Source organism: Sphingopyxis sp. HIX (assembly GCF_001468285.1).
Taxonomy (GTDB): Bacteria; Pseudomonadota; Alphaproteobacteria; order Sphingomonadales; family Sphingomonadaceae; genus Sphingopyxis.
In genome coordinates this window covers 1-55,264 of sequence record NZ_LNSB01000003.1, presented here as the reverse complement: position 1 = coordinate 55,264, position 55,264 = coordinate 1, and the positions used below count along the sequence as shown (strand labels likewise).

Genomic DNA, 55,264 nt, shown 5'->3' with positions numbered 1-55,264 from the left:
CCTGACCCCGATGGCCTTCGTCCCCGCGGTGCGGCGCATGTTCGGCGGGCTGCTGATCGTCGCGGGCGGCATCGCCGACGCGCACGGCATCGCAGCATCGTTGGCGCTCGGCGGCGATCTCGCCTGCATGGGTACGCGCTTCATCGCGACGCCGGAGAGCGGCGTGGTCGAGGGGCATCGTGCCATGATCCCGGCCGTCAATGCCGACGATATCGTCGCCTCTGCGGCGATGAACGGCGTGCCCGCGCACTGGATGCGTCCGTCGATCGAGGCGGTCGGGCTCGACGCCAAGGCGCTGCCCAACATCCGCTCGCCGATGCCCGAGGGCGTAATGCCTTGGCGCGACATCTGGAGCGCGGGGCAGAGCGTCGGTCTGATCGACGCGGTCGAGCCCGTGGCTGAGTTGGTAGCGCGGTTGAAGAGCGAGTTCGAAGCGCTGCTGCCGGGACCCGACTGGCGCGCCCGTCTGACGGCAGTCGAAGCCGACTGGACCTAGTCCATGACCAGCACGATCCGCCCGGCGCTCTTGCCTGCCGCCGCGTCCGCCATCGCCGCGCGAAACTCTTCCAAGGGATAGGTCCGGGCCACCGCCGGCCGCAGCTTGCCTCCGCCCGCCAATGCAAAAATCCTGTCGCGGTTGGCTTCGCTCTTCTCGGCCTCGAAAATCCCGAACTGGCGAACGTCGACCCCGATCAGGCTCGCGCCCTTGAGCAGCGGGAGGTTCGTCTTGAGCGCCGTCATCCCGGCCGGGAAGCCGACCACCAGATGCCGCCCGTTCCAGGCGAGCGAGCGAAACGCCGGATCGGTCGCGTCGCCGCCGACGGGATCGAAGACGACATCGACGCCCTTGCCGGCGTTTGCTGCCTTGACCGCCTCGCGCCAGTCGCCGCCGCGCGCATCGACCACCGCATCGGCACCGCCCGCCGTCGCCAGCGTGCGCTTGGCCGCGTCCGACGCCGAGCCGATCACGTGGGCGCCAAGCAGCTTGCCGATCTGCACCGCCGCATAGCCCGTCGCGCCGCCGGCACCGAGCACCAGCAATGTCTCGCCCGCCTTCAGCTGACCGCGATCGACCAGCGCATGCCACGCCGTCGCATAGCTCACCGGAAACACCGCCGCTTCCTCGAACGTCAGCGCTGCTGGCATCTTGCGCACCACCCGCGCGGGCAGGTTGACCGCCTCGGCGAACATGCCGCCCCAGCCGCTCGCGACGACCTTGTCGCCGACCGCCAGCCCGGTCACCTCGGCGCCGACCGCCTCGACCACCCCCGCGCATTCGCTGCCCGGGATGAAGGGAACCGGCGGCTTGACCTGATAGCCGCCCCCCGCGGTGAGCACGTCGACGAAGCTGATCCCCGCCGCCCTGATAGAAATCCTCACTTGAGTGGGCGACGGCGGGCCCGGATCATGTTCGACGAGGCGATAGTTTTCGGGCGGGCCGAGTTCGTCGGCCCGAACGGCGCGGGGCAGGGGAGCGGTCATCGGACACCTCTTGTCATCATGCGTTTAGAAGTATAACCAAGTTATATAACTATTGGAGGATGGGCAGATGGGTTTCAAGACGCGGATCACCGAAATGCTGGGTATCGAGCATCCGATCGTCCAAGGCGGCATGCAGGCGGTGGGCACCGCCGAGATGGCGAGCGCAGTGTCGAACGCCGGCGGCCTCGGCATCATCACCGCGCTGACCCAACCGAGCCCGCAGGCGCTGCGCGACGAGATCGAACGCTGCCGCTCGCTGACCGACAAGCCTTTCGGCGTGAACCTCACGGTGTTTCCGACGATCAACTCGCCCGATTACAATGCCTATGCCGACGCCGTCGTCGAGAGCGGGGTCAAGATCATGGAGACCGCGGGCACCCCAGCGGTGCGCGAGATATGGGCGCGGGTGAAGCCGCATGGCGTGACGATCCTCCACAAATGCACCGCGGTGCGCCACGCGCTGTCGGCCGAGAAGGCGGGCTGTGACATCATCTCGATCGACGGTTTCGAATGCGCGGGGCACCCCGGCGAGGACGATATCCCCGGCCTGATCCTGATTCCCGCCGCCGCCGACAAGGTGAAGATCCCGATGCTTGCGTCGGGTGGCTTCGGCGACGGGCGAGGCCTCGTCGCGGCGCTCAGCCTGGGTGCCGAGGGCATCAACATGGGCACGCGCTTCTGCGCCACGAAAGAGGCGCCGGTCCACGACAATGTGAAGCAGGCCTATCTCGATAACGACGAGCGCGGCAGCTTCCTCATTTTCCGCAATTTCAAGAACACCGCGCGCGTCGGCAAGAGCCCGGTCAGCGAAGAGGTCGTCCGTCGCCTCGCCGAGCCCGACGCGAAGTTCAGCGACGTGCAGGAACTGGTCGCGGGCACCGCGGGGCGCGAACTGCTCAAGACCGGCGACCTGTCGAAGGGCGTTTTCTGGGCGGGCATGATCCAGGGGCTGATCCACGATATCCCGACCTGTCAGGAACTGATCGACCGGATCATCTCGGAGGCCGAAGCGATCCTCGACCAGCGGCTGGCGGGGTTCCGGCGCTAATTTCTCCCCTTCCTGGAAGGGAGGGGGCGGGGGTGGGTAGGCGGCAAAGAAAGAACGCCTGCGGCGACCCACCCCTAGCCCCTCCCTTGCAGGGAGGGGAATATCACTGCTGCCCGCCATCGACGCGCACCAGCGCTCCCGTCGTATAGGACGACGCAGGGCTCGCCAGCATCAGCGCGGCAGTCACGATCTCCTCGGGCCGCCCCGGGCGCCCTAACGCGACCGGCTGCGTCTCGCGCTTCTTCGGGTCCCAGGCCTCGGCGATATCGGTCAGGAACGGCCCCGGGCTGATCGTGTTCACGCGCACCTTCGGCGCATATTCGCGGCTCAGCGACACCGACATCGCATTGAGCGCGGCCTTCGCCGACCCATAGGGGATCACCATCGGCAGCGGCATCAGCGCGCCGGTCGAGCTGATGTTGATGATGCAGCCGCCGTCGCCCTCGCTCATCCGAAACGCGACCTGGCTCGCGAGGCGGAAGGGGCCCTTGAAGTTCAGATTGAGCACCGAATCGAAGAGGTTCTCGGGCATCTCGTGGCTGGGGCAGGCGGGCGACATGCCGGCGTTGTTGATCAATATGTCGACGCACCCGAACTCCGCATAAGTCGCTGCGATAAGTCCATCGATCTCGTCCCAGCGCCCGCAATGCACGCCATAGGCCATCGCCTTGCGCCCGAGCGCGCGGCATTCCTCCGCCACCATCTCGCAATTCTCGAGCTTGCGGCTCGCCACGATGACGTCAGCGCCGCGCTCGGCGAGCGCCTTCACCATGCGATAGCCGAGCCCGCGCGACCCGCCGGTGACGAGCGCGACCTTGCCGGTGAAATCGAACAGCGGATCGGGGGTCATGTCATTCTCCTGAAGGGGCGGTCATCGCGGCGGCGGCGGCCATCAGTCCGGCGTTGCAGCGGTCGGCGATCGCGGCGCCGGGCACCGCGTTGAAGGCATGGATCGCGCCGGCATAGCTGTGGATTTCGACGGGCACGCCCGCCGCGGTCAGCCGCCGCGCATAATCGAGATTCTCGTCGAAGAAGAGGTCGAGGCTGCCCGTCGCGATATAGGCAGGGGGCAGGTTCGACAGGTCTTCGGCCAGGCTGGGCGAGAACCAGCCCTTGCGATCGTCATCGGCGGTATAATCGCCCTTGAGCGCGCGCCATCCGAAGCGGTTGCTCGCGCGCGTCCAGATGAATTCGCCGGTGTTCGGATTGGCATAGGGGCAGGCGTCGCTCCCCGTGCGATGGTCGAGCATCGGATAGGTGAGCAATTGCCCCGCGATCGCGGGCCCGTCGAGATCGCGCGCCATGATCGCCAGCGCCGCCGCCAGCCCGCCGCCCGCGCTTTCGCCCGCGACGACGATCCGCCGCGCATCGAAACCGAGCGTCTCGGCCTGCCCAGCGAGCCACATCAGCGCCGAATGGCAATCCTGCTGCGGCGCGGGAAAAGGATGTTCGGGCGCCAGCCGATATTCGACCGACGCCACCGGCACCCCCGCCGAGACGGCGAGCATCGCCGGGCTGGTCTGGATATCCTTGGCCGAGCCCATGACCATGCCGCCGCCATGAATATGCAGGATCGCGCCGCCGCCCGCCTTCGTCTCGGCCGGGCGATAGAGATAGACGGCGATATCGGGTCCGCCGTGCACCGAGGGGATGATCACTTCCTCGGGCAGAATCGCGGGCGGGGGCATGATCGCATAGGCCCGGCCCGCCTGCTCGCGCAGTTCGGCGATCGGCGCCGATGCGAGATCGATCGGCGGGAACATGTCGAGCAACGGCGCGATCTGCCTGTCGACGAGATGGCGGGTGGTCATGCGAACTCTCCTCTCAGCCCCGCGCCCGGATCGCCTCCAGCCGGGTCGGGATATGTTCGCTCGGGAACAGCCCCGGCGCGGGCGTCGCATTTTTGAGATAGGCCTTCGCGACCTGGACCTTGTGCACTTCGGTCGGGCCGTCGGCCAGTGCCATTGCGGGGAGGCCCATCCACATGTCGGCGAGCGGCAGCTCGAGCGTCATGCCCAGGCTGCCGTGCAGCTGGATCGCGCGCTGGACGATGTCGTGATAGACTTTCGCCATCTGCACCTTGCACATCGCAATATGTGTGCGCGCCGCGCCGTGCGGCTCGTTGTCGATGATCCACGCGGTCTTGAGCACCAGCAGGCGGAACTGTTCGAGCTCGATGATCGAATCGGCGATCGCGCCCTGCACGAACTGATGCTCACTGAGCGGTTTGCCCTGCGTCCGCCGCGACACCGCGCGTTCGAGCATCATGTCGATCGCGCGCTGGCATTTGCCCACGGTGCGCATCGCATGATGCACGCGCCCGCCGCCGAGCCGCGCCTGCGCGACCTTGAACCCCTCGCCGGGCCCGCCGAGCATCGCGTCCAAGGGCACGCGAACCTTGTTGTAGCGGATATAGGCGTGCGTGCCGTCGTCTTCGCCCTTGCTGTCGCCCATCGTCTGCGAATGGCGGACGAACTCGACCCCCGGCGTGTGGGTCGGTACGATCAGCATCGACATGCGCCCGTGCGGCGGGTTCTCGGGATTGGTCACCACCATCACGATCAGGAAAGCGGCAAAGCGCGCGTTCGACGAGAACCATTTTTCGCCCTCGATCACCCACTCGTCGCCCTCGCGCCACGCGCGGCAGGTGAATTCCTTGGGGTCGGCGCCCGCCTGCGGCTCGGTCATCGAGAAGCAGGAGACGATCGTGCCGTCCATCAGCGGCTGGAGATAGGTCGCCTTCTGCTCGTCGGTCCCGAACATCGCGAGGATCTCGCTGTTGCCGGTGTCGGGCGCGGCGGTGCCGAACACCGTCGGCGCCCAGTAACTGCGCCCCAGAATCTCGTTCATCAGCGCGAGGGTCAGCTGCCCATAACCCGGCCCGCCAAGCTCCTTGTCGAGGTGGCAGCCCCACAGACCCTGCGCCTTCACCTGGTCCTGCAGCGGCTTCATATAGGCCCGCGATTCCTTGTTTGCGACGTCGTAGGGCGCGCCATGGCCGGGGAAGAGCAGGTCCATCGGCTCGCATTGTTCGCGGACGAACGCCGCCATCCAGTCGAGCTTCGCCTGCAATTCGGGTTCGATGCGGAAATCGATCATGTCGTCGTCCTTGTCCGGAGGATGGGGATCAGCCGATCAGGCGGATGAGTTTTTCGGCCTCGGCGAAATTGCCGCGCACCAGCCGGTCGAAGAAGCGCCCGGTCTCGGCGCTGAGGATGCCCTTGGCGGCCTGCGCGACCTTATATTCGAGGATGCAGCCGCCCTTGAACATCGCGAGGATCAGGTAATAGTCGAAGCTCGCCATGTCGCGGCCGGTGCCCGCGGCATAATGGACCATCAGCTCCTGCCGCGTCGGCCAGTCCATGACGTTGTAGAGCGACTTTTCGGGGATATGGCCCGGGAAACGCTCGTCGCGGATGCCGTTGCAGAACCAGGCGAGGTCGAGCAGCGGGTCGGCGATCGTCGACAGCTCCCAGTCGATCAGCGCGGTCAGCCGGCACGGCGGGTCGAAGGCGAAGAGCGCGTTGGGCGTGCCGACGTCGCCATGGATGATGCCGGGGCGGAAATCACTGGGCCGGTTCGCGCGCAGCCAGTCGCGCGCGAGCGCATAGCCGGGCAGCTCGCGCCACTCGAAGTCATAGAGGCGCTTGTAGCTTTTGATCTGGCCTTCCCAGCGATCGACCTGCCGCTCGAGGAAATTGTCGGGGCGCCCGAAATCCTCGAGCCCGACAGCCTTGTAATCGACATTGGCGAGCGCGATCAGCCCGTCGACCATCGCGAAAGGCACTTCGCACGCGTGCGGCGGTTTGTCGAAGGGCGGGCGGTCGTGGATCTTGCCGTCGGTCAGGTCGGCGGGCCAGCCCTCGACCAGCTCCATGACATAGAAGGGCGCGCCGATCACCTCCGGATCGGCGCAGCTGCCGTGGCAGACGGGGTGGGGCACATCGGTGCCGTTCAGTGCCGTGAGCACCCGTGCCTCGCGCAGCACGCTCTTCTCGCTCCCCGGCGGCGGCACTGCGGGCGGACGGCGCAGGATCAGCGTCGCGCCGCCGCGGCGCAGCGACAGGATGACGTTCGAGGTGCCGCCATGGATTTTCGCGACTTCGAGCGGCCCGTCGCCGAGCGCTGGAATATGCGCGTCGAGCCATGCGGTCAGCCGTCCGACATCGGCCAGCGCTGCCAGTTCGTCGCTCATGCCTCGCGCTCCCGCAGATAGGCTTCGATCTCGGTGCGGATCGCATGCATCCGTGTGGCGGCATCGGCGAAGGTCGCGGCGTCGATCCGCGCCATCACCGCGCGCGTCACCGCCTGCGCGCGCTCATGGTCCGCCGCCTTCAAGCTGCGCCCCGCCTCGGTCGCGACGATCAGCGACGCGCGCTTGTGCTCGGGATTGTCGGCAAAGGCGATCAGCCCCAGCTCGGCGAGCCGGTTCGCGGCGCGCTGCACCACCTGCCGCGGATGTCCCAGGCTGCGCCCGATCTGCGCGACCGTCGGCGACGCCGCGGCGTTGACCACCGCGGTGAGCACCATCAGTTCCATTTCGGGCAGCCCGCTCTCGGCGCGCGTCTCGGCGAACAGCGCGCGCATCCGCCCGCGCAGCCGCGCGACCTCGTCGGCGAATCGTTCGAAATCGGTATAGCGTTGCGACATGGCACTTCGATGTCAAATTGACACTTAAGTGTCAATACTGCCACGGATCGACATGCGCTCCTGTCGGTTTCGATTTGTTTCGCGCAAAGACGCAAAGACGCAAAGAGGTTGTGTATGGCGGCCGCGCCACTCGCCTGCCGCAGGCCTATTTTTTGGGGGGCGCTTTGCGCATACAGGGCATTTGCAGGGCGTGCCCGGCCTCTTCGCGTCTTTGCGTCTTTGCGTCTTTGCGCGAAATTTTCAGAGCGCAGCGTTTGAAAGAAGGATCAGCGCGACGTCATCCGCTCGAACAGCGACCCGTCGGCCTGCCAATCGATCCGCACCCGCCGGTGCGCGAAACGCCAGCCATCGGGGGTGCGCACCAGCCGGTCGTCATAGGTGCCGCTATGGTCGGGCCCGAAATTGCTGTGCACGGTGAAATAGCTCCGCGCCGTCGCACTATCGCCCTCGACCGCGATCAGCGGGTTGGTGATATGGTGGCGGATGAAGGTCAGCCGCGCGTCGCGCGTGCCCGACGCCAGCGCCGCCGCGATCGCGGCCGGCCCCCGCGGCGCCTTGCCCAGATATTCGAGTATACCGTGGTCGGCGAAACAGGCGGTCATCTCGCCGAGCCGCCCGCGGTCGCCATGATAGGTATAGCGCGCGAGCAGGTCGCGGATCGCGTCGCGGTCCTGTGCCAAATCAGCCATTATAATGAAGCTCCAGTCCGGGCTCGTCCCAGCGCGTCTTCACCAGCCGGCCCGTCGTCGACAGGGTAATCCACGCATCGCGCATGTCGACGCCGCCAAAGGCGATATTGGTGACATAGCGCTCGCCCGGAATGTCGAGCTTGGTCACCGCGCCCGCGGGCGTGATCGTCGAGATGCCGCCCTCATAGAGCGTCGCGACGCAGATGTTGCCCGCTGCGGTCACCGCCAGGCTGTCGAAACCCACCGCCCCCGGCGCCGTCGCAACCCACACCGGCTTCTGCTCCTCGACGCGCCGGTCGTAACGCCACAGCCGCGCCTGATGCGTGTCCGCGACATAGACGTGTTGGCCATCGGGCGACAGGCCGACGCCGTTGTACGAGATCGCGTGGCGATTGATCGCGGCGATCGCCGATCCGTCGGGCGAGGCCGCGAACAACCCGCTCGCGGTGCGGATGCCGTCGTGCGATTTGCCCAGGTCGGTGAACCACATCCGGCCGTCGGCGTCGAAGACGATGTCGTTCGGCGCTTCGAGCGCGATGCCGTCGCACGCGTCGTAGAGCCGCTCATGTTTGCCCGTCGTCAGGTCGACGCGCTCGATCCGCCCCTCATGCCCCGGCCCGCGGGCGTTCTGGAACTTGGCGAGGTCGAGCCCGCCGTTATTGCATACATAAAGCGCGCCGTCGTGGCCGATCGCCGCGCCGTTCGGCCCGCCGCCGATGTCGCAGACCGTCTCCTTGCGCCCGTTCCAGCAGCGCGTGATACGCCCGCCGGCGAGCTCGACGACGATCACCGACCCGTCGGCCATCACCACCGGCCCTTCGGGAAAGGCGAGCCCCTCCGCGACGATCTCCATAGCGCCTCTCCTATATAACCTAGTTAGTCATGTCTTGACACGCGCCGGGTCCGGGCGCAACCCTGTCCACAGGGAGAGACGATGCCAGTACCAGCCCATCATATCGTGGCGACGCCGCCGCCGTTCGACGCGCCGCCCTATCCGGCGGACATCTTCGCGGGGCAGGTCGTGCTCGTCACCGGCGGCGGCTCGGGCATGGGGCTCGCCATGGCCAAGGCCTTCGCGCAGGGCGGCGCCGACGTCGCGGTGATGGGGCGCAGTCTCGAACGCGCGCAGGAAGGCGCAGCGCAGATCGCGGCGCTCGGCGTGCGCACCCACGCGATGAGCTGCGACGTGCGCCTGCCCGAGGCCGTCGCCGCGGCGTTCGACGAAGCCGAGGAAGCGCTCGGTCCGATTGCCCTGCTCGCCAACAACGCCGGTGCCAATTTCCCCGTGCTCGCCGAAGACATCTCGCCCAACGCCTGGAACGCCGTCACGCGGATCGCCATCGACGGCACCTTCCTCTGCTCGACCGAATATGCCCGCCGTCGCATCAAGGCCGGCAAGGGCGGGGCGATCGTCAACAACAGCGCGCAATATATCTGGACCGGCTTTCCCGGCGACGCGCACAGCGCCGCCGCCAAGACCGCGCAGGCGACGATGACGAAGAAGATGGCCGCCGACTGGGCTCCGCACGGCATCCGCGTCAATGCCGTCGCCGCGGGCTTCTTCCCGCACGAGGGTTCGGTCTCGGGCCGCCGCGAGGAGGGCGTCGAGCCTTTGCAGGCGATGATCCCCGCGGGCCGCACCGGCAGCATCTGGGAATTCGGCTGGCTCTCGGCGATGACCTGCACCCCCTTGTTCGGCGCGATGACGGGGCAAGTGATCGTGCAGGACGGCGGCGAGAGCCTGCGCCGCTCGCTGATCATGCCCGACTATGTTCCGCCGCGCGAACGTGCCGACGGCCCTTGGGGATGGAAATGAGCGGCTGGCTGGCGGGCAAACGCGCGAGCATCGAGGGCGACAGCCCGGCGATCGCCAAAGCCTTCGAGGCCGCGGGCGCCATGCTCGTCGAAGGCGAAGCCGACATCTGGGTCCATGTCGCCCCACCCCCCGCGACCAAGCCCGCGCACGAACTCGCCCACGCCGAATGGCGCGCCAGCCTCGACGCGGGTCTCGACCGCCGCTTCCTCGGCGCCAGGGATTTCGCCACCACGTGCCGCGCGCGCGGGCAGGGTGGGGTGGTGCTCTTCGTCGGCGCCCCCGAACAGGCGCTCGGTGCCGATCAGGCGGCGGCGGCGGGTGCGCTCGGCAACCTCACCAAGACGCTCGGCGTCGAATGGGCGCGCGACGGCGTTCGCGTGAACAGCATCCTCACGAAAGAAACCGGCGACACGCTCGGCCATCTCGCCGCCTATCTCGCCAGCGACTATGCCGCTTACATCACCGGCGCGGTCATGGGCATCGCCCTCGATGACTGACCGCATCCGCCTCGACGGACAGGCAGCCTTCGTCACCGGCGGTGGGGGCGGCATCGGCCGCGCCATCGCGATCCGTCTGGCCGAGGCGGGCGCCGACGTCGCGATCTACGACATCTTCCCCGAACGCGCCGAGGAAGCCGCAGCGCGTGTCCGCGAAGCAGGAGCCCGCGCGCTCGCGATCGCCGGCGACGTGATGGACGGCGACGCCCTCCGCACCGCCGTCGATCAAACCGCGGCCGAATTCGGCCGTCTCGACATCCTCGCCAACAACGCCGGCGGCGTCTCGGCGCGCCCCTTTCTCGACCAGAGCGAGCGCAGCATGCGCAAGCATATCGACATCAACCTGATGTCGATGCTGGTCGCGACGCAGGCCGCCGCAAAACATATGGTCGCCGCCGGCCGCGGCGGCTCGATCGTCAATGTCGCGAGCATCGAGGCGAGCCGCGCCGCGCCCAATTTCGCGGTCTACGCCGCGTGCAAGGCGGGAATGCTGAGCTTCACCAAGTCGATGGCGGTCGAGCTGTCGGAACACGGCATTCGCGTCAACTGCATCGCCCCCGACCACACCGTCACCCCCGGCAACCAGGGCAACCGCGCCGGTCCGGTCGATCCCGCGACATGGAAACGGCATAGCGCCGAAGCCGTCGATGCGATGAACCGCTTGATCCCGCTCGGCCGCGAAGGCGTCGACATGGAGTGCGGCGACGCCGCGGTGTTCCTGTCGAGCGCGATGGCGAGCTATATCACCGGCGTGCTGCTGCCTGTCGACGGCGGTACCTGGGGCTCCTCGGGCTGGGTCCGCGGGCGGAACGGCAAATGGACGCTCAACGAAGGATTGTCTTTTGGGGCTTAACGCGAGGAAATGGCTGCGACATTGCGGCCCCCCGACAAAAGCCCTACAGACGCGGCTTGAGTAACGGTTAATTATAGAGTGGCCGGGGTAGGGGCAGGATTAGTGAATATGGAAAATGGCAGCGCGCGCATCCGGGTGCCCAAGACGTCTGAACTGGTCGCCGACCAGATCCGGGCCCAGATCGTGCGCGGGGAATTGAAGGAAGGCGACTCGCTGCCCCCCGAAGGCACGCTGATGGCCAGCCTCGGCATTTCGCGTCCGACGCTGCGCGAGGCGTTCCGCATCCTGGAGGCCGAAAATCTGATCAGCGTCGTGCGCGGCTCGCGCAGCGGCGCGCGCGTGCACCAGCCCTCGACCGAGCTCGTCTCGCGCTACGCCGGCTATGTGCTCGAGGCGCAGGGTACGACTATCGCCGACCTCTATGCCGCGCGGCTCGCGATCGAGCCCACGGTGGTGCGCTGGCTCGCCACCGCCAAGGGCCAGACCCCGGGCTTCGCCAAGCTAAAGGCGACGCTCGCCGAGCTCGACGCGATGTTGCAGGGCGGCGACTATGCGCTGTTCGTCGACAATGTCTCGCACTTCCACCAGACGCTCGTCGAAGCGACCGGCAACAAGACTTTAAGCTTCATGAACCGCATGCTGCTCAACCTTGGCCGCCACCACCAGAACGACTATCAGCGCCGCCATCCGCGGACGACCGAAGACAAGTCGAAAAGCCTGCGCGCGGGCTTCAAATCCTTCGACAAGCTCGTCTCGCTGATCGAAGAAGGTGACGTCGAGGGCGCGGTGTCGCACTGGCGACTCCACCTCCGCAACGCCAACGAGACCTGGGCGGCGCGCGGCGAGGGCGAGCGGACCGTCGACTCCCTGCACGGATGAACTTCGCCGACGCGATGATCGCCGCGGCGGCGCGCGCGCCGCACGCCGGCCTGACCGTCGCGTCGGACAGCAACCCCGCCGAGACCACGCTCGGCGAAGTCGTCGCAGCGGGGCGCCGCATGGGCACGCGCATGACCGCGCAAGGGATCGCACGCGGCGATATCGTCGCCTCCATGCTCCCAAACTGGCGCGAATGGCTCGTCGTCGCGGTCGCCGCGGCGCAGGCGGGGGCGGTGCTGCTGCCGATCGTCACTATCTATGGCGCGAAGGAGCTGGGCTTCATCCTGCGCCAGTCGAAGGCGAAATGGCTGTTTACGCCGGATCGCTTCCGGCGTGTCGATTATGCTGGGCTCGTGGCCGATTGCGGCGACCTGCCCGCGCTCGAGCGCCATATCGCGACCGGCCCCGACTTCGATGCGCTGGAGGCCGAGGGCCCGGTCGCCGAGCCGGTCGCGGTCGACGCGAACGACCTCGCCTTGCTCGTCTATACCTCGGGCACCACCGCCGATCCCAAGGGCGTGATGCACAGCGCGCGCGGTTTCCTCGCCGAGATGGAAACGATGCGGCTGATGCGCGCCGGCAGCGACGACGACGCGGTGATCTCGCCCTGGCCGCCGGGCCATGTCGCGGGCGCGCTGTCGATGTACCGTTTCCTGACGCAGGGCGTGCCGCTGGTGCTGATGGACCAGTGGGACGCGGCGCTGGCGGCCGAGCTCGTCGACCGCCACCGCATCACCTCCTCATCGGGCACGCCCTTCCACCTCTCGGGCATGATCGCCGCGGCCGATACGCACGGCCACGACCTCTCGTCGCTCCGCCAATATCTCGTCGGCGCCGCGCCGGTGCCGCCGTCGCTGATCGAACGCTGCCAGGCCTTGGGCCTCGCGGTCTATCATTGCTATGGGTCGAGCGAGCATCCGACGGTCACCTCGGGCGTCGTCGACGACCCGCTCGACAAGCAGCTCCATACCGAAGGACGCGCGATCATCGGCTCCGAGATGCGCTTCGTCGACGACGACGGCCACGACGTGCCGCCGGGCGAGGACGGCGAAATCTGCACCCGGGGCCCCGAGCTGTTCATGGGCTATCTCGACGCGTCGCTGAACGAGGCGGCCTTCCTGCCCGGCGGCTGGTACCGCACCGACGATATCGGGCGGCTCGACGAGGGTGGCTATCTGCTCATCACCGACCGCAAGAAGGACATCATCATCCGCGGCGGCGAGAATATCTCGTCGAAAGAAGTCGAGGCGGTGCTGCTCGGCCACCCAGCGGTTGCGGATGTGGCGGTGGTGGCGGCCAAGGACGACCGCATGGGCGAGGTCGTGCGCGCCTGCGTCGTGCTGGCACCGGGTGCGATGCTGACGCTCGACGAAGTACGCGATCATTTCTTCACGGCGGGGATCGCGAAACAAAAGACGCCGGAGCGGTTGAGCATCCTGCCCGAGCTTCCGCGAAACGCCTCGGGCAAGGTGCTTAAGCATCAGTTGCGCATGATAAACCCGCCGTCGACGTTGAGCGCCTGACCGGTAATCCAGTCCCCCGCCGGCGAACATAGCAGCAGCAGCGCCCCCACCAGATCCTGCGGCTCCCCGCGCGGTTGCTTCACCACCCGCGCCATCGCCGCCTGCACGAACGGGCTTTCGTCGGGGGTCAGCGCCTTGCCCGCGTCGGACATCGTCATCCCCGGCGCGATCGCGTTGACGTTGACGTTCATCCGTCCGAGCTCGGTCGCGAGCGTCGTCGTCAGCCCGAGCAGCGCAACCTTGCTGATCCCGTAAGTCGTCTGCGCCGGGAAACCGCCGGCCGACAACTGGTTGACGATCTTCCCGCCGCCGCGTGCCTGGAACAGCGGCACCGCCGCCTTGGCACAGATCAGCGCACCGGTGAGGTTGACGCGCATCAGCTTGTCGAAATCGGCGATGCTCGTCTGGATCGCCGGCGTGCCCACCGCCTCGACCATCAGCGCGGCATTGTTGACGAGGATATCGAGCCCGCCGAATGCGGCCTGCAGCGCTTCCATCATGGCCGCGACCGACGCCTCGTCGGCGATGTCGACCTGCACCGCGATGGCCTTGCCGCCCGCCGCTTCGATCTCGCCCGCGACGCGCTCAGCGCCTTCCTTGTTGAGGTCGGCGACCACGACGCTCGCCCCCGCATTGGCGAGCCCGACGGCATAGGCGCGCCCGATGCTGTTGCCGCGCCCGCCGGCACCGGTCACGATCGCCACCTTGCCGTCGAGCCGGAACTGGTCGTTGGTGAAATCAGGCATAAAATCTCCCCTCCCGCTTGCGGGAGGGGCCGGGGGAGGGCCTGTCCCGATATGGAAACTGGGGGAGGCAACAGACCCTCCCCTACCCCTCCCGCAAGCGGGAGGGGGATTGATCATTTTGGAAATATCGGCGCGCCGACGCCGATGGTGACGGTCTTGTAGTGCAGGAATTCGTCGATTCCCGCCTTGCCGCCTTCCTTGCCGAAGCCCGAGATGCCGATGCCGCCGAAGGGCGTGTACGGATTGATCTGGAACCCGCCGTTCACATAGACGCCGCCGGCGCTGAGCCGCTCCGAAATCCGGTGAACGCGCTGCAGGTCGTTCGACTGGATCATCGCCGCGAGGCCATATTCGCTGTTGTTGGCGATCGCGATCGCCTCTTCCTCGGTCTCGAATTTCATCACGACCACCGCAGGCCCGAAAATCTCGACCTGGCTGATCTCGTGATCGGGATCGGCGTCGACGATCAGCGTCGGCTCGATGAAGTTTCCATCCGCAAGCTCGCCGCCGCAGCGCCCGCCGCCCAGCTCGAACTTCGCCGCGCCGTCGGCCTTGGCGCGCTCGAACATGCCGAGGATGCGGTCGACCGCCGCCTTGTTGATCACCGGCCCGACCGCGACGGTCGGGTCCGTCGGATCGCCGACCTTGAACTGGCCGATGATCGCTTTGAGCCGTGCGACGAAATCGTCATAGACGCTCGCGTGGACCAGCTGGCGGGTGGGGAGGGCGCAGCCCTGCCCCGATAGGCAGCCGACGGTCCAGAAGACGGCGCGCTCGGCCGCTGCTTGCAAGTCGCAATCGGGAAAGACGAGGCTCGCCGACTTGCCGCCCAGCTCCATCACCGACGGCTTAATCTCCTCGGCGCACGCGGTCAGGATCTTGCGCGCGGTGATCGGCCCGCCGGTGAAGCTGATCTTGCGGATCTTCTTGTGCCGTACGATCGCATCGCCCGCCTCGCCGGTGCCCGGGAAGATCGACAGCACCCCGTCGGGCACCCCCGCTTCCTTGCACAGCCGCGCGAACATCTCGGGCGCGAAGGGGGTGATTTCGGCGGGCTTGCAGATCACGCAATTGCCCGCCGCCAGCGCCGCCGCGACCTTCATGCCCAGCGAGATCAGCGGGCCGTTCCAGGTGATGATGATGCCGACGATGCCGATCGGCTCGGGCACGGTATAGCTCAGCTCGCCGCGCGTATCGAAGGTCGAGATCAGCTCGCCCGACATCTTGTCGCACCAGCCGGCATAATAGCGCGTCCAGCCCACCGCGGTATCGACCCCGCGCTCGCCGACCATCAACGTCGTGCCACCGTCGAGCGCCGCCATGCGCGCCAGTTCCGCCTTGTTCGCCTCGAGCAGGTCGGCGAGGCGATTGAGGATATCGCGCCGCACCTCGGGCGCGGTCCGGCGCCAGCTCTCCTGCACCGCTACGGCCTTGGCAACCGCCTCCTCGACCTCCTTCGCCCCGGCGAGCGGGATGTCGGCCTGCGTCTGCTGGCTGACGGGATGGAGATGCGGATGCGTTCCACCGCTACCGCTCGTCCGTTGTTCGTGCCCCAGATGCAGATGCACTGCGGGTGCTGCGCTTGCCATGTCTTTGTCTCCCAATGAAATCGTTCAGGCGTCCCACGCCAGATGTAGATGTTCGAGCGCCATCACGCTGCCGCCGCGGCACGTCTCGTCGCCCTTGGTGACCTGGCGAAAATGGCCGATGCGGCCGAACCAGGCGCGGTAGAAGATGATGAGTTCCATGCGCGCGAGATGCAGGCCTAGGCAGGTATGGATGCCCGAACCGAAAGCGGCATGGCGATAGAATTGCCGCTCGACCGACACCGTCTTCGGATCCTCGGTCAGCGCCTCGTCCCAGCCGACGAGCGGCAGCGGCGCGAGGATGCAGTCGCCCGCGCGAAGCTGCGCCCCGCCCAGTTCGGTATCCTGCGTCACGTAACGCGGCGTCGCGACGAAGGCGTAGCGGCGCAGCAATTCCTCGACCATGTTCGGGATCACCGCGGGATCGTCGATCGCGCGCTGGCGGAGCTTCTCGTCATGCGCGAGATGGCGCATGCCGAAGCTCATCGCATTGGTCACCGTGTCGAGCCCCGCGAGAAACATCAGGAAGCCGATCGACATCAGCTCCTCGAAGGTCAGCTTGCGCCCGTCGACGTCGCCCGCGATGATCTTCGAGATCATGTCGTCGCGCGGTTCGGCCATCCGCTGCTGGATCAGCTCGGCGAGATGGCCGACGATTTGCTGCGCCAGATTGTTGCGGTTCTCGTTGCTTGCCTGCGAATGGAAAAAGCCCGTGACGAGGGCGCGAAACGCCTCGAACTTCTCCATTGGGAAGCCGAACAATTCCATGAACACCGCGACGGGCAGCCGCGATCCGATCGCTTCGACGAAATCGCATTCGCCTTTGCCGACCACGCCGTCCAGCAACTGATCGGTCCACGCCGCAATCCGCCCGTCGAGCGGCTCGATCGCCTTGGATTCGAAGAAGGGGCGCAGCATCTGGCGATACGGCCGGTGCTCGGGCGGGTCGAGCATCTCGGGGATCATCTTGGGCTGGTCGGGGTTGGGCGGGATCGAGAGATAGCGGCTCGAGAAGAGCTCGGGATGCCGCACGACATGCTGCACCGTCGCGCCGGTGTTGCACACCCAATGGCCGCCATGCGCGCTGGTCCAGAACACCGGCGGCGCGGTCTCCTTCAGCTCCCAATAACGATCGTGGCAATCGGCCAGCACGCCGGGGTCGGCGATATAGTCGAATTCAAAGACGGGCGTGCGCTCCGCAACCTGCGACTCGGTCATCTTCTCTCTCCCATTGACGTAAGTAAACGATGGTTTACATAGCGAGTCAATCGGGAGAGTTTATGGAAACGACGATCGAAGCACCGGCCCGCGACGCCGACCGCACCCGCGCAGCAATCCTCCATGCTGCGCAGCAAATCTTCGCGGCCAAAGGCTTCGCCGAGGCCGGCGTGCGCGACATCACCGCGCTCGCGGGGGTGAATCCCTCGCTGGTCAGCCGCTATTTCGGCGGCAAGCTCAAACTCTTCGAAGCCGCGCTCGACGCCGCGCTCGACCCGCGCCTGATGACCGACCTGCCCAAGGACCGGTTCGGCAAGCTGATCGTCGCGCGCTTCGCCGACGAGGACGACCGCATCAGCCCGCTGCCGATGATGTTCAGCGCCGCCGCCGACAGCGAGGCGCGCGCGATTGCGCAAAGATTGCTCCGCGACCGCGTGTTCGAACCGCTGAAGCACTGGTTCGGCGGTGAGGGCGCCGACGTGAAGGCGGCGCGCTTCATGATGGTCTCGCTCGGCTTCTTCGCCTACCGCGACCAGCTCCCGCTCGCCGAATTCGCCGGCCGCGTCGAACCCCGCCTGCGCCAATGGCTCGAACGCGAGTTCCAGGCCATCGTCGACGAGTGACATCGCATCAGGCCAGCAAGGTTTCGCGCGCCGCCGGCGCGATGAACTGGAGCAGATGTGCGCGCTTCAGCGGCAGGTGCGCCGCCGCCTCGTCGGTCATGCCGATGCCGCCATGGACCTGGATATTGGCGCGCCCATTGTCGAGCGCCGCCCGGTCGGCGAGCCGCTTCGCCGCCGCAACATGGAAGGCGGCGTCCGCAGCATTTTCATCGAGCGCGCAGGCCGCATAATAGAGCTGCGACCGCGCCGCCGCGGCGCGTACCGCCATGTCCGAACAGATATGCTTGAGTGCCTGGAACCAGCCGATGGGCCGGTCGAACTGCTCGCGCAGCTTGGCATAGTCGGCCGCCATGTCGCGCGCCGCATCCGCGCAGCCGACAGCATAAGCCGCGCCCAGCAGTTGCAGGTGCAGCGCCGGGGCGGGGTCGTCTTCGGTCCACAGCGAGCTGGTCCATTCGTGACGGCTCTGCATCGTCGACAGGTCTATCGTCTGCGCGTGCGCGGTCGTGTGCAGCGTGCCGCCTTGGTCTGTGAAGCTGTCGGGCAGGTCGAACAACCGCAGACCGCCCGGCTCGCCCATGAGCACCGCGCTCGACCCCGCCGGATCGAGCACGCGCAAAGGCTCTGACTGGCTTGCGGTCAGCGCCAGCGCGACCTTGCCCTCGGCGACATCGGGGAACCAGCGGCTCGCCACCGCGGTCGAGATCAGCCCGATGGGCGCGAGGAAGCGTCCGAGTTCGGCAAAGACCAGCGCCTCGCTCGCATGGTCGAGGTCCATGCCGGGCGCGGTCAGGCCCGTCCAGCCCATCGCCTCCAGTTCGGCCCACAGGCTTTCGGGCCGCGCACGCGCATCCTCCAGCGCCATATTGCCGCGGCACCAGTCGGTGGTTGCGGTCTGGAAGGCGATCTGCTCGTCGTTGGGCGTCAAGTCCATCGGATCACCTCGATTTCGGAAGGCCGAGCAGCCGCTCGCCGATGATGTCGCGCTGGATCTGCGCCGTGCCGCCCGCGATCGTCGCGGCAAATCCGCGGAGATAATCGCCGACCGCATCGTCGTCGCCATAGGCGAAGTCGATGATGTCCTCGCCCATCAGCAGCACCGCCATGCGTTCGAGCCGCTGGCCGAGTTCGGAGGTGAAAAGCCGGATCACCGACGCCTCGGGTCCCGGCTGTCCGGTGCGCACGACCTCGGAAATGTTGCGATAGGTCATCGCGCGCACCGCCGCGACCTCGGCGCGCAGCTGCGCCAACTGGTCAGCGATCCGGTCGTCCTTGATCATGTCGTTGGCGCGCGCCGCGGCGATCAGCTCCTCGATCTCCTGGCTCTGCTTGACCTGGTCGGCGATGAAGCCGGTGCCGCGCTCGAAGCTCAAGGTCGACATCGCAACCTTCCACCCGTTGCCGAGCCCGCCGACGACATTGGCCAGCGGGATGCGCACATCGTCGTAAAAGACCTCGGCAAATTCGGTCTGCCCCGACATCTTGCGGATCGGCCGCACGGTGATGCCAGGCGCGTGCATGTCGCAAATGACCCAGCTCAACCCCTTGTGCCGCAGCGAGCCCTCTTCGGTGCGCAGCACCAGTTCCTGCCAGTCGGCGACGTGCGCGAAGCTCGTCCAGATCTTCGACCCGTTGATGACGAGTTCGTCGCCCTCGATCCGCCCGCGCGTCTTGATGCCCGCGAGGTCTGACCCCGCACCGGGTTCCGAAAAACCCTGGCACCAGATCGCCTCGCCCTTCAGGATGCGCGGCAGGTGATACGCCTTCTGCTCCTCGCTCGCGTTGAGGATCAGCGTCGGGCCGCCATGGTTGATCCCGACGAAATTCGCCCCGATCCACGGCGCATGAGCCTTGGCATATTCCTCGAGCCAGATGACCTGCTGCACGATCGACAGCCCGCGTCCGCCATAGTCGGTCGGCCAGTTGATCCCCGCCCAGCCGGCATCGAACAGCCGTCGCTGCCACGCCTTGTCGAAGCCGATCGCGTCGGCCGCGTCGAGCGGGCGCTTATCGGCAGGCACATTGGCGTGCAGCCAGTCGCGGCACTCTTCGCGGAAGCCGGTCTCGTCGGGAGAGAAACCAATATCCATCAGCCGGCCTTCTTCGCAGCGGCGATCGGCTCGCCCTTCTTGCGCATCGCCGGATCGAACCCGGCGTTGCGCATCAGTTCGTGGTTCAGCCCCGCCGCGATCGCCATGCCGTCGGTGTCGTAGATCAGCCTCTTGTTCTCGGCATTGCTGTGGCGGCTGTTGCCGAGGATCAGCGCGGCCAGCTCGGCGACCTTGGCGTCGAGCGCCTCATCGGCGACGCAGTAATTCGCGAGCCCCATCGCCGCCGCATCCTCGCCCGCATAGGGCTGGCAGGTCAGCATCATCTCGAGCGCCTTCGCTTGCCCGACGCGCCGCGGCAGCCGCTGCGACAGCCCCCATCCGGGCACCAGCCCCCACTTCCCATGCGTGTCGGCAAAGCGCGCACTCGTGCCGCAAAGGATGAAATCGGCCGCGAGCGCGAGTTCGAGCCCGCCGGTGTAGCAAGTACCCCGCACCTTCGCGATCACTGGCTGGCGCAGCTTCGTCAGCCGCTCGACGATCAGCATCTCCTGCCGCAGCCAGCCGAGCGCATCGGCGTGCGGCGGCGATTTGAGGTCGTGGCCGGCGCAGAAATGCTCGCCCGCGCCGGTGATCACCACCAGCCCGGCATCGCCGACGCCCTCCTCGATATCGCGGATATGCGCACGAAATTCGCGGAACAGCTCGCGGTTGATCGCATTGCGCTTGTCGGGCCGGTTGAGCGTCAGCGTGCAGACGCCGTCCTTGTCGTCGCGCAGGACCAGCGGCTCGCTCATGCGCCGTCCCCGCGCGTCTTCGCGATCGCCTCGCGCGCGCTGCCGCTTTCCATCGCGCGCTTGCCGAACTGCTCGCGGATCGGCACGAACTCGGGCATCACCAGCGACCGGCGCAGCCAGTTGGCGGCGTCGACCACCAAAGTATGCCCGCTGATATAGGTCGCATAGGGCGAGCAGAGGAAGGTCGCCGCCCAGCCCAGTTCGCGCACCTCGCCGACGCGCATCCCGGGGATCGTATTGTCGCCGCGCTCGCCCTCGCGGTGGCGCGTCATATGCGCCGGCAGATCGTCGTGCGGGAAGCGCCCCGGCGCGATGCAATTGACCCGGATGCCGTCGGGCGCCCATTCGACCGCAAGGCTCTGGGTCAGGTTGGTGACCCCCGCCTTCGCGGCTGCCGAATGCGAGGTGCCGGGACCGCCGGTCCAGCTGTACGTCGCACCGATGTTGAGGATCGCGCCCGGCAGCCCCGCCGCCAGCCGCCGCACCGCGAACTCGCGGCTGCAATTATACGTCCCGTTCAGCACGATATCGACGACGGTGCGAAAGCCGTTCGGGGTCATCTCCTCGGCAGGTGCCGGGAAATTGCCCGCGGCATTGTTGATCAGCACATCGACCGGACCCAGCTTCGCCTCGATCTCGTCGAAGGCGCGCGCGATCGCATCGGGGTCGCGCACGTCGCAGGCGACCGCGATGACCTCGGCGCCGACCGCCTCGATCGCGGCGATGCCCGCCGCCAGATGGTCGGGCTTGCGGCTCAGCACCGCGACCTTAGCGCCCAATCGCGCGAACTCGACCGCCATGCCCTTGCCGAGCCCCGTGCCGCCGCCGGTCACCGCGACGACCTGTCCGGCATAGGTGCCGTCGGGCAACGCCTTGGCACCGACGGGGGGAGGGGGAGGGAGGCCCATCAAATCCTCCCCGCTTGCGGGGAGGGGGACCGCGAAGCGGTGGAGGGGGCTCGCGTGCGTCCGCGACGTAGCGCAAGGACGCCATCCCCCTCCGTCAGCCGCTCCTCGGCTGCCACCTCCCCGCGAGCGGGGAGGATTTGCGTCTCGACCATCTTATTTCCCCTTGTAGCTCGGCGCGCGCTTCTCGCGGATCGCGGCGCGGGCTTCCTGATAATCGTCGGTCTTGAAAAGGTAGCTCTGCGCGTAGAGCTCGGCGCGGGTGCCGGTGCGGATCGTCGGGCCGTGCATCAGATTGATCATCTCCTTTGCCAGCGCGAGGTTGATCGGCGGTCGCGCCGCGATGTCGCGCGCGATCTCGAGCGCCTTCGCGTCGAGCTCCTCGGGCGCGACGACGAAGTCGACCGCGCCCCATTCGAGCGCAGTGGCGGCGTCAATCTTCTGCCCCGACATCACCATATATTTGGTCCGCGACGGCCCGATCAGCGCGGTCAGCATCTGCGTGCCGCCGGTGTCGGGCAGCACGCCATAGAGGATCTCGGGCAAGGCCAGCTTCAGCGTCGTGTCGCTAATCCTGATGTCTGCGGCGAGCGCCAGTTCGCACCCGCCGCCGATCGCGCCGCCCTTCAGGGCCGCGATGATCGGCTTGGTCGATTCCTGCATCTTCAGCCGCCCTTCCTGGTGCCGCCGGATAAAGTGGAAATCGCTTTCGTCGCGCGCGCGGTGGCCGAGCACAGCGGTGTCGCGCCCCGAACAGAAGCTCTTGCCATTGGCGCGGATCAGGATCGTGCTGGTCTCGCTGTCCTCCAGCGCCTCACCCAGCAATTTCTGGAACAGCGAGGACATCTCGTCGTCCATCGCATTGTGCCGGTCGGGCCGGTTCAATGTCAGGATGCGCAAGGCGCCCTCGCGCTCGCTCAGGATCAGCTCGGCCATCTCCACTCCCATTTTCTTTTCGGCAGGGCTTGCACGACTTGTATAACTAAGTCAATTATGTCGAAACGCTAGGGGAGAGAGAAAATGGCGGAGCTCAGCGGCAAGACCGCGCTCGTCACCGGCGCATCGCGCGGCATCGGCGCCGCGATCGCGCGCCGACTCGGCGGGGCCGGGGCGCATGTCGCGGTGAACTATGCGGGAAGCAAGGATGCCGCCGACGCGCTCGTCGCCGAGATCGTTGCAAACGGCGGGCAGGCCTTTGCGGTCCAGGCCGACGTCGGCACCATGGCGGGTATCGAATCCATGCTCGCGGTCTGTGACACGGCCTTTGGCGGCACCCCCAATCTCGACATCCTCGTCAACAATGCCGGGGTCGGCGGCGAGGGCGACACGGGCAGCCTCAAGAAGTGCGACGAGGCGCTGTTCGACCGGATGATCGCGGTGAATCAAAAGGCGCCGCATTTCATCACCCAGCTCTGCCTCGACCGCCTCCGCGACGGCGGGCGCATCGTCAACATCGGCTCGCTCGGCGGGCGCTCGGCGCTGCCGCCCTTCGCCGCCTATGCCGCGACCAAGCGCGCGTTGCAGAGCCTGACGATGTCGACCGCGGTCGTCGTCGGCCCGCGCGGCATCACCTGCAACCTCGTTGCTCCCGGCGCGGTCGATACCGAATTCAACAAGACGCTCTCCGAAAAGCCCGGCTGGGCCGAGGCGACCTCAAAGCTCACCCCGATGAAGCGCCTTGGCGTGCCCGAGGATATCGCGGGCGCGGTGATGATGCTCTGCCGCGACGAGGCGCATTGGGTCACCGGCCAGATCGTCGAAGCGAGCGGAGGGCTGTTCCTGTGAGCGACCTTAGCGGAAAGACCGCGCTAGTGACCGGCGGCTCGCGCGGTATCGGTGCGGCGATCGTGCGGCGGCTGGGGCACGCGGGCGCGCATGTCGCGATCAACTATGCCGGCAGCAAGGATGCTGCCGAGGCATTGGTCGCCGAGATCGTGGCTGCGGGCGGCAAGGGCTTCGCGGTGCAGGCCGACGTCTCGTCGCTCGCGGGCATCGAAGCGCTATTCGCGGCGTGCGATGCGGCTTTCGGTGGCGCGCCCAATCTCGATATCCTTATCAACAACGCGGGGGTCGGCCGCGGCGGGCGCGACGGCACATTGAAGGGCGCGGGCGAGGCGCTGTTCGACGAGCTTTTCGCCGTCAACGTCAAAGGCCCCCATTTCGTCACGCAGGCCGCGCTGCCGCGCCTCCGCGACGGCGGCCGCATCGTCAATATCGGCTCGATGTCGGGCAAGGTCGGCCAGCCCTTCGCCGCGAGCTATGCGATGACCAAGCGCGCGATCCAGAGCCTGACCTTCTCCACCGCGCTCGCAGTGGCGAAGCGCCGCATCACCTGCAACTGCATCGCCCCTGGCGCGGTCGCGACCGAATTCATCGCGGCGCTGCGCGAACAGCCCGGCTGGGACGAGGCGACCGCGAAACACACCCCGATGGGCCGCCTCGGCGAGCCCGAGGATATCGCCGGCGCGGTGATGATGCTGCTCGGCAACGATGCGCGCTGGGTCACCGGCCAGATCATCGAAGCGAGCGGAGGCCTTGCGCTCTGATGGCGCTGATGACCGAAAAATTGCGCGCGATCATGGCGCTCGATCCCGATCGGACGCAGATCGATTTCGGTGGCATCGACTATAGCTGGCGCCAGATCGCCGACACCGTCCGCGCGATTGAGGACGCGCTCGATACGATGGGTCTGCCCGAGGACGCGCGCGTCGGCGTGATGCTGCGCAACCGCCCCGGTCATGTCGCCGCCATCGTCGCGGTGCTCTCGACCGACCGCTGCCTCGTCACGCTCAACCCGATCCTCCCCGAGGCCAAGCTCTTCGCCGACGTCGAGACGCTGGGCCTGCCCGCGATCGTCGCCGACGCCACCGACCTCGCGCGCGCCGGCCTCGCCGAAGCGCTCGCGCGTGCCGGCTCGGCAGTGATCGAGATCGACCCGCTTCTGGGCGGCGTGCGCGTCGTGCAGGGCAAGGTGCGCACGCAAATCCAGACCTCGCCGGGGGTCGCGATCGAGATGCTTACTAGCGGCACCACCGGCACGCCCAAGCGCGTGCCCTTGAGCCGCGACGCCTTCGACGCCAGCTTTCGCGGCTTCACCAGATATGAGCGCGGGCGCAGCTTCGACGATCCGCCGCGGCTCAACTCGGGCTGCACGATGGTGGTCAATCCGCTCACCCATATCGGCGGCATCTATGGCTGCATCGGTGCGCTTGCGGCGGGGCGGCGGATAGCCTTGCTCGAAAAATTCAGTGTTGATGCCTGGGTGTCGGCGGTGCGCCGCAACCGCCCCGCGGTCGCCTCCGCGGTGCCCTCCGCGGTACGCATGCTGCTCGACGCCGACGTCGACCCCGCCGACCTCGCCAGCCTCAAATCGCTGATCACCGGCACCGCGCCGCTCGCGCCCGACCTCGTCGACGCCTTCATGGCCAAATATGGCATCCCGATCTGCAGCAATTATGGGGCGACCGAATTTGCCGGTGCGATCGCCGGCTGGACCATCGACGATTTTCGCACACTCTGGACCGCGAAGCGCGGCGCGGTCGGCCGCGTGCACGCCGATATCGAGGCACGCATCGTCGAGGCCGAGAGCGGCGCCATCCTGCCGCACGGCGAAGAGGGCCTGCTCGAGATCAAGGGCAAGCAGCTCGGCAATGCCATGCAATGGTTGCGCACCACCGACCGCGCGGTGCTCGACGCCGACCGCTTCCTCTTCATCAGGGGCCGCGCCGACAACGCGATCATCCGTGGTGGCTTCAAGATCCATCCCGACGACGTCGTGACCGCGCTGAACGACCATCCGGCGGTCCGCGAATCCGCCGTCGTCGGCGTCCCCGACGCCCGCCTCGGCGCCGTCCCCGCCGCGGCGATCATCCTCAAGGAGGGCGCGCCTGCGCCCGAAGCCGACGACCTCAAGGCGTGGCTCAGGGACCGGCTGATCGCCTATCAGGTCCCGGTCCATATCCGTTTCGTCCCCGACTTCCCGCGCACCCCGTCGATGAAACCCTCGGCGCCGGGGTTGCGCGCGCTATTTGCAGGAGAGAGCTGATGGAAAGCTTCGCCGGAAAATCGGTGATCGTCACCGGCGGCGGCAAGGGCGTCGGGCGCGGCATCGCCGAAGCCTTTGCCGCGGCGGGGGCCGAGGTCATGCTCGGCGCGCGCGCCCTGTCCTATGCCGAGGATGTGAAGGCGGGGATCGAAAAGACCGGCGGCATCGCCGAATGTTTCGCCGCCGACATCGCCAAGCACGCCGACTGCCGCGCCCTCGTCGCGGCGACGGTGCAGGCCTTCGGCGGGGTCGATATCGTCGTCCACGCTGCCGCCGACATCCCGCACGGCGGGCTCGGCCATGTCGATGACGACCGGCTCGAAGCGGGCTTCGCGAGCATCGCCAAGGCGGCCTGGTGGCTGCTCGACGCCGCGCGCCCGCACCTCGCGCAAGCGCGCGATGGCGGCCGCTTCATCGCGATCGGATCGATCAACGGCACCTTCAACGTCGTGCCCAACATGACCGCCTATGGCATGGCCAAGGCGGCGCTCGACGCCTTCATCCGCGCCGCGGCGGGCGACGTCGTCGGCGACAGGATCACGGTCAACGCGATCAACCCCGGCCTCGTCGCCAGCGACCGCGCGAAGGCCGTGCTCGGCGACGAAGGCCTCGCCGCTTATGGCGCGACCGTTCCGGTCGGCCGCGCGGGCACGCCCGCCGACATCGCGCACGCCGCGCTGTTCCTCGCCTCGGCGCGCTCGGACTATATCACCGGCACCACGATCAAGATGGACGGCGGCTCGACCGTTGCGGCCTCGCCGGGCCGCAACGATATCCTCCAGGAACGCTTGAAGCTCCAGCAGGGAAAGGCACCGTAAGATGGATCTCGGCATTTCCGGCAAGGTCGCGCTCGTCTTCGGCGGCTCCAAGGGCATCGGCCTCGGCTGCGCGCACGAGTTCGCGCGCGAAGGTTGCAAGACCGTGATCGCCGCGCGCACGCAGGCGACGATCGACGCCGCGGTCGCCGAAGTGCAGGCGGCGGGCGGTCAAGTCATCGGCATCTCCGCCGACTGCACCGGCAAGGACGGCATCGCCAAGGCCGTGCAGGCCGCGACCGACGCCTTCGCGCCGCCCGATATCCTGATCTTCAACGTCGACTCCGGCCCCAAGGGCAGCTTTCTCGAGGTCGACGACGACACCTTCGCGGCGGCGAACAACAACAATGTCATGGCCTTCCGCTGGGCGGTGCAGGCGGTCGTCCCGCATATGCAGCACCAAGGCTGGGGCCGCATCCTCACCATCGGGACCAATTCGGTGAAGGCGCCGCACCGGAAGCTCGCGCGCGCGGCGCAGAACACCTACCGCGTCGGCGCGCTCGCGCTGTCGAAGACGATCTCGGCCGAGCTCGGGCCGATGGGCATCACCGTCAACACGCTCGGCACCGGCGCCATCGCGACGCCGCAGTTCAAGGAGGTGTTCACCAAGATCGCCGAGGCGCAGGGCCAGACCTACGACGAGCATGTCGCCCAGCGCACCGCCGCCTATCCGATCCCGCGCATGGGCACGCCCGAGGATATGGCCGCCGCTGCCGCCTTCCTCTGCTCCGACCGCGCGGGCTTCATCACCGGGCAGGTGCTCGTGATCGATGGTGGCAATCTCGAAGTTCTGCAGTAACGATTAGCAATCGAAGGAAGAGACATGAAACTGGGTAACGACATTGCGGCAGTGGTCACCGGCGGCGCCTCGGGTCTCGGCCGCGCGAGCGCCGAGGCGCTGGCGGGCGAGGGGGTCAAGGTCGCGATCTTCGACGTCAACGAAGAGGGCGGCAAGGCGGTCGCCGACGCGATCGGCGGGACCTTCTGCAAGGTCGACATCACCAGCGAGGACAGCGTCGTCGCGGGCTACGAAGCGGCCCGCGCCGCACACGGCCAGGAGCGGATCCTCGTCCATTGCGCGCAAATCTCGAAGAACAGCAAGACCGTGCGCTTCGACAAGGCGACCGGTGGCTATGTCCGCTATTCGACCGAAGATTATGCCTTCTCCGCGCAAGGCATCCTCATCGCGAGCTACCGTCTCGCCTCGCTCGCCGCGCTCGGCATGGCCAACGCCGATCCGCTGAACGAGGATGGCGAGCGCGGTGCGATCGTGCTGACCGCGTCGGCGGCGGCGCAGGACGCGCAGATCGGACAGGTCGGTTACGGCTCCTTGAAGGCCGGTGTGAACGGCCTCGTCCTGCCGATGGCGCGCGATCTGATGGACCTCGGCATCCGCGTCAATTCGATCATGCCCGGCATCTTCGCGACCCCGCCGATGCTGAGCGTCAAGGACAAGGCGCCTGCGATCTTCGAAGGCCTCGCCGCCTCCGTGCCCTTCCCCAAACGCCTCGGCCATCCGCACGAGTTCGGCAGCCTCGTGCTCGAACTCGCGCGCAACGGCTATTTCAACGGCCAGGCGCTGCGCCTCGACGGCGCGATCCGCATGCCTCCCAAATAGGACAGACGATTTGAACGCACCCCAGCAATTCCCCTTCGCGCGCCAGTCGGCGGGGCCCGCGCCGCTCCGCCGTCCGGGATCGATCCGCCGCACCAGTTCGATCGATTCCGACTGGCCCGACGGCTTCGGGCAGCCGTGGATCATGTCGGGGCGCGTGCGCGACCTGCTCACGCCGTTCGAGGGAATGCCCGTCGCGCTCGCGAGCGGCGAGTTCCGCATCCGCACCTCGCCGATCCGCGAGATCATGGAGATCGACGTCGCGCCGCATCATGCGCGCGCGCAGGAGATGGTCGGGGTGCGGGCAGGGGGCGCGAGCCGTCAGGCGCTGGCGGCGACGCTCGGCGACCTGCGCGGATCGCCCTTGTTCCAGCTGCTCGACGATTTCGCGGGCGCCAGCCTCGTCGCGGGGTGGATCTGGTCGCGCTGGACCCCCGACTGGCACGACCGCATGCGCGCCAGTCGCACCCAGTCGACCGCCGGCAACAAGGGCCGCATGGTCAATATCTGCACCGGCTTCACCGAGGGCGGCAGCTCGCTCGGCGAAGACGGCAGCGTCGATCATAGCGACCAGTCGGCCACCATCGTCGGCCCGCTCGTCAACCCCGACGACCCGATCGGCTGGCACGAGCTGCCGGTACAGGAGGGCCGCCCGATGGCACGACGGTCGCGCCGCATCGACCTCTGGCGCGCGGAGGGCGTGCTCAAGGTCGACGCGGGGTTTCAGGACAGCGGGCCCAACCCGGAGGGCAGTCGCACCGCGATCCACGAATATCGCGTCTATGCCGAGATCGACGAGGCGAACGGCACCCTGCTCGCGCTCCAAGCGCTGCCCTTGATCCTGCCCTTCCGCGAATGCCCCGGCGCCTCGATGAAGGCGGCGCGCATGGTCGGGCAGGACGTCGGGACCTTCCGCCAGGCGGTGCTCGATACGCTCGTCGGCACGATCGGCTGTACCCACCTCAACGACGTGCTGCGCGCGCTCGCCGACGTTCCGGCGCTCGCAGCAATGTTGCCCGAAAACAAGGTTTGACACCGTTTCCGTAGCGTATTGTGACATTTTGCCGCAATCCACTTGTCTAACGTGTTAGACTTAGTTATATAACTGGCCAAGCGAGGACGCCAGGAAGCCTCGTGGGGAGGATGTTGACCATGAATTTCAAGCAAAAGCGCGATTCGGCTCGCTTGCTCGTCGCCGCGTCGATGGCGGCGTTGGCGCTGTCGTCGGTCCCCGCCTATGCGCAGGATGCCGCGGCGTCCGCCGACGAATCCGAATATGACGACGACGCGATCGTGGTCATCGGCGTGACCAAGCAGGATGCCAACATCCAGGAAACGCCGATCGCGATCACCGCCTTCAGTGGCGAGAAACTGACCGAGCAGGGCATTTCGAAGGTCGAGGACATTGCGAGCTTCACCCCCGGCTTCAACATCCGCGGTGCCGGCAACAACCCGACCGCCTTCTCGCTCGCCATGCGTGGCCAGGTCCAGAACGACAATATCGCGACGCTCGAACCGTCGGTGGGCACCTATCTCGACGAGATGTACATCGCGCGCGCCTACGGCTTGAACGTCGAACTCGTCGACGTCGAAAGCGTGCAGGTGCTGAAGGGCCCGCAGGGCACGCTCTTCGGCCGCAACACCTCGGCAGGCGCGGTGCTGATCCAGACCGCGAACCCCCGCTATGGCGAGATTTCGGGCAAGGCCAGCGCCACCTACGGCCGTTTTGACGAACGCACGGGGCAGGCGGTGCTCAACCTCGGCCTGTCCGATACCATCGCGATCCGCGGCGCGCTCTATTACCAGAAGCGCGACGGCTACAAGACCGACATCAACACCGGCGCCAAATATGAGGGCCGCGAGACGTGGAACGGCCGCGTCAAGATCGGCTGGAAACCGACTGATACTTTTGAAATCCTTCTGTCGGGCGAGTGGTACGATACCTATATCGACGGCCCCGTCCGTCAGAATCTCTTCTTCAATGCGCCTGCGGCCTTCGGCCCGGCCAAGCCGATCGTCGATGGCATCGCCGCCGCCGAACGCGCCGCCTTCGGAGGCAACCCCAATCTCGCCGCCTATACGCCGCCGTCGGCGGTCGTCGGCGCCGACCCGCGCGGGCCGTTCAACAAGACGAAGACGCAGACCTACACCGCGAAATTCATCCTCGATACCAACTTCGGCCAGATACGCTGGATCAACGGCTATCGCGGCGTGCAGAGCGAGAACCTCGTCGATCTCGACGGAACGAGCTTCGCGGGCCACTTCACCGAAGGTACGCAGGACCTGAAGCAATATTCGACCGAGCTGCAGGCCACCGGCGTTGCCTTCGACGATCGGCTCAACTTCGCGACCGGTATCACCTATTTCCGTGAGACCGGCTTCGACCAGTCGCGCTCGAACCTGTTCAACGGCAAGTTCGCGGCGGGTCCGACCGTGCCGGCGCAGTTCGTCGGCCGCACGAGCTGGTCGAACTTCTCGGGCAATCTCGATAACGACAGCTTCGGCATGTATGGCCAGCTCAACTATGCGCTGACCGACCGCTTCAACATCACCGGCGGCCTGCGCTATTCGATCGACGACAAGCGCGTGGTCACCCAGTCGGGCGATGTCGTCGACAACACCGACCAGTTCGTGCGTTGCACCCCTTCGACGGTGGCGATTCCGTGCCTGCGCGAGCGGCACAAGACCTTCACCAACCTGTCCTACACGATCGGCGTCGATTACGACCTGACCGACGACATTCTCGTCTATGCCAAGCACAGCAAGGGCTATCGTTCGGGTGCGCTGCAACTGCGCACGGTGACGCTCGCGGATTCGATCCCGTCGGATCCCGAAATCGTCCACGAGCAGGAAATCGGCATCAAGACGACCTTCCTCGGCGGGCGCGGACGTTTCAATATCGCCGGCTATCACAACAAGGTCCGCGATGCGCAGCGCAGCCCGGTGCTTGCGCCGAACGGCATCAGCCAGACGGTGATCGAGAACGCCGACACCGAAACCTGGGGCTTGGAGGTCGATACTTCGTTCGAGGTGGTCGATGGCTTCACCATCTTCGCGTCGGGTGCGCTCAGCGATCCCAAATATACGCGTTATGAGGGTAAGGCGCTTGCCGGCACGCCCCCGAACCAGACGATCGTGACCGTCGACAAGAGCGACTATCTGCTCGTCGGCATCGTCAAGAAGCAGTTCACCGTCGGCGCCAATTACAAGCAGGACTTCGGCAACGTCGGCTTCGACGCCAACATCGTCTACGCGTGGCAGGGCAAGATGCCGCAGATCGACATTCCGGCGAGCATGTTCACCTCGACCGCACCGGGTGGGCTCGGTCTGACGCAGGCGCAGGCCGACCAACTCGCCGCGGTCGCGCAATCGGGTTCACTCGGCCTGCTCAACGCGCGCGTCGCGGTGAGCTTCGGTCCGGAAAAGAACTTCGAACTGGCGCTGTGGGGCAAGAACCTCACGGGCGACCAGGAACAGCAATATACGCTGCTGCTCAGCAACATCTATGTCGGGACTTCGTACAACGAGCCGCGCAGCTACGGCATTACGGGGACGTTCAAATTCTGAGGACCACAGGGCGCTCTCTAGGGAGCATTGGGGGAGGGACGGCTTGCCGGACCTCCCCTCTTTTTTTCCGGCCCCGCCTTTTTTGCCTTCGTATCCCCCCGCGAAAGGAATGACATGTCTTCGGAAATCTCGAGCCGCCGCGGCCTGACGCTGGGCCTGCTCGTCGTCGTCGCGATCCTCTCCTACGTCGATCGCCAGGTCTTCACCCTCTTCCAGGACGATATCAAGGTCGAGCTCGGGCTCGACGACGGCCAGCTCGGCTTGCTCACCGGCATCGCCTTCGCCGCCTTCTATGCGCTCGCTGCCTTTCCGATCGCGCGCTACGCCGACCGCGGCGACCGCCGCCTCGTCATCGCGGTCTGCGTCTCGATCTGGAGCGCCGCGACCGCGCTTTCGGCCTTCGCGCACAGCTTCTGGCAGATGCTCCTCGCGCGCATCGGCCTTGCCGCGGCCGAGGCGGGGGCAGGGCCCGCGGGCCTGTCGCTGCTCACCGACATCTTTCCCAAGGACCGCCGCACGACGATCATCTCGGTGATGCTCGCCGCCAACGCCGTCGGCCTGTCTGGCGGGCTCGCGCTCGCGGGCTGGCTGTCGCAATGGTATGATTGGCGCACCGTCTTCCTGATCGTCGGCTTGCCGGGGATCGCGGTCGGCCTGCTCGTCTATCTGCTCGCCGCCGAGCCGCGCCGCCGCGGTGTCGTCGAACCGGTGGCCCCGCCGCAGACCAGCCTCGGCGAGGTCCTCCGCACCATGGCCGCCAGCACGTCGCTACGCTGGGTCGGGCTGCTGCTCTGCATGGTCCCGCTCACCGGCTTCGCCTTCATCCTGTGGGGTGCCTCCTTCTTCCAGCGCGTCCACGGCATGGACAAGACCGAGACGGGCTTCTGGCTCGGTGGCGCGATGGCGGCGGGACTCGTCATCGGCAATCTCGTCGCGGGCTGGGTCAGCGACCGCTATGGCCAGGCCAAGCCCGGCTTCAACGGCTGGTTCGCGGGGATCGGCCTGCTCGTCAGCTTCCCCTTCGGCGTCGGCTTCGCGCTCGCCGAGAACGCCTATGTCGCGCTCGCCTGCTTCGTCGTGGTGAAGTTCATGATGACGCTGCACCTCGGGCCCATCATCGCGCTCTGCTTCGCGCAGGTGCCGGTGCAGATGCGCGCGATGATGTCGGCGACGATCAACATGTTCATCGGGCTGGCGGGGGTCGGCCTCGGCGGCACCGTCGCGGGCTATCTCAGCAAGGCCTTTACGCCGGGCTATGGCGAACTGTCGCTGCAGCCCTCGCTGGCGATCCTGTCCTGCTGCCTGCTGGTCGGCGGGATAGCCGCGATCATGGCGGGGCGGACGGCGAAGCCGTTGGAGGAGTGAATGAAAACCCCTCCCGCAAGCGGGAGGGGCAGCGAGACTTGCGAACTTGTTTCGCTAGTCGCAGCGGGGTGGGCAAGGCCGCAAGGTGACGATGCCCACCCCGCTCGACCAAAGGCCCGGCTACGCCGGACCAGGTCTCACAGCCCCTCCCGCTTGCGGGAAGGGGAGGGCGCTAAGCCGCCACTTTCTCGCTCGTCGCCACTTGCGGCTCCAGCCCGAACAACCGCGCGGCGTTCAACCCCAGGATGTTCCGCCGCACGTCGTCGCTGACCGCCATCCCCTCGAACAGCTCGTCGACGATGCGCCGGCTGATCGGGAAGGTCCCCTCGGCGTGCGGATAATCCGATCCCCACATGACATTCTTGGCTCCCGGCAGCCCCGCGGCGGCCGACGCGATGCACGCGCGATCGTGCTGGAAGCTCGCCCAGATCTGGTCGTCGACGATCTGGCTCGGCGAACGCGTCAGTTTCGGAAACACGAAATTCGCATGCGCCACCGACACCTCGTCCATCCGCTCGGCGAGCGCGACGAGCCAGCTCGCGCCGCTCTCGATGAAGGCGACCTTCGCGCCCGGATTGCGGTCGAGCACGCCGCCCGCGGTCAGGTACATCGCGCTGTGCTGGGCATCGTTCATCTGGTTGGTGTAGTTGATGATCCCCGCGCCCGGCCCACGCTCGACGATCACGCTCTCCAGCCCCGTGCCCGTGTGCATCACGAACACGATGCCCAGCGCCGCGCCCTTGGCGAAAACCGGGTCCCAGGCCTCGTTGTTGTACTTCGGCAGGCCCGGCGGCGTCACCGCGGGCAGCATCGCTGCGGTGAAGCCCTTCGACGCCAGATAGTCGAGCTCGGCCAGCGTGTTCGAGAAATCGAGCACCGGCAGCATGCCGCAGCGCACGAAGCGGTTCGGATGCCCGCCGAGGAAGCTGTCGTTCCAGTCGTTGTACAGCCGCGCCGACGCCGCCTCGGCATCGGGGCTGTCGAGGCAATAGAGCCAGAGGCCCAGCGACGGGAAACAGATTTCGCTGTCGATCCCTTCGAGTTCCATGTCCTCGAGCCGCCCGGCGATCTCGCGGATGCCGCGCCGCTGTGCATCGCCGAGCTGCTTCTCGCGGTGCTGGCCGACGCGCAGGCGATAGATGATCTTGTCCTTGGTCCCGGTCACCAGATATTCGCCTTCCATCCGCGCGTGGATCGCATGGTCCTTGAGCGACGCGGGCAGGCCCTCGAGGAAGATGTCCGACGGTTCCATGATGTGGCTGTCGGCGCTGAACACAAAGGGTTTCATCGGCAGTCTCCTCGCGACTCGCTATCGGTCTTTCGGTCATTAAAAGATACCTAGTTATATAAGTCAAGAGCCGGATGGGCTAGACATTGGGCGGCATGAAGCTTAAACAGATACCTGTTATGGCAATCACTACCGAAACCCTCGCCACCCGCACCGCCCGCAATCTCGCGCAGCTCAGCCTCGCCGCCGACCCCGGCAGCCACCTCGGCGCTGAGGACGACCTCATCGCCCGCTTCGGGGTCAGCCGCCCGACGTTGCGCCAGGCCGCAAAGCTCGTCGAGCGCGACCGGCTGATCAGCATCCGCCGCGGCGCGCAGGGCGGCTATTATGCCGAGCGTCCCGACGCGCGCGACGCGATCCAGTCGCTTGCGCGCTTCCTGCGCATGAAAGGCGCCAACCTCGGCCATGTCATCCAGGTCACCCGCCCGGTCTCCGAGGAAGCTGCCGTCGCCGCCGCGCGCCACCGCAGCACCGCCGATGTCGAGGCGCTGCACGCCTTCGTCGCCACCATCGACGCGCGCGATACGCCGCGCGACCTCATCGCCGCCGAAGTCCTGATGGCGCGCCTGATCGCGGGCATGAGCGGCAATCCGGTGGTCGAACTGATCCTCGAAATCGGCTACAGCTTTGGTCTCGACGAACGCGGCAGCGACCTCTACGCCGATCCCGACCGGCGCGCGCGCACCCGCGCCATGCAGCACAGCCTGTGCCAGGCGATTATCGACGGCGATGCCGACATCGCGCGGCTGATGATGCGCCGCCGGTCGGACCAGTTCGACGCATGGCTGCATCTGGGCAGCACCGAGGAGAAGAAGCAGGCATGAGCATCGTCGAATATCGGGGTTTCGCGGGCGTTCGGCTCGAGGCCGAGGTGATCGGCGCCGAAAACGACCCTGCGGTGCTGCTGCTCCACGGCGCCGGCCAGACCCGCGCGGTCTGGGGCGGCGTAGCCCAATCGCTCGAAAAAGCCGGCCGCCGCGTCATCAGCCTCGACCTCCGCGGGCACGGCGGCAGCGAATGGCCCGAGGATGCGCGTTACGATTTCGAGGCGCTGGTCGAGGATCTGCGCGCCGTGCTGTCGCAGATGGGCACGCGCCCCGTCGTCGTCGCCTCGACGCTCGGCGGCTGGATCGCCAGCGCCGCGCTCGAACGCGACGCCGCGGTGCTCGCCTCGGGCCTGGTCCTCGTCGACTCGCCGGTGCAGGTCGACCCCGCGCTCGCGCGGCGTGTCGGCGAACGCATCCGCGAGGCGGCGACGCTCGCCCCCGGGCAGGCGCAATGGGACGTTCGCCTCTTCGACACGCTCGATACCTCGGCGATGGCCGATCGCCTCGACGGCGTCGCGGCGAAGATCGCGCTGCCGACCCTCTACGTCCGCGGTGCGATCAGCGAACTGGTGTCGAAAGCCGACGCCGCCGCCTTCGTCGCGCAGCTTCCCGACGGCGAACTCGTCGAGGTCGAGAACAGCGCGCTGGTCGTCACCGACGACCGCGCCGACGCGCTCGGCGGCTATCTCATCGATTTCCTCGAACGCCGCGCCCCGCGCGGTTCGCCCGAATTTCGCGCCGGCAGCGACGCGCGCACCTTTCGCGACGCCTTGGGCTGTTTCGCGACCGGGGTCACCGTCGTCACCGCGATCTGCCCCGACGGAACCCCCGTCGGGCTCACCGCGAACAGCTTCACCTCGGTCTCGCTCGACCCGCCTTTGCTGCTCGTCTGCATCGCCAACAACGCGGGCAGCGCGCCCTATCTGCGCGACGCCGAGCGTTTTGCGGTCAATGTCCTCCAGATCGGCCAGCAGCCGACCTCGAACCGCTTCGCCGGCAAGGGCGAGGACCGCTTCGGCCTGACCCCGTGGGAGGTCGGCGAATATGGCACGCCGGTGCTCACCGGATCGCTCAGCAGCTTCGAATGTTCGCGCGATGCGGTGCACGACGGCGGCGACCATTTCATCCTCGTCGGCCGCGTGCTGAAGGCCATTTTCGAGCCGCGCCGCGACCCCTTGCTCTATTTCCGCGGTAAATATCGCAAACTCCATTTCGCTTGACGACTGGACAAGCGGGCGTCAGCATCATATCCAACCTAGTTAGATAACTGGGAATCGGGAGAAGAAGCGGATGGCCTGGGTCAATCAGGACAAATGCGCGATCGTCGGGGTCGGGGCGACCGACTATTATGTGCGCGGCAAGAGCTGGCCGCGCACGATCAACGACATGGCGGCCGAGGCGATCATGAACGCCTGCGCCGACGCGGGTATCAGCCACAAGCAGATCGACGGCTTCTCCTATTATTCGACTGCGGGCGCGGGCTATCTCGACAAGTTCGATACGGCGTCGCTGATGGAAACGCTTGGCATGCCGCACATCAGCTGGTCGGCGACGCTGACTAGCGGCGGCGGCGGCTGCCCCGGTGCGATCGGCCTCGCGACCGCGGGGCTGATGAACGAGGATTGCACTTATACGGTGACGCTGATGGCGCTGCAGCAATTGCCGCAGCATCGCCTCGGCGTCGTCTTCGGCGCCGCCGCGCCCAATCCCGAAAACAGCTTTCTCCAGCCCTCGGGCCTCGTCGGTCCCGGCCATCTGATGTCGGTGCTCGCGCGGCGCCACATGCACCTCTACGGCACGACGCAGGACGCCTTCGGCGAGGTGGTGATGGCGACGCGCGCCAACACACACAATCGGCCGAAAGCCGTGCGCAAGGACCCGCTGACCAAGGAGCAGTACGACGCTTCGGTGATGCTCGCCGATCCGCTCCGCCGCCTCGACTTCTGCCTCGAAACCGACGGCGCGGTCGCGGTGATCACGACGACGATGGACCGCGCGAAGGACTGCCGCCACAAGCCCGCGGTCGTCCACGCCGCCGCGCATGGCGGCCAGCGCGAATGGGGCCGGGCCTTTGCGTGGATGGGCATGCCCGATCCGCATTTCGCGAGCTCCGGCCACAAATTCACCGCCGACCGCGTCTGGGCGCAATCGGGCCTGACCGCCAAGGACATGGACGTCGCGCTGATCTATGATCATTTCAGCCCAATGGTGCTGATGCAGCTCGAGGATTATGGCTTTTGCGAGAAAGGCGAGGGCAATGATTATGTCCTCTCCGGCAAGCTCCGCTACGATCCCGCGACCGGCAAGGGCGTCAACGGCGGGGTGCCGGTGAACACCCACGGCGGCAATTTGAACGAAGCCTATATCATCGGCATGACCCACATCGTCGAGGGCGTCGAGCAGGTGCGCGGCACCGCGATCAACCAGGTCAAGGACGCCGAATTCGCGCTCGTCTCGGGCGGCCCGGCGTCGCTTCCCGTCTCCAGCCTCATCCTGCGCAAGGACTGACCGACATGACCTATGGCCCCGCCCGCGCGCTTCCCGGCGACCAGATCCGCATCACCACCAACCCCGATACCGAGCCCTTCTGGCAGGCGGCGAAAGAGGGCAGGCTCACCGCGTGCCAGTGCGGCGATTGCGGCCATTTCCGCATGCCGCCGACCGCGATCTGCCCCGAATGCGGCAGCCGCGCCAAACAATGGCCGACGCTCCCCGGCACCGCGACGATCTTCAGCTATGCGATCTGCAACAAGAACCCGAAAAATGGCGAGGATTATGTCTATGTCCCCGTCGTCGTCGACCTCGACGGCGCGCCGGGCACGCGCCTGAACGCCAATGTGTCGGGTTGCGATGCCGAGGACGTCCATATCGGAATGAAGGTCAGCGTCGACTGGACTCCGATCCAGGACGGCTGGATCCTCCCCAACTTCAAGGCCTGATGCGATGCTGGGCGACCTTCGCATCGTCGAGATCGGGCAGGGCATGGCGGTGCAGGTCGCCGGGCTGATGCTGTCCGAACTCGGCGCCGAGGTTCTGAAGGTCGAGCGTCCGGGCGGCGATCCGGCGCGCGGCACCGCCCCCTTCGCCAACTGGAACCGCGGCAAGAAGAGTCTCGTCCTCGACCTCGATACACCAGAGGGGCTGGCCGCGCTTGAGGAACGCCTTTCCGGCGCCGACGCCTTGCTCCACCAGTTCACCCCGGCGCGCGCCAGGGCGCTCGGTCTCGACGACGCCAGCCTCGCCGCGCGCCGTCCGCATCTCGTCGTCACCGCGATCACCGGTTCGCCCGCGAACCATCCCGATGTCGAGCGCAGCGACGACGAACTGCTCGTCGCGGCGCGCGTCGGTGCGATGTACGAAAATGACGGCCACCGCGCCGGCCCGATCGCCTATCGCTACCGGCAGGGCAGCTGGTCCGCCGCGCATCTCGCCGCCGCGGGCCTGCTCGCGCGCCTCGTGATGCGGCTGCAGACGGGGCAGGGCGGCGCCGCGCACACGTCCATTTTCCAGGGCTTTCTCGCGACGCTCCCGCTCGTCTGGGCGCGCAACAGCGAGGGGCCGATGCCCAACCCCGTCACTTATCCGCTCGGCCCCCGCCCGATCGCGCAGCAATTGTTCCAATGCGCGGGCGGCGACTGGCTCCAGATCATGGATCCGACCCGCCAGTTCGATTACGCCACCATGCCCACCATGTGGGACGTGATGGCCGAGACCGAGGTTGATCTCGAAACCGAGGCCGGACAGGCGGCCGCCTTCAAGCTCCGCCCGCTCGAGCATTGGCTCGCCGACCTCCGCGCCGCCGACATCGCCGCCGAACCCGCCTTCCCGATGGGCGAGGTGCTCCGCCACGACGATGCCATTGCCAACCGCTACGTGATCGACGTCGACGACCCCGATCTCGGCAAGACGCGCCAGCCGAACACGCCCTTCCATAGCGACGCCGACCTCCCGCAGGGCCGCCCGGCGCCGCGCCTCGGCGAAGGCGGCGACACCGTATGGCCCGCCAAAGCCGCACCCGCATCCGGCATCGCTTCAACCGAAGTTCTCGAAGGCGTGCGCGTTCTCGACCTCGGCATGTTCCTTGCCGGGCCGATGGGTCCGTCGATGATGGGCGACATGGGCGCCAACGTCATCAAGGTAGAGGCGCTGACCGGCGACCGCATCCGCTTCATGCACCGCTATTATCAGGCCGCCGCGCGCAGCAAGCGCAGCCTCGCGCTCGACCTGACCCGGCCCGAGGCACAGCCGATCCTCGAACGGCTCCTGAAATGGGCCGAACTCGTCCACCACAATATGCGCTTCAAGGGCGCCGCGAAGCTGGGCCTCAGCGAGGAAGGCATCCGCCGATATAACCCCGACATCGCGTTCAATTACTCGAGCGCCTATGGCCAGCGCGGCGCGCGCGGCAACTGGCCGGGCTATGACTCGATCTTCAACGCGATCGCCGGCTGGGAGTTCGAAAATGCGGGCGAGGGCAATCGCCCCGTCTTCAACCGCCCCGGCACGATGGACGTCTCCACGGCGCAAAGCTGCCTGGTCGAGCTGATGGCCTTGCTCTATGCGAAGCGCACCAGGGGGCGCGGCTACACCACGCATACCTCGCTGCTCGGCATGGCCGCCTTCACGCAGGGCGAGCGGCTGATCGATGCCGATGGCGAGTTGACCGAAACCTATCACCTCACCAGCGACCAGACCGGTTTTTCGCCATACCATCGCATCTACGAATGCGTGGACGACAAATGGGTGGCCGTGGCGGCGCACAAACCCGAACAGCAGGCCGCGATGCGCGAGGCGATGGGCAGCGAGGAAGCGGGTTTCGCCGACGCCGCCAAGGGCAGCAGGGCCGGAGAATTGCTCGAAGCGCTCGCCGCGGCGGGCGTGCCCTGCGACGCCGTCAATTTCAAAAACGCGATGCACCGCTTTTTCGATGATCCGCTTAACCGCGAGCTCAACCTGATCTCGGTCCTTCCGCAGCCGCTCTACGGCATCGTCGAACAGCCCGGCGCCTTCTGGAATTTCGGCGACACCCCCGTTGTCTTCAAGCGCTGCTGCCCCGCGGTCGGCGAGCATAGCGACGAAATCATGCGCGAAATCGGCTATTCGGACGAAGAAATCGCCGCCTTCCGCGAGGCAAAGATCGTCGGATGAACCCGCACGACCTCCTCCCCGACGGACTGGCCACTGCCGTCGAATCCGCCAGCGGCGCGCGCGTCGTCGCGGTCCGACCGCGCGGCGGCGGCGGTGCCTCACGCGAGGGCGCCGAGCTCGACCTCGCCTGGCCCGACGGCCGTGCCGCCAGCGCTTACATGAATTACGACGTCCACAAGGCAGGCGCCGGCGACGACGCCGCCTTCCTCCGCGAAGCGGCGGTGCTTCGCGCGCTCTCGGGCCCGCTCGCCTACGCCGGCGTTCGCGTCGCGCCCTATTACGCCTCGGTCCCCGACCAGCGCGCACTCGTCTGCGGCATGATCGCGGGCAACGACCGCTTCGGCGGCCTCACCGACGCCGCGCAGCGCGACACGCTCGCCGCCGACTTCATGGGCCAACTCGCCGCGCTCCACCGCATCGACGTCGCGGCAAGCCCCGTCGAGGGCATGGGACCCGTCGAACCCGCCGAGACTTTCATCCGTCGCCGCATCGCCGACCTGCGCGCCGGCAACAGCGGCAAGGGCTGGGACCCGCTGATCCACCTGTCGCTGAACTGGCTCGAAGCCAATATCCCCGCGAACATGCCCGCGCCGGTCATCGTCCATGGCGACGCCGGCCCCGGCAATTTCCTCTACGACGGCGACAAGGTCACCGCGCTGCTCGATTGGGAGCTCGTCCATTACGGCGACCCGATGGCCGACCTCGCGATGCTCGCGATCCGCATGCTGTTCCAGGGCTTCGTCCCGCTGCCGCAGGCCTTTGCCGCCTATGAGGCCGCGGGCGGGCACAAGGTCGACCTGCCGCGCCTCGTCTACTGGCGCCTGCTCTTCCAGACGAGCTTCGCGCGCCGCTCGCGCTACGACGACCCCGACGCGCCGCCGCCGCCCAATCTCGGCATGAACCTCGTCTATTCGACGATCCACCGCCGCGTGCTCTCGACGGCGCTAGCCGAAGCCGCGGGCATCGAATTGCCGCCCGTCGCGCTGCCCGACGCCCCGCTCGGCGCGCACGACAAGAGCTTCGCCATCGCGCTGGGCGACATCCGCGACACGATCGTGCCGCGCCTCGCCGACCAGCAGGCTAAGGCAAAGGCGAAGGGCATGGCGCGCCTCATCAAATGGTGGCGCGCGATCGAGCGTTTCGAACCCGGTTTTCACGCCGCCGAAAAGGCCGAGATCGAAGCCGCGTTGGCGCTCGATTTCTCCGATTACCGTACCGCCTGGGCGGCCGTCCGCGATGCCGTCGCGGGCGACCGCATTGCCACCGAAGCCGCGATCATACTCTGCAACGCGCATGAGACGCGCGAGGCGGCGCTGATGGCCGACGCGATGGGTGGCCTCGCCGACACCAAATTCGCACCGCTGCAATAAGATCTGAAAGGGTAGAGACCATGTCGAAGGATATCTTGGGCTACAAGGGCAAGCGCGTCGTCGTCATGGGCTGCTTCTCGGGCACCGGCGAGGCCTGCGCGCGCGCGCTCGTCGAGCTCGGCGCCGAGGTGCACGGCGCCGACATCAAACCGTCGCCGGTCAATCTCGCGAGCTTCACCGAGGTCGACCTCAAGGACCCCGACGCCATCGCCGCCGGCATCGCCAAGATCGGCGGCAAGATCGACGCCGTCTTCAACGTCTCGGGCCTGCCGCAGACCTTCCCCGGCGAGGATGTCGTAACGGTCAATTTCCTCGGCATCCGCGCCTGGACCGAGGGCTGGATCCCGCACCTCAACCCCGGCGCCGCGATCGTCTCGGTGTCGTCGCTCGGCGGCATGAAATGGCTGACGCGGCAACCCTTGCTGCGCGAGTTCATCGCCATTGAGGATTTCACCGAGGCCCGCCAATGGTATCTCGACCGCAAGGAGGAAGTCGGCGATCCCTACAGCCTCGCCAAGGAAGCGATCAACACCTGGACGCAGGTGCGCGCGCCCGACCTGATTACCCGCGACATTCGCATCAACTGCACCATGCCCAGCCCGATCGACACCCCGATGCTCGGCGAATTCCGCAAGGTGGCGGGCGACGCGGTGCTCGGCGCCTTCGCCAAGGCCAAGGGCCGCTACTCGACCGCCGAGGAACAGGCGCTGCCGCTGATCCTGCTCAACAGCGACGCCGCGAGCTTCATCAGCGGCGTGTGCCTGCCGGTCGACGCGGGCCTTGCGGGCGGCCTCGCCACGGGCGTGCTCGACATCCAGAAAATGATCGCCGAGGCCGCGGGCTAATGTTCCCCTCCCGCTTGCGGGAGGGGTTAGGGGAGGGCATGTCGCTACCCCTCCCCGCTGCGACTAGTGAGCAAGCTCGCAAGTCTCGCTGGCCCTCCCGCAAGCGGAAGGGGAAATACAGTTCACCCCCGCGCGCCCAGCATCATCGAAATACTATGCGCCGCCGCCGCCTTGAGGTCCGCATAACCGACCCCGTCGCTATGGCTGCTCATCGGGCCGATCGCCGACAGTCGCTCGAGGATCATCAGCACGGTGCCGGCGCAGGACCGCGGCGACAGGTGCGCGGGGGTGCGCCCCGCCGCCTGCGCGCGCTCGACCTGCCGGCTGATCGCGTCCATCATCGGTCGCGCCTGCGTCATCCGCGCCTCGTAGAAGCGCGTGTCGCCTTCCTCGGCGGCGAGGTTACGCACGACGAAGATCGTCCGGTTGCGGTTCCAGATGCCGGTATATTCCTCGACGAACGCCGCCGCGGCCTCCTCGGCGCCCGGCGCCAGCCAGTCGCGCGCGACGATGGCCTCGAGTTCGGGCGAGGTCTGGCTGGCATGTTCGAGCGCGGCGAGCACGACCTCGGGCACGCCCTTGAAATAGACATAGAAGGTCGCGGGGGAAGTCTGCGCCGCGCGCGCGACGTCGACCACCGACACGTCGCGCAGCCCGTGCGTCTCAAGCAGGTCGACCGTCGCGTCGATCAACTGCTGCCGCGTCCGTTGTCCCTTCGCGCCCAGCTTGCGTTCGGGCGGGGTCTCCGCCGCGATGATGGCCTGTGTCTGCGTCAAATAGGTGATCCTGCCCCGAAATCTTGCCGCCATCCTAACAGCGGGGTTGCGATATGGCAAAAAATTGACGTATCGTCAAAAATGAAACGAAAAGACCATAAATCAGGGGAGGTGGCATGGAGAGGCTAGCCGGCAAGGTCGCCGTCGTAACCGGCGCGTCGAAAGGCATGGGACGGCATTTCGTCGCCGCGCTCGTCGCCGCGGGGGTGAAGGTAGCCTGCCTCGCGCGTCCGTCGGACGAATTCGACACGCTCGCCGCCGAGTTCGGCGACGCCGTGCTGCCGATCGCCTGCGACGTCGCCGCGTCGGAGGCGGTGAACGCCGCCGTCGCCCAGACCGCGGCGCATTTCGGCCGCATCGACGTCGTTGTCGCCAATGCGGCGGTCTATCACCCCTTCGCCTTCGAACATGGCAGCGACGACATGATCCGCAATCATGTCGACATCAACATCCTCGGCGTCTCCTGGCTGGTCCGCGCCGCGATCCCGCATCTGCGCGCCACCAAGGGGCAGGTCATCGCGATCAGCAGCGAGTCGGTGAACATGCCCTTCCCGATGCTCGCGCTCTACGCCGCGACCAAGGCCGCGCTCGAAACGCTCTGCCACGGGCTGCGCGACGAGCTGCGCAGCGACGACATCCGCGTCACCGTGCTGCGTTCGGGCTCGGTCAAGGGCGGTTCGGGCGGCAAGAGCTGGTCACAGGAAACCGTCGCCGCCTTCTACAAAAAGATCGTCGAGACCGGCCATGCGTCGATGACCGGCGAGGGCGCGACCCCCGAATCGATGGCCAAGGCCTTGCTGTCGGTGATCGGCCTGCCCGCCGACATCGGCGTCGACCTGATCGAGGTCCGCGCCGCGCAGGTTGGCGTGCCCGAGGGGGCCAAGGCCGTCGCGAGCTGACGTGACCGATCGCCGCAACCTCCCTTTCATCATCGGCGCGCTCTGGATCGCCGAGGTCACCGGCTCGTTCGAGACCGCGATGATCCTCGCCGCGCTGAAAAAGCTGATCGAGGATTTCGGCAACCCCGCGATGGTCGGCTGGCTTATCACCGGCTACCTGATCGTCGGCGCCGCGATCGCGGCGATCGTCGGCCGCCTCGGCGATTTGTTCGGGCGGCGGCAGGTGCTCGTCGTCGTGCTGGTCATCGGCGCGGTCGGCTCGCTGATCAGCGCGCTCTCGACCAATTTCCCGGTGCTCCTCGCAGGCCGGCTGATGCAGGGCGTCACCGGCGCGATCCTGCCGCTCTGTATCGGCCTCGTGCACGAGAACGCCGGCAAGGAGCGCGCGCCGATGGCGATCGGCCTGATGATCTCGGGCGCATCGATCGGCACCGCGGCGGGGCTCGTCGTCGGCGGGATGATCGTCGACAATTTCAGCTGGCACGGCGTCTTCTTCGCGAGCGCGGGCCTCTGCGCCGTTTCGGCGGTCGCGATCGGCGGCCTGCTCCCGCGCTCGCCGCGCCAGCCCGCATCCGAGCCCGTCGACTGGCTCTCGGGCCTCGCCTTCGCGCCGGGCGTCGCGCTCGTCCTCGTCTATTTCTCGATGGGCAAGGATTGGGGTTGGGCCAGCCCGCTGCCGCTCGCCGCGCTCGGCCTCGGCGTGCTCCTCACCCTCTGGTGGTGGCGCGCCAGCCTCGCGAGTCCGAACCCGCTCATCGCGGTGCGCAGCTTCTCCGACCGCACCATCGCGATCGGCAGCGCTGTCACCGCGCTCGTCGCGATGAGCGCGCTCCAGATCACCGTCTTCTTCTCGCTGATGATGCAGGCGCCGCTCTGGACGCTCGCCGGCCTCGGCTTCACCGCGACGCTCGCGGGCATCGCCAAGCTGCCCTCGAACCTCAGCTCGGTCTTCGCCGGCCCGCTCGGCGGCTGGCTCGCGGCGCGCGGCGGCGGGCGCTTCGCGCTGATCGCAGGCGGCATCGTCACCGTCGCGGGCTGGCTGCTCTGGTTTGTCATGGACGTCGACAGCTTTCCCAAGGTCGTCGCGCAACTCATCGTCATCAGCTTCGGCACGACGATGCTCTTCTCGGTCGCGCCGACGATCATCGCCCAGGCCTCGCCGCCCGAGCGGATCAGCGAAATCTCGGGCCTGCTCACCGTCATCCGCCAGCTCTTCATGGGCATCGGCGCGCAGATGGTGACGACCTTGCTCGCCGCCGACATCGTCCGCCGCGGCAGCGAGGTCTATCCGTCGCCCTTCGCCTACGACATCACCGTCGCCGTCATCGCTGCGCTGTGCACCGCCGCGGTGCTGACGGCGCTCGCGCTGCCGCGCCAGCATAAATCGCAGGAACCATCATGAGACCGCTTCCCGAACTCACCCCCGAAAACACCGCCTTCTGGACCGGCGGCGCCGAAGGGAAATTGATGATCGCCTTTTGCACCGATTGCGCCCACGCGATCCACCCGCCGCAGCTGATCTGCCCGAAATGCTGGAGCGACAAGGTCGAGACCAGAGCTGTCCCCGGCACCGGCACGGTCTATACTTTCACCGTCAACCACCAGCCATGGGCGCCGGGCATGGCGGTGCCCTTCGCGCTCGCGGTGGTCGACCTCGACGGCGCTCCCGGTGCGCGCGTCACCGCCGAGGTGGTAAACGCCGACCCCGACAGCGTCGCCATCGGCCAGGCAATGAAGGTCGGTTTCCTCAACATCGACGATGTCTGGTTCCCGCAGTGGGAGCCCGCGCGATGACGCTGAGCGCCGCCATCACCGGCGTCGGCATGTCCGACATCGGGCGCAAGACGGGTCGCCCCGCGATGCTCCATCTTGCCGAGGCCGCGCGCCGCGCGCTCGAATGCGCGGGGCTGACGCGCGACGATATCGACGGCATTTCGACCTATCCGGGCAAGGCCGACAATTCGCCGGGCATGTCGCCGCTCGGCACCGGCGAGGTGCGAAATGCGCTCGGGCTCAGGACCCGCTGGCACAGCGCAGTGCCCGACGGTCCGTCGCAAATGGCGCCCATCCAGGTCGCGGCGATGGCGGTGGCGACCGGGCAAGCGCGCCACGTCCTCTGCTTCCGCGCGCTCACCGAAAGCTCGTCGCAGACCGCGACGCAGCGCGCGAGCATTCCCGGTGCGGGTCGCGCGCGTCTCGGCGGCTGGTATAGCTACCTCGTCCCCGCCAATGCGATGTCGGCGTCGAACTGGGCGGGCTGGATGGCGCAGCGCTATTTCCACGAGTTCGGCATGACGCGCGAGCATCTCGGCCTCGTCGCGACCGGCCAGCGCGCCTTTGCGCAAGCGAACCCCTCGGCGGTGATGCGCACCTCGCTGACGATGGACGATTATCTCGGCGCGCGCATGATCTCGTCGCCGCTCGGGCTGTTCGACTGCGACGTGCCGATCGACGGCGCCTGCGTCGTGATCGTCTCCGCCGCCGACGCCGCGAAGGATTGCGCGAAGGCGCCGCTGACGATCGAAGCAATGGGCGCCGCGCTCGGCTCGCAGGAAACCTGGGACCAGCGCGCCGACCTCACCACCATGGGGGCGCATGACTCGGCCGCCGACATGTGGAAACGCACCGACCTGAAGCCCGCCGATGTCGACGTGCTCGGCCTCTACGACGGTTTCAGCATCTTCGTGCCCTTCTGGCTCGAGGCGATGGGCCTCTGCGGGCATGGCGAGGCGAAGGATTTCATTGCCGAGGGCAATATCGGTCCCGGCGGACGCTTTCCGGTGAACACCGGCGGCGGGCAATTGTCGGGCGGGCGGCTGCACGGCTTCGGCCTGCTGCACGAGGTCTGCACCCAGCTTTGGGGGCAGGCAAGCGGGCGCCAGGTCGATGGGGCGAAGGTCGGCGCGTGCGGCATGGGCGGCGGCTTTATCGCGGGCTCGATGTTGCTCCGGCGGGATTAGCGGACCATCCCCTCCCGCAAGCGGGAGGGGCAGCGAGACTTGGAAACTTGTTTCCTAGTCGCAGCGGGGTGGGCAGTCGCACCACTGCTGGCCCACCCCCAACCCCTCCCGCCTGCGGGAGGGGAGTTATAGGTCGACCCACCGCCGCTCGCCCGACGCGACCGCGGCCGCCTCAACCGCCTCCTGCACATGCAGCGCCTGCGCGAAATCGGGCGCCGCCGCCCCCGCGCCGCGGATCGCATCGCGCATCTTGGCAAAGATCGATGCCAGCGCGAACAACCCCGTCTCGGGCCGGTCGGCAACGGCATGGCATCCCGGCACCGCCAGATAGCTCGGCTCGACGGGGATTATCTCCATCGCCGCGCTCCCCAGCGCCGCATCGCGCGTTCCGAACAGCCGCGTATCATGCGCCATCGGGAACACCGGCGCGCGCGCTTCGAGGCGTCCCTTCGCTCCCCAGACCGAAAAGCGAAAACCGTCGCCGCCGATCTTGCACCAGTTCGCCTCGAGCCGCGTCGGCAGCCCCGAGGCGTGGCGCAGCAGCATCGAGGCCCGGTCGGGCACCGCGGGCCGGATGGTCTCGGCCGCCAGCGGCCACGCCTTCAGCGCCAGCGACTGGTCCGAAGTCACCGCTGCCACCGGCCCGAAAAAATGCACCAGCAGGTGCAGCATATGGCTGCCGAGGTTGCGCCCCGCGCTCGCGCCGTTCGCGGGATCGGCGAACCAGACATAGCCCGGCACATTGGTCTGCGCCGCGCTGAACAAGGGTACTTCGAACGCGACATCGGCGCCGAAGACCTCGCCGAGCCAGCCTGCCTCGATCATCGCCTTCATCTGCGCCATCGCGGGCACCGCCTGCATGAAGGCGTCGACCACCGCGACGGTCCCGGCGGCGCACCATGCGGCGTGCATCGCCTGCGCATCGGCCAGATCCTTGGCGAAGGGGATGCCGTTATAGACATGCTTGCCGGCGCCGAGCGCCGCCATGACCATGTCGCGGCGCAGCGGTGGCCGCGTGCCGCAATCGACGATGTCGATATCCAGATCGGCGGCCATCGCGCGGAAATCGTGGAAAGCGCGCGCGACCTGGAAATCCTCGGCCGCCTTCGCCGCCGTCTCGGGCCGCGAGGTGCAGATCGCGGTCACCTCGACCCCGTCGAGGCTGCGCCAAGCGGGCAAATGCGCCTTGGCGCCCCACGCAGCGCTGATGATGCCGACGCGGAGGGGAGGGGGCATCGCCTGAGGCCTCAGGCGATGGCCTTCTTGTTCTTCAGATCCTCGATCCGGTCCCATTCGAGCCCGAGCTCCATCAGGAACAATTCGGTATGCTCCGACGCCTCGGGCGCACGCGTGTTCTCGACGCCCGCATGATTGAATTGCACCGGGTTGGCGACGAGACGGATCGGCGCGCCGCCGTCGGCGGACTCGACCTCGAAGATCAGGTCGTTCGCCAGCACCTGCTCGTCGGTCGCGACATCGTGCACCGACTGATAGGCCGCCCATTGCCCCTTCATGGACTTCAGATGCTGGCACCAATAATCGAAGCTCTGCGCTGCGATTGCCGCCTTGACCAAAGGATAGGCCTCCGCTGCATTCGCCATGATCGCCTCGGCGGTCGAGAAACGCGCGTCCTTCGCGGCTTCAGGAATCCCCAGATGCCCGAACACATCGTCGATATAGGGCCCGGGCGACAGCACGGTCAGGTTGATGAACTTGCCGTCCGCCGTCTTGAACACCCCCATGAAAGGATTGGTCCCCACCGACTGCCCGCCGCCGGGCAGCTGATTCTGGAACGGGTCCGCGCCCAATTCCATCGCAACGTCGACCGAACAGGCGGTCGCCCAGATGCCCGACGACAGCAGCGACACATCGACCTCGGTCGCCTCGCCGGTGCGTTCACGGTGGAACAGCGCCGCGGCGATCCCGCCCGCGATGTTCATGCCCCCGATCGTGTCGCCATAGGCCGGCCCCGGCTGCGTCAGCGGGCCGTCGAGCTCCTTCGGCGTCACCAGCACCGCCGAGCCGCCGCGCGCCCAATAGGCGGTGCTGTCGAACCCGCCCTTGTCGCGCTCGGGCCCCTTGTCGCCGAACGCGCTGCCGCGGACATAGATGATGTCGGGGTTGGCGGCGCGGATATGCTCGATGTCGATCTTCAATTTCTGCCGCGCCGAGGGCAGGTAATTGGTCAGGAAGACGTCGGCGGTCTTCGCAATCTCATAGAGCAGCTCGCGCCCTTCCTCGGTCGAGATATCGATCCCGACGCTGCGCTTGCCGCGATTGGGATGCTGCATCAGCGAAGAGCGCTGCGGATTGACCGCGAGCCGCTGCAGCATCTGGATACCGCGCTGCGCATCGCCGCGCACCGGATGCTCGATCTTGATCACATCGGCGCCCCAGTCGGTCATCACCCCGCCAGCTGCGGGCACGAAGGTGAATTGCGCAACCTCGAGGACGCGGATGCCCTCCATGACCTTCGTCATCGCTGTCTCTCCCTCTTCGGCCCTTATTCGGCGTGAAAGCTGATCACCTTTTGATAGGTGAATTCGTTGAGGCCATCCTCGCCATATTCGCGGCCGTAACCCGAGCGCTTGATGCCCCCGAAGGGCGCGTCGGACTGCATCGTCCCCGCGCCGCCGTTGATCGACACGCCGCCGGTTCGGATCTTGAGCGCCATGCGATAGGCTTCGCCCGCATCGGCCGAGTAGATCGCGCCCGACAGCCCGAAATCGCTGTCGTTCGCCATCGCGATGGCGTCGGCATCGTCGTCGAAGCTGATCACTGCGCCGATCGGCCCGAACACCTCTTCCTGCGCGATCCGGCTGTCGTTCCTCACATTGTCGAACAGGGTCGGCTCGTAATAATAGCCCTTGTCGAGCCCCTCGGGCCGCTTGCCGCCCGCGACGAGCGTCGCGCCCTCGTCCTGCGCGATCGCGACATAATCCTCGGTGCGCCGCCTCGCGACTTCGCGGATCAGCGGGCCGTAATTGACGCTGGGGTCCACCGGATTGCCGATCTTGAGATGCCCGAGCATCGCCTTCATCGCCTCGACGAACTGCGGGCGGACGCTGTTGTGGACCAGGTGCCGCGTGGTGAGCGCGCAGCCCTGGCCGCCATGCGTCGTGAACCCCATGATCCCCGCCGCGGCGGCCTTGGCGATGTCGGCGTCGGCGCGCACGATCAGCGCCGACTTGCCGCCGAGCTCCATCACGATGCGCTTCAGCGTCGGCGCTGCCTGCGCCTGGATCATCGATCCGACCTTGTCGGACCCGGTGAAGTGGACCAGGTCGACGCGCGGGTCGGTGGTCAGCAATTGGCCCGTCGCGATATCGCCGGTGACGATGCTCAGCACGCCCTTGGGCAGCCCGACCTCGTCGGCGATCTCGCCGAGGATCAGCGCCTGCATCGGCGTATAGGGCGAGGGTTTCAGCACCACCGTGCAGCCGACCGCGAGCGCGGGGATCACCTTGCCGATGTTGAGGAAGAAGGGGAAGTTGTACGGCGAGATCGCCGCGACGACCCCGATCGGCTCGCGGCTCACCACCCCGGTGCCCAGCGTCGTGCGGCCGAGCGCATTGGGGGTCAGCTCGACCGGCAGCGACGAGACCGCGGGGCGCGAGGCGACCTCGACCGTCCGCCGCGCATGCTTCATCGGGATGCCATATTGCAGGAACTCGGCGAGCATCCGCGTCGCGCCCGCCTCGGCGACGATCATGTCGACGATTGCGCCCTTGCGTGCGTCGAGCGCGTTCAGGAAGCGCGTCAGCACAGCCTGCCGCTCGGCGACTGGCATATACGCCCAATCGCCTTGGTCGAACGCGGTGCGCGCCGCGCCGATGGCCGCGTCGACTTGCGCCGCGCTGCCGACGGGTGCCTCGATCAGCAGGCTTTCGTCGGCGGGGTTGATCACCGCCTCGCGCTGGTCGGTCTTCTCCCATTCGCCGCCGACATAAATGGCGTCGTCATATTTCAAGAAAGCCATGTTGTTATCCTTATGAAACGGCTTTGGCGTCCCAGACGATCGGCAGGTTGCGGATCGACAGCAGCCCCGGGATCACCGTGGTATCGGCGCCCGGCTTCAGGCGGAAGGGCGGCACGCGCGACAGCCACTCCTGCAGCAAAACGCGCAGCTCGCGCCGCGCCAGATGCGCGCCGAGGCAGATATGCACCCCGCCGATCAGCGTGAAATGGCGGTTGTTCTTGCGCTCGGGGTCGAAGTCGCGCGGGCAGGCGAACTGCTTCTCGTCGAAATTGCCCGAACTGTTGATGCAGGCGATCCAGTCGCCTTCCTTCAGCTCGACGCCGTGCCAGGTGAAATCCTTCTTGATCCGCCGCCCGCTGTTGACGAGCGGCTGGACGCGGAGAAATTCCTCGACCGCGCTGTTGATGATCTCCGGATTGGCGCGGATGCGCGCCTGGAGTTCGGTGTCGAGCGCCATGCGGCGGAACATCTGGCTGATCGTCGACGCGACGGTGTCGAGCCCGCCGAGCCACAGGAACCAGGTCATGCCGATCGTCTCGTCGGCGGTCAGCGGCTGGCCGTCGATCTGCCCATTGGCGATATAGCTGCCCAAGGTCTCGTCGGGGTTCGCCTGCTTTTCGGCGATGAAACCGCGGAGGTACGCGAGAATGCCCTTCACCGCCTCGGCCTTGGCGGCGATGTCGGGGTTGTGCAGGATCGCATATTCCCATTCGAGGAACTGGTCGAACATGCCGAAGGGGAAACCCATCAGGTTCAGGAAGACCCGCACCGGATAGATGCGCCCGAAGTCATAGGCGATGTCGACCTCGCCGTCCCCCACCACCGCATCGATCATCTCGGTGACGATCGCGCGGATCTTGGGCTCCATGTCGTTCATCGCGACCGGGGTAAACCAGGGGTTCAGGAACTTGCGATAGCGGCCATGGTCGGGCGGATCGATGCCGAGCGGGATCGACGGGAAGGTCTCGCCCGCCAGCGCCTGGAACTGCGCCGCGCCCTCGGTCGAGAAGGTGTCGTTGTCCTCGTAAACGCGGCGGATGTCCTCATAATGCGACACCGTCCACGCGCCATGCTGGCGCCCGCTCGTCGGCCAGGGATAGTATAGAATCCGCGGCACATCGGGGTCGCGCATCACGTCCGACGGGAGGTATGGATCGGGCAGGTCGAACGCGACCTGGCCCTGCGCGAAACGCGTGTCGAGCACCCGGTCGGGCGGCACATGCGCGGGCACCGGCGGCGCGTCCGCGGGAGCGTGCGCGATCGGACAGCGGGAGAGTGTCGTCTCGGTCATCGGTCGTCCTCCGCTCAGGCCGAGGCGAACATGCGTTCGATGTCGCCCGAGGTGATCGGCCGGCGCGCCTTGCCGATCGCGTCCATGCTGTCGGTCTTGAGCCCGCCCAGGTTATGCCGCGGGCTGACGTCGACATCCTTGCCCAGCTCGCGCAGGTGCGCGACGGTACAATTCTCGCGCCCGCCGTTCAGCGCGAACGCGTCGAAGCTGTACTCGCGCATCACATTGAGGTGGGTGATCTTGTCGATGATGCCCTTGTCGAGCCCGTTGACCGACGCCCACAGATATTCGGGGACATTGGGCCACACCGTGTCCGAATGCGGATAATCGCATTCATAGGCGACCATGTCGGTGTTCATATAATCGAGGTTCTTCACCCCGAACTGGTCGTCGATGAAGCAGCAGATGATGTGCCGCTTGAACAGGTCCGAAGGCCGCTCGCCATTGAAGTCGGTGAAGGTCCATTCGTGATGATGCTCGTGCGTAAAATCGGCGCGCTCGAGGAAATAGGGGATCCACCCGATGCCGCCTTCGCTGAGCGCCATGCGCAGATCGGGGTAGCGCTGCCAGAATTTGGCAAAGGTCCAGTCGGCCGCCGAATTGGCGATCGAGATCGGCATCGCGGTGATCCACGCGTCGATCGGGCTTTCGGGCGAGGGGTGCATCGCGCGCGCGCCGGTGCCGATATGGCAGTTGATCACCATCTTGTAGTCGCTGCACGCCTTCCAGAAGGGCTCCCAATATTCGTTGTGGATGCTCGGCAGGCCGATGTTCGACGGATTGTCGGAGAAACTGACCGCATGGACGCCAAGGTCGCTCATCCGCTTCAGTTCGGCGAGCGTGTCGTCCATGTTCCACATCGGGATCAGGCACATCGGGATGAAGCGGCCGGGCGCGGTCGCGCACCATTCCTGGACATGCCAGTCGTTCCACGCGCGGCAGGCGAGCAAGGCCTCCTCGGGGTCCTTCTGCGCCACCGCGACGAAGGTGCCGCCGGCAAAGCTCGGCATCGTCGGGAAGTTCAAGGAGGCGAGCACGCCATTGGCGTTCATGTCGTCGACGCGCAGCTTCGGGTCATAGGTGCCGGGGCGCAGCTGTTCGAAGGCGCTCGGCTCCATGCCATATTCGCTGCGCGGGCGGCCGACGACGGCGTTGAGCCCGATGGTCGGGAAACGCTGGCCGTTCCACGACCAGATGTCCTTGCCATTGTCCTGCACGATGCGCGGCGCGCGGTCCTTCTTGCCCTCGGGATAGTGGCGGATGAAGGCCTCGGGCGGCTCGACCGCATGATCGTCGACGCTGATGATCACCATGTCGTCCATCTGCATGGCGACTCTCCTCTCAAATGATCTGTTGTTGCCCACATCATCGCAAAAATTGACGATGTGTCAACTCTTGGTTTATGACATAGTGTAATAAGTGGGAGAGAGACATGGTCGCCCGAACATTGCCCGTGATCGACCGGGACAATGAAGCCTATTGGACCTGGGGCCGCGAGGGGAAGCTCGCGATCCACCGCTGCGCATCCTGCGAATATTTCGTCCACCCGCCGGTCCCCTTTTGCCCGCGCTGCGAGAGCCGCGACGTCGCGCCGCAGGCGGTGTCGGGGCGGGGCAGGGTGGTGACCTTCACCGTCAACCACAAGGCGTGGGTGGCTGAACTTTCCGAGCCTTATGTCTTGGCGCTCGTCGCGATCGCGGAGCAGGACGACGTGCGCATCCCCTGCAACATCGTCGGATGCGCGCCCGAAGCGGTCGATTTCGACATGGAGGTCGAGGTCGTCTTCGAACCGGTCGAAGACCTCTGGGTTCCGCTCTTCCGCCCGGTGACGGCATGACGCGCTTCGCCGAGAAAGATACCGCGATCACCGGCGTCGGAATGTCCGACGTCTCGCGCGGCGCCGACAAATCGGCGCTCGCGCTCACCGTCGACGCCGCGCTCGAAGCGATCGCCGACGCGGGCCTCACGCGTGCCGACATCGACGGCATCGCAACCTGGCCCGGCGAGAAGGCCGACGGTTCGGGCTTCTCGCCGGTCGGCTGCGCGACGCTACAGGATGCGTTGCGGCTACAGGTCGGCTGGTACGGCGGCGGCGGCGAAGCGCCCGGCCAATATGGCGCGGTGTTCAACGCGATCGGCGCGATCGCCGCCGGCCTCTGCCGCAACGTCCTCATTTTCCGCACCATGTATGAGGCGACCGCCCGCAAGACGGCCTATGCCAATAGCCTGCTCCGCGAGGGCCAGCGGCAGGCCGGCCCCTTCTCCTGGTACGCTCCCTATTACACCTATGCCGCCGCGCTCCAGCAGGCGCTCTTCTTCAACCTCTATGTCCACAAGAGCGGCATTCGCCCGGATCAGGTGGGCCAGATCGCGGTGAACCAGCGCCGCAACGCCGCGCTCAACCCCAAGGCGATCTACAAGAGCCCTATCAGCATCGACGATTATCTGGCGTCGCCGCTCATCGCGACGCCGCTGCGGATCTACGACTGCGACGTCCCGATCGACGGCGCCGCCGCGATCATCGTCTCGCGCATGGACGTTGCGCGGACCCTCAAGAACCCGCCGATCCGCATTGAGGCGATTGGTTCGTCGATGCGCTACCGCAACAGCTGGACCCAGCTTGCCGAACTCGACACGCAGGCACAGCCCAAGGTCGCCGAGATGATGTGGAGCCGCACCGACCTCAAACCCGCCGACGTCGACATCGCGCAGCTCTACGACGGCTTCAGCTTCCACACGATCAACTGGCTCGAAAATTTCGGCTTCTGCGAGCGCTATGGCGCCAAGGATTTCATCGACGGCGGCCACCGCATCGCGCTCGATGGCGAGCTCCCCGTGAACACCGGCGGCGGCGCGATGTCGGGCGGGCGCCTCCACGCCTATGGCGCGGTCCACGAAGCCTGCACCCAGCTTTGGGGCCGCGCCGGGCCGCGGCAGGTGAAGGGCGACCCGCAAATCTGCGCCACCTCGACCTCGGGTGGCCCGTTGGCGGGGGCGATGTTGCTGGTGCGGGACTAGGCTGTATCGACATTCAGGATTCCGTTTGTGTGTGAAGTCTGATTCAAGCTTTGCCAAGCGAGCGGAGTTTGGAGATGGGGATCAAGCGTTACGAGT

Annotated in this window: 53 protein-coding genes (1 of these 53 cut by a window edge); 30 read left to right on the top strand and 23 right to left on the bottom strand. The window is 67.0% G+C overall.

Annotation, left to right across the window (positions count from 1 at the left end; all coding sequences use genetic code 11):
* Positions 1 to 496 carry the 3' portion of an NAD(P)H-dependent flavin oxidoreductase gene (locus ATE62_RS02510; RefSeq protein ID WP_058810402.1) on the top strand. 434 nt of this gene lie to the left of the window's left edge, so the window shows 496 of its 930 coding nt (coding positions 435-930); the start codon falls outside the window, past its left edge; the stop codon is at positions 494 to 496.
* On the opposite strand, the gene ATE62_RS02505 is transcribed toward ATE62_RS02510, so the two are convergent.
* Positions 493 to 1,482 carry an NADPH:quinone oxidoreductase family protein gene (locus tag ATE62_RS02505; RefSeq protein WP_058810403.1) on the bottom strand — a complete coding sequence of 330 codons (990 nt, stop codon included), beginning with the start codon at positions 1,480 to 1,482 and terminating at the stop codon, positions 493 to 495. The two genes, ATE62_RS02510 and ATE62_RS02505, sit on opposite strands and share 4 nt — an antisense overlap.
* Before the next feature lie 67 nt (positions 1,483 to 1,549).
* Between ATE62_RS02505 and ATE62_RS02500 the strand changes: the two genes are divergently transcribed.
* Complete coding sequence (locus tag ATE62_RS02500) at positions 1,550 to 2,530, top strand: NAD(P)H-dependent flavin oxidoreductase (protein ID WP_058810404.1); 981 nt, start codon at positions 1,550 to 1,552, stop codon at positions 2,528 to 2,530.
* A 103-nt stretch (positions 2,531 to 2,633) separates the two neighbouring features.
* Here the strand turns inward: ATE62_RS02500 and ATE62_RS02495 are convergent, their stop codons facing one another.
* The 7 genes from ATE62_RS02495 to ATE62_RS02465 all read right to left on the bottom strand — a co-directional run bounded on the left by ATE62_RS02495 (position 2,634) and on the right by ATE62_RS02465 (position 8,722).
* Positions 2,634 to 3,380, bottom strand: coding sequence for an SDR family NAD(P)-dependent oxidoreductase (locus tag ATE62_RS02495; RefSeq protein ID WP_058810092.1), 747 nt, complete (start codon positions 3,378 to 3,380; stop codon positions 2,634 to 2,636).
* 1 nt (position 3,381) lies between these two features.
* Complete coding sequence (locus ATE62_RS02490) at positions 3,382 to 4,341, bottom strand: alpha/beta hydrolase (RefSeq protein ID WP_058810091.1); 960 nt, start codon at positions 4,339 to 4,341, stop codon at positions 3,382 to 3,384.
* A gap of 13 nt (positions 4,342 to 4,354) precedes the next feature.
* Entirely contained in the window at positions 4,355 to 5,629 is a 1,275-nt protein-coding gene (locus tag ATE62_RS02485) for an acyl-CoA dehydrogenase family protein (RefSeq protein ID WP_058810090.1), read from the bottom strand.
* A 28-nt stretch (positions 5,630 to 5,657) separates the two neighbouring features.
* On the bottom strand, positions 5,658 to 6,725 hold the full coding sequence (locus ATE62_RS02480) for a phosphotransferase family protein (protein WP_058810089.1): 1,068 nt from the start codon (positions 6,723 to 6,725) through the stop codon (positions 5,658 to 5,660).
* Positions 6,722 to 7,180, bottom strand: coding sequence for a MarR family winged helix-turn-helix transcriptional regulator (locus tag ATE62_RS02475; protein WP_058810088.1), 459 nt, complete (start codon positions 7,178 to 7,180; stop codon positions 6,722 to 6,724). The genes ATE62_RS02480 and ATE62_RS02475 overlap by 4 nt, the downstream gene beginning before the upstream one ends.
* Before the next feature lie 266 nt (positions 7,181 to 7,446).
* Positions 7,447 to 7,869: a nuclear transport factor 2 family protein gene (locus ATE62_RS02470; RefSeq protein WP_082662562.1), complete on the bottom strand. Its 423-nt coding sequence runs from the start codon at positions 7,867 to 7,869 to the stop codon at positions 7,447 to 7,449.
* Positions 7,862 to 8,722 (bottom strand): SMP-30/gluconolactonase/LRE family protein, encoded by an 861-nt coding sequence (locus ATE62_RS02465; protein ID WP_058810086.1) that lies wholly within the window; start codon positions 8,720 to 8,722, stop codon positions 7,862 to 7,864. The genes ATE62_RS02470 and ATE62_RS02465 overlap by 8 nt, the downstream gene beginning before the upstream one ends.
* Positions 8,723 to 8,803: 81 nt before the next feature.
* On the opposite strand from ATE62_RS02465, the gene ATE62_RS02460 reads away from it, so the two are divergent.
* The 5 genes from ATE62_RS02460 (at position 8,804) to ATE62_RS02440 (ending at position 13,437) form a co-directional block, all read left to right on the top strand.
* Positions 8,804 to 9,685 carry an SDR family oxidoreductase gene (locus ATE62_RS02460; protein WP_058810085.1) on the top strand — a complete coding sequence of 294 codons (882 nt, stop codon included), beginning with the start codon at positions 8,804 to 8,806 and terminating at the stop codon, positions 9,683 to 9,685.
* Positions 9,682 to 10,182, top strand: a complete 501-nt coding sequence (locus ATE62_RS02455; RefSeq protein ID WP_058818416.1) for an SDR family oxidoreductase — start codon at positions 9,682 to 9,684, stop codon at positions 10,180 to 10,182. The genes ATE62_RS02460 and ATE62_RS02455 overlap by 4 nt, the downstream gene beginning before the upstream one ends.
* Positions 10,175 to 11,035 carry an SDR family NAD(P)-dependent oxidoreductase gene (locus tag ATE62_RS02450; protein ID WP_058810083.1) on the top strand — a complete coding sequence of 287 codons (861 nt, stop codon included), beginning with the start codon at positions 10,175 to 10,177 and terminating at the stop codon, positions 11,033 to 11,035. The genes ATE62_RS02455 and ATE62_RS02450 overlap by 8 nt, the downstream gene beginning before the upstream one ends.
* Before the next feature lie 108 nt (positions 11,036 to 11,143).
* On the top strand, positions 11,144 to 11,914 hold the full coding sequence (locus ATE62_RS02445; RefSeq protein ID WP_058810082.1) for a FadR/GntR family transcriptional regulator: 771 nt from the start codon (positions 11,144 to 11,146) through the stop codon (positions 11,912 to 11,914).
* A complete protein-coding gene (locus ATE62_RS02440) occupies positions 11,911 to 13,437 on the top strand; it encodes an AMP-binding protein (RefSeq protein ID WP_058810081.1) in 1,527 nt (508 codons plus the stop codon). Before ATE62_RS02445 ends, ATE62_RS02440 begins: the two co-directional genes overlap by 4 nt.
* Here the strand turns inward: ATE62_RS02440 and ATE62_RS02435 are convergent.
* The 3 genes from ATE62_RS02435 to ATE62_RS02425 all read right to left on the bottom strand — a co-directional run bounded on the left by ATE62_RS02435 (position 13,395) and on the right by ATE62_RS02425 (position 16,987).
* A complete protein-coding gene (locus ATE62_RS02435; RefSeq protein ID WP_058810080.1) occupies positions 13,395 to 14,183 on the bottom strand; it encodes an SDR family oxidoreductase in 789 nt (262 codons plus the stop codon). The two genes, ATE62_RS02440 and ATE62_RS02435, sit on opposite strands and share 43 nt — an antisense overlap.
* A 113-nt stretch (positions 14,184 to 14,296) precedes the next feature.
* Positions 14,297 to 15,772: an aldehyde dehydrogenase family protein gene (locus ATE62_RS02430; protein WP_058810079.1), complete on the bottom strand. Its 1,476-nt coding sequence runs from the start codon at positions 15,770 to 15,772 to the stop codon at positions 14,297 to 14,299.
* A gap of 24 nt (positions 15,773 to 15,796) precedes the next feature.
* Complete coding sequence (locus ATE62_RS02425; RefSeq protein ID WP_058810078.1) at positions 15,797 to 16,987, bottom strand: cytochrome P450; 1,191 nt, start codon at positions 16,985 to 16,987, stop codon at positions 15,797 to 15,799.
* A gap of 62 nt (positions 16,988 to 17,049) precedes the next feature.
* Here ATE62_RS02425 and ATE62_RS02420 point away from each other — a divergent pair, with 62 nt between their 5' ends.
* Positions 17,050 to 17,610 carry a TetR/AcrR family transcriptional regulator gene (locus ATE62_RS02420; protein ID WP_058810077.1) on the top strand — a complete coding sequence of 187 codons (561 nt, stop codon included), beginning with the start codon at positions 17,050 to 17,052 and terminating at the stop codon, positions 17,608 to 17,610.
* A gap of 7 nt (positions 17,611 to 17,617) precedes the next feature.
* Here the strand turns inward: ATE62_RS02420 and ATE62_RS02415 are convergent, their stop codons facing one another.
* The 5 genes from ATE62_RS02415 to ATE62_RS02395 all read right to left on the bottom strand — a co-directional run bounded on the left by ATE62_RS02415 (position 17,618) and on the right by ATE62_RS02395 (position 22,296).
* Positions 17,618 to 18,544 carry an acyl-CoA dehydrogenase family protein gene (locus tag ATE62_RS02415; protein WP_058810076.1) on the bottom strand — a complete coding sequence of 309 codons (927 nt, stop codon included), beginning with the start codon at positions 18,542 to 18,544 and terminating at the stop codon, positions 17,618 to 17,620.
* 4 nt (positions 18,545 to 18,548) lie between these two features.
* Positions 18,549 to 19,700, bottom strand: a complete 1,152-nt coding sequence (locus ATE62_RS02410) for an acyl-CoA dehydrogenase family protein (RefSeq protein ID WP_058810075.1) — start codon at positions 19,698 to 19,700, stop codon at positions 18,549 to 18,551.
* Positions 19,700 to 20,455: an enoyl-CoA hydratase/isomerase family protein gene (locus tag ATE62_RS02405; RefSeq protein WP_058810074.1), complete on the bottom strand. Its 756-nt coding sequence runs from the start codon at positions 20,453 to 20,455 to the stop codon at positions 19,700 to 19,702. Before ATE62_RS02405 ends, ATE62_RS02410 begins: the two co-directional genes overlap by 1 nt.
* Positions 20,452 to 21,363, bottom strand: a complete 912-nt coding sequence (locus ATE62_RS02400; protein WP_058818415.1) for an SDR family oxidoreductase — start codon at positions 21,361 to 21,363, stop codon at positions 20,452 to 20,454. Before ATE62_RS02400 ends, ATE62_RS02405 begins: the two co-directional genes overlap by 4 nt.
* A 153-nt stretch (positions 21,364 to 21,516) precedes the next feature.
* A complete protein-coding gene (locus ATE62_RS02395) occupies positions 21,517 to 22,296 on the bottom strand; it encodes an enoyl-CoA hydratase/isomerase family protein (RefSeq protein WP_058809562.1) in 780 nt (259 codons plus the stop codon).
* A gap of 84 nt (positions 22,297 to 22,380) precedes the next feature.
* On the opposite strand from ATE62_RS02395, the gene ATE62_RS02390 reads away from it, so the two are divergent.
* The 9 genes from ATE62_RS02390 (at position 22,381) to ATE62_RS02350 (ending at position 32,767) form a co-directional block, all read left to right on the top strand.
* Positions 22,381 to 23,145, top strand: coding sequence for an SDR family NAD(P)-dependent oxidoreductase (locus ATE62_RS02390; protein WP_058809563.1), 765 nt, complete (start codon positions 22,381 to 22,383; stop codon positions 23,143 to 23,145).
* Entirely contained in the window at positions 23,142 to 23,906 is a 765-nt protein-coding gene (locus tag ATE62_RS02385) for an SDR family NAD(P)-dependent oxidoreductase (protein ID WP_058809564.1), read from the top strand. The genes ATE62_RS02390 and ATE62_RS02385 overlap by 4 nt, the downstream gene beginning before the upstream one ends.
* The gene (locus tag ATE62_RS02380; RefSeq protein WP_058809565.1) at positions 23,906 to 25,405 is read left to right on the top strand and encodes a class I adenylate-forming enzyme family protein; all 1,500 of its coding nucleotides are present in this window, start codon (positions 23,906 to 23,908) and stop codon (positions 25,403 to 25,405) included. Before ATE62_RS02385 ends, ATE62_RS02380 begins: the two co-directional genes overlap by 1 nt.
* A complete protein-coding gene (locus ATE62_RS02375; protein ID WP_058809566.1) occupies positions 25,405 to 26,223 on the top strand; it encodes an SDR family NAD(P)-dependent oxidoreductase in 819 nt (272 codons plus the stop codon). Before ATE62_RS02380 ends, ATE62_RS02375 begins: the two co-directional genes overlap by 1 nt.
* 1 nt (position 26,224) lies before the next feature.
* A complete protein-coding gene (locus ATE62_RS02370) occupies positions 26,225 to 27,019 on the top strand; it encodes an SDR family oxidoreductase (RefSeq protein ID WP_058809567.1) in 795 nt (264 codons plus the stop codon).
* 24 nt (positions 27,020 to 27,043) lie between these two features.
* Positions 27,044 to 27,838 (top strand): SDR family oxidoreductase, encoded by a 795-nt coding sequence (locus tag ATE62_RS02365; RefSeq protein WP_058809568.1) that lies wholly within the window; start codon positions 27,044 to 27,046, stop codon positions 27,836 to 27,838.
* 10 nt (positions 27,839 to 27,848) lie between these two features.
* Entirely contained in the window at positions 27,849 to 28,868 is a 1,020-nt protein-coding gene (locus ATE62_RS02360; RefSeq protein ID WP_058809569.1) for a DUF2889 domain-containing protein, read from the top strand.
* Positions 28,869 to 28,987: 119 nt separating this feature from the next.
* A complete protein-coding gene (locus tag ATE62_RS02355; protein ID WP_197412011.1) occupies positions 28,988 to 31,402 on the top strand; it encodes a TonB-dependent receptor in 2,415 nt (804 codons plus the stop codon).
* Positions 31,403 to 31,516: 114 nt separating this feature from the next.
* Positions 31,517 to 32,767 carry an MFS transporter gene (locus tag ATE62_RS02350; protein ID WP_058809571.1) on the top strand — a complete coding sequence of 417 codons (1,251 nt, stop codon included), beginning with the start codon at positions 31,517 to 31,519 and terminating at the stop codon, positions 32,765 to 32,767.
* Positions 32,768 to 32,939: 172 nt separating this feature from the next.
* Here ATE62_RS02350 and ATE62_RS02345 read toward each other — a convergent pair whose 3' ends face one another.
* Positions 32,940 to 34,055 carry an amidohydrolase family protein gene (locus tag ATE62_RS02345; protein ID WP_058809572.1) on the bottom strand — a complete coding sequence of 372 codons (1,116 nt, stop codon included), beginning with the start codon at positions 34,053 to 34,055 and terminating at the stop codon, positions 32,940 to 32,942.
* A 119-nt stretch (positions 34,056 to 34,174) separates the two neighbouring features.
* On the opposite strand from ATE62_RS02345, the gene ATE62_RS02340 reads away from it, so the two are divergent.
* The 7 genes from ATE62_RS02340 (at position 34,175) to ATE62_RS02310 (ending at position 42,245) form a co-directional block, all read left to right on the top strand.
* Complete coding sequence (locus ATE62_RS02340; protein WP_058809573.1) at positions 34,175 to 34,879, top strand: FadR/GntR family transcriptional regulator; 705 nt, start codon at positions 34,175 to 34,177, stop codon at positions 34,877 to 34,879.
* Entirely contained in the window at positions 34,876 to 36,102 is a 1,227-nt protein-coding gene (locus tag ATE62_RS02335) for an alpha/beta fold hydrolase (protein ID WP_058809574.1), read from the top strand. The genes ATE62_RS02340 and ATE62_RS02335 overlap by 4 nt, the downstream gene beginning before the upstream one ends.
* 70 nt (positions 36,103 to 36,172) lie before the next feature.
* The gene (locus ATE62_RS02330; RefSeq protein WP_058809575.1) at positions 36,173 to 37,390 is read left to right on the top strand and encodes a thiolase C-terminal domain-containing protein; all 1,218 of its coding nucleotides are present in this window, start codon (positions 36,173 to 36,175) and stop codon (positions 37,388 to 37,390) included.
* Positions 37,391 to 37,395: 5 nt separating this feature from the next.
* Positions 37,396 to 37,821 (top strand): Zn-ribbon domain-containing OB-fold protein, encoded by a 426-nt coding sequence (locus ATE62_RS02325; RefSeq protein ID WP_058809576.1) that lies wholly within the window; start codon positions 37,396 to 37,398, stop codon positions 37,819 to 37,821.
* A 4-nt stretch (positions 37,822 to 37,825) separates the two neighbouring features.
* On the top strand, positions 37,826 to 40,030 hold the full coding sequence (locus tag ATE62_RS02320) for a CaiB/BaiF CoA-transferase family protein (RefSeq protein WP_058809577.1): 2,205 nt from the start codon (positions 37,826 to 37,828) through the stop codon (positions 40,028 to 40,030).
* Positions 40,027 to 41,400 (top strand): phosphotransferase family protein, encoded by a 1,374-nt coding sequence (locus ATE62_RS02315; RefSeq protein ID WP_058809578.1) that lies wholly within the window; start codon positions 40,027 to 40,029, stop codon positions 41,398 to 41,400. The genes ATE62_RS02320 and ATE62_RS02315 overlap by 4 nt, the downstream gene beginning before the upstream one ends.
* Positions 41,401 to 41,420: 20 nt before the next feature.
* Entirely contained in the window at positions 41,421 to 42,245 is an 825-nt protein-coding gene (locus tag ATE62_RS02310) for a coniferyl-alcohol dehydrogenase (protein WP_058809579.1), read from the top strand.
* A 122-nt stretch (positions 42,246 to 42,367) separates the two neighbouring features.
* Here the strand turns inward: ATE62_RS02310 and ATE62_RS02305 are convergent, their stop codons facing one another.
* Positions 42,368 to 43,021 carry a TetR/AcrR family transcriptional regulator gene (locus ATE62_RS02305; RefSeq protein ID WP_197411734.1) on the bottom strand — a complete coding sequence of 218 codons (654 nt, stop codon included), beginning with the start codon at positions 43,019 to 43,021 and terminating at the stop codon, positions 42,368 to 42,370.
* Between the two features lie 116 nt (positions 43,022 to 43,137).
* On the opposite strand from ATE62_RS02305, the gene ATE62_RS02300 reads away from it, so the two are divergent.
* Genes ATE62_RS02300 through ATE62_RS02285 form a run of 4 tightly spaced genes read left to right on the top strand, consistent with a single transcriptional unit; the run spans position 43,138 to position 46,880 of the window.
* Positions 43,138 to 43,920 (top strand): SDR family oxidoreductase, encoded by a 783-nt coding sequence (locus ATE62_RS02300; RefSeq protein ID WP_058809581.1) that lies wholly within the window; start codon positions 43,138 to 43,140, stop codon positions 43,918 to 43,920.
* A 1-nt stretch (position 43,921) separates the two neighbouring features.
* Positions 43,922 to 45,322, top strand: coding sequence for an MFS transporter (locus tag ATE62_RS02295; protein ID WP_058809582.1), 1,401 nt, complete (start codon positions 43,922 to 43,924; stop codon positions 45,320 to 45,322).
* Positions 45,319 to 45,714 carry a Zn-ribbon domain-containing OB-fold protein gene (locus tag ATE62_RS02290; protein WP_058809583.1) on the top strand — a complete coding sequence of 132 codons (396 nt, stop codon included), beginning with the start codon at positions 45,319 to 45,321 and terminating at the stop codon, positions 45,712 to 45,714. Before ATE62_RS02295 ends, ATE62_RS02290 begins: the two co-directional genes overlap by 4 nt.
* On the top strand, positions 45,711 to 46,880 hold the full coding sequence (locus ATE62_RS02285; protein ID WP_058809590.1) for a thiolase family protein: 1,170 nt from the start codon (positions 45,711 to 45,713) through the stop codon (positions 46,878 to 46,880). Before ATE62_RS02290 ends, ATE62_RS02285 begins: the two co-directional genes overlap by 4 nt.
* A gap of 126 nt (positions 46,881 to 47,006) precedes the next feature.
* On the opposite strand, the gene ATE62_RS02280 is transcribed toward ATE62_RS02285, so the two are convergent.
* The 5 genes from ATE62_RS02280 to ATE62_RS02260 are packed head-to-tail and all read right to left on the bottom strand — an operon-like array spanning position 47,007 to position 53,478.
* Entirely contained in the window at positions 47,007 to 48,116 is a 1,110-nt protein-coding gene (locus ATE62_RS02280; protein WP_058809584.1) for a Gfo/Idh/MocA family protein, read from the bottom strand.
* Positions 48,117 to 48,127: 11 nt separating this feature from the next.
* Positions 48,128 to 49,360: a CaiB/BaiF CoA transferase family protein gene (locus ATE62_RS02275; RefSeq protein WP_197411735.1), complete on the bottom strand. Its 1,233-nt coding sequence runs from the start codon at positions 49,358 to 49,360 to the stop codon at positions 48,128 to 48,130.
* 23 nt (positions 49,361 to 49,383) lie between these two features.
* Positions 49,384 to 50,859 (bottom strand): aldehyde dehydrogenase family protein, encoded by a 1,476-nt coding sequence (locus ATE62_RS02270; RefSeq protein WP_058809585.1) that lies wholly within the window; start codon positions 50,857 to 50,859, stop codon positions 49,384 to 49,386.
* A 10-nt stretch (positions 50,860 to 50,869) separates the two neighbouring features.
* On the bottom strand, positions 50,870 to 52,150 hold the full coding sequence (locus ATE62_RS02265) for a cytochrome P450 (RefSeq protein ID WP_058809586.1): 1,281 nt from the start codon (positions 52,148 to 52,150) through the stop codon (positions 50,870 to 50,872).
* Positions 52,151 to 52,164: 14 nt separating this feature from the next.
* Positions 52,165 to 53,478, bottom strand: a complete 1,314-nt coding sequence (locus ATE62_RS02260) for an amidohydrolase family protein (RefSeq protein WP_058809587.1) — start codon at positions 53,476 to 53,478, stop codon at positions 52,165 to 52,167.
* A 104-nt stretch (positions 53,479 to 53,582) separates the two neighbouring features.
* On the opposite strand from ATE62_RS02260, the gene ATE62_RS02255 reads away from it, so the two are divergent.
* Positions 53,583 to 53,987, top strand: a complete 405-nt coding sequence (locus tag ATE62_RS02255; RefSeq protein WP_058809588.1) for a Zn-ribbon domain-containing OB-fold protein — start codon at positions 53,583 to 53,585, stop codon at positions 53,985 to 53,987.
* Positions 53,984 to 55,168, top strand: a complete 1,185-nt coding sequence (locus ATE62_RS02250) for a thiolase family protein (protein ID WP_058809589.1) — start codon at positions 53,984 to 53,986, stop codon at positions 55,166 to 55,168. The genes ATE62_RS02255 and ATE62_RS02250 overlap by 4 nt, the downstream gene beginning before the upstream one ends.
* Positions 55,169 to 55,264: the final 96 nt, after the last annotated feature.

What these genes read in the sequence shown, in the direction of transcription:
- ATE62_RS02505 (WP_058810403.1), bottom strand. Translation starts at nt 1,482, where the DNA reads ATGACCGCTCCCCTGCCCCGCGCCGTTCGGGCCGACGAACTCGGCCCG.
- ATE62_RS02500 (WP_058810404.1), top strand. Translation starts at nt 1,550, where the DNA reads ATGGGTTTCAAGACGCGGATCACCGAAATGCTGGGTATCGAGCATCCG.
- ATE62_RS02495 (WP_058810092.1), bottom strand. Translation starts at nt 3,380, where the DNA reads ATGACCCCCGATCCGCTGTTCGATTTCACCGGCAAGGTCGCGCTCGTC.
- ATE62_RS02490 (WP_058810091.1), bottom strand. Translation starts at nt 4,341, where the DNA reads ATGACCACCCGCCATCTCGTCGACAGGCAGATCGCGCCGTTGCTCGAC.
- ATE62_RS02485 (WP_058810090.1), bottom strand. Translation starts at nt 5,629, where the DNA reads ATGATCGATTTCCGCATCGAACCCGAATTGCAGGCGAAGCTCGACTGG.
- ATE62_RS02480 (WP_058810089.1), bottom strand. Translation starts at nt 6,725, where the DNA reads ATGAGCGACGAACTGGCAGCGCTGGCCGATGTCGGACGGCTGACCGCA.
- ATE62_RS02475 (WP_058810088.1), bottom strand. Translation starts at nt 7,180, where the DNA reads ATGTCGCAACGCTATACCGATTTCGAACGATTCGCCGACGAGGTCGCG.
- ATE62_RS02470 (WP_082662562.1), bottom strand. Translation starts at nt 7,869, where the DNA reads ATGGCTGATTTGGCACAGGACCGCGACGCGATCCGCGACCTGCTCGCG.
- ATE62_RS02465 (WP_058810086.1), bottom strand. Translation starts at nt 8,722, where the DNA reads ATGGAGATCGTCGCGGAGGGGCTCGCCTTTCCCGAAGGGCCGGTGGTG.
- ATE62_RS02460 (WP_058810085.1), top strand. Translation starts at nt 8,804, where the DNA reads ATGCCAGTACCAGCCCATCATATCGTGGCGACGCCGCCGCCGTTCGAC.
- ATE62_RS02455 (WP_058818416.1), top strand. Translation starts at nt 9,682, where the DNA reads ATGAGCGGCTGGCTGGCGGGCAAACGCGCGAGCATCGAGGGCGACAGC.
- ATE62_RS02450 (WP_058810083.1), top strand. Translation starts at nt 10,175, where the DNA reads ATGACTGACCGCATCCGCCTCGACGGACAGGCAGCCTTCGTCACCGGC.
- ATE62_RS02445 (WP_058810082.1), top strand. Translation starts at nt 11,144, where the DNA reads ATGGAAAATGGCAGCGCGCGCATCCGGGTGCCCAAGACGTCTGAACTG.
- ATE62_RS02440 (WP_058810081.1), top strand. Translation starts at nt 11,911, where the DNA reads ATGAACTTCGCCGACGCGATGATCGCCGCGGCGGCGCGCGCGCCGCAC.
- ATE62_RS02435 (WP_058810080.1), bottom strand. Translation starts at nt 14,183, where the DNA reads ATGCCTGATTTCACCAACGACCAGTTCCGGCTCGACGGCAAGGTGGCG.
- ATE62_RS02430 (WP_058810079.1), bottom strand. Translation starts at nt 15,772, where the DNA reads ATGGCAAGCGCAGCACCCGCAGTGCATCTGCATCTGGGGCACGAACAA.
- ATE62_RS02425 (WP_058810078.1), bottom strand. Translation starts at nt 16,987, where the DNA reads ATGACCGAGTCGCAGGTTGCGGAGCGCACGCCCGTCTTTGAATTCGAC.
- ATE62_RS02420 (WP_058810077.1), top strand. Translation starts at nt 17,050, where the DNA reads ATGGAAACGACGATCGAAGCACCGGCCCGCGACGCCGACCGCACCCGC.
- ATE62_RS02415 (WP_058810076.1), bottom strand. Translation starts at nt 18,544, where the DNA reads ATGGACTTGACGCCCAACGACGAGCAGATCGCCTTCCAGACCGCAACC.
- ATE62_RS02410 (WP_058810075.1), bottom strand. Translation starts at nt 19,700, where the DNA reads ATGGATATTGGTTTCTCTCCCGACGAGACCGGCTTCCGCGAAGAGTGC.
- ATE62_RS02405 (WP_058810074.1), bottom strand. Translation starts at nt 20,455, where the DNA reads ATGAGCGAGCCGCTGGTCCTGCGCGACGACAAGGACGGCGTCTGCACG.
- ATE62_RS02400 (WP_058818415.1), bottom strand. Translation starts at nt 21,363, where the DNA reads ATGGGCCTCCCTCCCCCTCCCCCCGTCGGTGCCAAGGCGTTGCCCGAC.
- ATE62_RS02395 (WP_058809562.1), bottom strand. Translation starts at nt 22,296, where the DNA reads ATGGCCGAGCTGATCCTGAGCGAGCGCGAGGGCGCCTTGCGCATCCTG.
- ATE62_RS02390 (WP_058809563.1), top strand. Translation starts at nt 22,381, where the DNA reads ATGGCGGAGCTCAGCGGCAAGACCGCGCTCGTCACCGGCGCATCGCGC.
- ATE62_RS02380 (WP_058809565.1), top strand. Translation starts at nt 23,906, where the DNA reads ATGGCGCTGATGACCGAAAAATTGCGCGCGATCATGGCGCTCGATCCC.
- ATE62_RS02375 (WP_058809566.1), top strand. Translation starts at nt 25,405, where the DNA reads ATGGAAAGCTTCGCCGGAAAATCGGTGATCGTCACCGGCGGCGGCAAG.
- ATE62_RS02370 (WP_058809567.1), top strand. Translation starts at nt 26,225, where the DNA reads ATGGATCTCGGCATTTCCGGCAAGGTCGCGCTCGTCTTCGGCGGCTCC.
- ATE62_RS02365 (WP_058809568.1), top strand. Translation starts at nt 27,044, where the DNA reads ATGAAACTGGGTAACGACATTGCGGCAGTGGTCACCGGCGGCGCCTCG.
- ATE62_RS02355 (WP_197412011.1), top strand. Translation starts at nt 28,988, where the DNA reads ATGAATTTCAAGCAAAAGCGCGATTCGGCTCGCTTGCTCGTCGCCGCG.
- ATE62_RS02350 (WP_058809571.1), top strand. Translation starts at nt 31,517, where the DNA reads ATGTCTTCGGAAATCTCGAGCCGCCGCGGCCTGACGCTGGGCCTGCTC.
- ATE62_RS02345 (WP_058809572.1), bottom strand. Translation starts at nt 34,055, where the DNA reads ATGAAACCCTTTGTGTTCAGCGCCGACAGCCACATCATGGAACCGTCG.
- ATE62_RS02340 (WP_058809573.1), top strand. Translation starts at nt 34,175, where the DNA reads ATGGCAATCACTACCGAAACCCTCGCCACCCGCACCGCCCGCAATCTC.
- ATE62_RS02335 (WP_058809574.1), top strand. Translation starts at nt 34,876, where the DNA reads ATGAGCATCGTCGAATATCGGGGTTTCGCGGGCGTTCGGCTCGAGGCC.
- ATE62_RS02330 (WP_058809575.1), top strand. Translation starts at nt 36,173, where the DNA reads ATGGCCTGGGTCAATCAGGACAAATGCGCGATCGTCGGGGTCGGGGCG.
- ATE62_RS02325 (WP_058809576.1), top strand. Translation starts at nt 37,396, where the DNA reads ATGACCTATGGCCCCGCCCGCGCGCTTCCCGGCGACCAGATCCGCATC.
- ATE62_RS02320 (WP_058809577.1), top strand. Translation starts at nt 37,826, where the DNA reads ATGCTGGGCGACCTTCGCATCGTCGAGATCGGGCAGGGCATGGCGGTG.
- ATE62_RS02315 (WP_058809578.1), top strand. Translation starts at nt 40,027, where the DNA reads ATGAACCCGCACGACCTCCTCCCCGACGGACTGGCCACTGCCGTCGAA.
- ATE62_RS02310 (WP_058809579.1), top strand. Translation starts at nt 41,421, where the DNA reads ATGTCGAAGGATATCTTGGGCTACAAGGGCAAGCGCGTCGTCGTCATG.
- ATE62_RS02300 (WP_058809581.1), top strand. Translation starts at nt 43,138, where the DNA reads ATGGAGAGGCTAGCCGGCAAGGTCGCCGTCGTAACCGGCGCGTCGAAA.
- ATE62_RS02290 (WP_058809583.1), top strand. Translation starts at nt 45,319, where the DNA reads ATGAGACCGCTTCCCGAACTCACCCCCGAAAACACCGCCTTCTGGACC.
- ATE62_RS02285 (WP_058809590.1), top strand. Translation starts at nt 45,711, where the DNA reads ATGACGCTGAGCGCCGCCATCACCGGCGTCGGCATGTCCGACATCGGG.
- ATE62_RS02280 (WP_058809584.1), bottom strand. Translation starts at nt 48,116, where the DNA reads ATGCCCCCTCCCCTCCGCGTCGGCATCATCAGCGCTGCGTGGGGCGCC.
- ATE62_RS02275 (WP_197411735.1), bottom strand. Translation starts at nt 49,360, where the DNA reads ATGACGAAGGTCATGGAGGGCATCCGCGTCCTCGAGGTTGCGCAATTC.
- ATE62_RS02270 (WP_058809585.1), bottom strand. Translation starts at nt 50,859, where the DNA reads ATGGCTTTCTTGAAATATGACGACGCCATTTATGTCGGCGGCGAATGG.
- ATE62_RS02265 (WP_058809586.1), bottom strand. Translation starts at nt 52,150, where the DNA reads ATGACCGAGACGACACTCTCCCGCTGTCCGATCGCGCACGCTCCCGCG.
- ATE62_RS02260 (WP_058809587.1), bottom strand. Translation starts at nt 53,478, where the DNA reads ATGCAGATGGACGACATGGTGATCATCAGCGTCGACGATCATGCGGTC.
- ATE62_RS02255 (WP_058809588.1), top strand. Translation starts at nt 53,583, where the DNA reads ATGGTCGCCCGAACATTGCCCGTGATCGACCGGGACAATGAAGCCTAT.
- ATE62_RS02250 (WP_058809589.1), top strand. Translation starts at nt 53,984, where the DNA reads ATGACGCGCTTCGCCGAGAAAGATACCGCGATCACCGGCGTCGGAATG.